Source organism: Candidatus Pelagibacter sp. HIMB1493, assembly GCF_052047995.1.
GTDB lineage: Bacteria > Pseudomonadota > Alphaproteobacteria > Pelagibacterales > Pelagibacteraceae > Pelagibacter.
The window spans coordinates 804,329-861,999 of sequence record NZ_JBNAIP010000001.1 but is presented as its reverse complement, the minus strand read 5'-3'; the positions used below and the strand labels follow the sequence as shown (position 1 = coordinate 861,999).

56 protein-coding genes and 1 tRNA gene (2 of these 57 running past the window's edge) are annotated in these 57,671 nt (G+C 29.0%); 43 read left to right on the top strand and 14 right to left on the bottom strand.

The window, feature by feature from the left end; translation table 11 throughout:
- The 8 genes from murC to ligA all read left to right on the top strand — a co-directional run.
- Nucleotides 1-698, top strand: the 3' portion of a protein-coding gene (gene murC / locus ACTTBK_RS04640; protein ID WP_440618799.1) for a UDP-N-acetylmuramate--L-alanine ligase. It extends 700 nt beyond the left edge of the window; only the last 698 of its 1,398 coding nucleotides appear in the window; the start codon falls outside the window, past its left edge; the stop codon is at nt 696-698.
- Nucleotides 695-1,600: a UDP-N-acetylmuramate dehydrogenase gene (gene murB, locus ACTTBK_RS04635; protein ID WP_440618798.1), complete on the top strand. Its 906-nt coding sequence runs from the start codon at nt 695-697 to the stop codon at nt 1,598-1,600. Before murC ends, murB begins: the two co-directional genes overlap by 4 nt.
- A gap of 1 nt (nt 1,601) precedes the next feature.
- On the top strand, nt 1,602-2,516 hold the full coding sequence (locus ACTTBK_RS04630; protein WP_440618797.1) for a D-alanine--D-alanine ligase: 915 nt from the start codon (nt 1,602-1,604) through the stop codon (nt 2,514-2,516).
- The gene (locus tag ACTTBK_RS04625) at nt 2,497-3,171 is read left to right on the top strand and encodes a cell division protein FtsQ/DivIB (protein ID WP_440618796.1); all 675 of its coding nucleotides are present in this window, start codon (nt 2,497-2,499) and stop codon (nt 3,169-3,171) included. The genes ACTTBK_RS04630 and ACTTBK_RS04625 overlap by 20 nt, the downstream gene beginning before the upstream one ends.
- Nucleotides 3,164-3,868 carry a hypothetical protein gene (locus ACTTBK_RS04620; protein ID WP_440618795.1) on the top strand — a complete coding sequence of 235 codons (705 nt, stop codon included), beginning with the start codon at nt 3,164-3,166 and terminating at the stop codon, nt 3,866-3,868. The genes ACTTBK_RS04625 and ACTTBK_RS04620 overlap by 8 nt, the downstream gene beginning before the upstream one ends.
- 64 nt (nt 3,869-3,932) lie before the next feature.
- Entirely contained in the window at nt 3,933-4,853 is a 921-nt protein-coding gene (gene lpxC, locus ACTTBK_RS04615) for a UDP-3-O-acyl-N-acetylglucosamine deacetylase (RefSeq protein ID WP_440618794.1), read from the top strand.
- Nucleotides 4,854-4,898: 45 nt separating this feature from the next.
- Entirely contained in the window at nt 4,899-5,738 is an 840-nt protein-coding gene (locus ACTTBK_RS04610; RefSeq protein ID WP_440618793.1) for an outer membrane protein assembly factor BamD, read from the top strand.
- 2 nt (nt 5,739-5,740) lie between these two features.
- Complete coding sequence (gene ligA / locus ACTTBK_RS04605) at nt 5,741-7,771, top strand: NAD-dependent DNA ligase LigA (protein WP_440618792.1); 2,031 nt, start codon at nt 5,741-5,743, stop codon at nt 7,769-7,771.
- Here ligA and ACTTBK_RS04600 read toward each other — a convergent pair.
- Nucleotides 7,754-9,448: a M24 family metallopeptidase gene (locus ACTTBK_RS04600; protein ID WP_440618790.1), complete on the bottom strand. Its 1,695-nt coding sequence runs from the start codon at nt 9,446-9,448 to the stop codon at nt 7,754-7,756. The two genes, ligA and ACTTBK_RS04600, sit on opposite strands and share 18 nt — an antisense overlap.
- Nucleotides 9,445-11,481 carry an ATP-dependent helicase gene (locus ACTTBK_RS04595; protein ID WP_440618789.1) on the bottom strand — a complete coding sequence of 679 codons (2,037 nt, stop codon included), beginning with the start codon at nt 11,479-11,481 and terminating at the stop codon, nt 9,445-9,447. Before ACTTBK_RS04595 ends, ACTTBK_RS04600 begins: the two co-directional genes overlap by 4 nt.
- 33 nt (nt 11,482-11,514) lie before the next feature.
- Between ACTTBK_RS04595 and ACTTBK_RS04590 the strand changes: the two genes are divergently transcribed.
- Nucleotides 11,515-13,005 carry an AsmA family protein gene (locus tag ACTTBK_RS04590; RefSeq protein WP_440618787.1) on the top strand — a complete coding sequence of 497 codons (1,491 nt, stop codon included), beginning with the start codon at nt 11,515-11,517 and terminating at the stop codon, nt 13,003-13,005.
- On the opposite strand, the gene fumC is transcribed toward ACTTBK_RS04590, so the two are convergent.
- The gene (gene fumC / locus ACTTBK_RS04585; RefSeq protein ID WP_440618785.1) at nt 12,993-14,381 is read right to left on the bottom strand and encodes a class II fumarate hydratase; all 1,389 of its coding nucleotides are present in this window, start codon (nt 14,379-14,381) and stop codon (nt 12,993-12,995) included. The two genes, ACTTBK_RS04590 and fumC, sit on opposite strands and share 13 nt — an antisense overlap.
- Nucleotides 14,382-14,447: 66 nt before the next feature.
- On the opposite strand from fumC, the gene ACTTBK_RS04580 reads away from it, so the two are divergent.
- Nucleotides 14,448-14,819: a phosphoribosyl-ATP diphosphatase gene (locus ACTTBK_RS04580; protein WP_440618783.1), complete on the top strand. Its 372-nt coding sequence runs from the start codon at nt 14,448-14,450 to the stop codon at nt 14,817-14,819.
- On the opposite strand, the gene nadC is transcribed toward ACTTBK_RS04580, so the two are convergent.
- Nucleotides 14,816-15,649, bottom strand: coding sequence for a carboxylating nicotinate-nucleotide diphosphorylase (gene nadC, locus ACTTBK_RS04575; protein ID WP_440618781.1), 834 nt, complete (start codon nt 15,647-15,649; stop codon nt 14,816-14,818). The two genes, ACTTBK_RS04580 and nadC, sit on opposite strands and share 4 nt — an antisense overlap.
- A gap of 5 nt (nt 15,650-15,654) precedes the next feature.
- Nucleotides 15,655-16,644, bottom strand: a complete 990-nt coding sequence (gene nadA / locus ACTTBK_RS04570; RefSeq protein ID WP_440618779.1) for a quinolinate synthase NadA — start codon at nt 16,642-16,644, stop codon at nt 15,655-15,657.
- 55 nt (nt 16,645-16,699) lie between these two features.
- Here nadA and ACTTBK_RS04565 point away from each other — a divergent pair.
- Nucleotides 16,700-16,785: transfer RNA gene (locus ACTTBK_RS04565), tRNA-Leu, on the top strand.
- Between the two features lie 10 nt (nt 16,786-16,795).
- Here ACTTBK_RS04565 and ygfZ read toward each other — a convergent pair.
- Nucleotides 16,796-17,683 carry a CAF17-like 4Fe-4S cluster assembly/insertion protein YgfZ gene (ygfZ, locus tag ACTTBK_RS04560; protein ID WP_440618777.1) on the bottom strand — a complete coding sequence of 296 codons (888 nt, stop codon included), beginning with the start codon at nt 17,681-17,683 and terminating at the stop codon, nt 16,796-16,798.
- Between the two features lie 43 nt (nt 17,684-17,726).
- Here ygfZ and ACTTBK_RS04555 point away from each other — a divergent pair, with 43 nt between their 5' ends.
- A complete protein-coding gene (locus tag ACTTBK_RS04555; RefSeq protein WP_440618776.1) occupies nt 17,727-19,034 on the top strand; it encodes a dihydroorotase in 1,308 nt (435 codons plus the stop codon).
- On the opposite strand, the gene ACTTBK_RS04550 is transcribed toward ACTTBK_RS04555, so the two are convergent.
- Nucleotides 19,027-19,359 (bottom strand): DMT family transporter, encoded by a 333-nt coding sequence (locus ACTTBK_RS04550; protein WP_440618775.1) that lies wholly within the window; start codon nt 19,357-19,359, stop codon nt 19,027-19,029. The genes ACTTBK_RS04555 and ACTTBK_RS04550 overlap by 8 nt on opposite strands.
- Nucleotides 19,352-21,253 (bottom strand): propionyl-CoA synthetase, encoded by a 1,902-nt coding sequence (locus ACTTBK_RS04545; RefSeq protein ID WP_440618773.1) that lies wholly within the window; start codon nt 21,251-21,253, stop codon nt 19,352-19,354. The genes ACTTBK_RS04550 and ACTTBK_RS04545 overlap by 8 nt, the downstream gene beginning before the upstream one ends.
- Nucleotides 21,254-21,465: 212 nt before the next feature.
- On the opposite strand from ACTTBK_RS04545, the gene ACTTBK_RS04540 reads away from it, so the two are divergent.
- The 5 genes from ACTTBK_RS04540 to ACTTBK_RS04520 all read left to right on the top strand — a co-directional run bounded on the left by ACTTBK_RS04540 (nt 21,466) and on the right by ACTTBK_RS04520 (nt 25,357).
- The gene (locus tag ACTTBK_RS04540; protein WP_262589654.1) at nt 21,466-22,233 is read left to right on the top strand and encodes a bacteriorhodopsin-like; all 768 of its coding nucleotides are present in this window, start codon (nt 21,466-21,468) and stop codon (nt 22,231-22,233) included.
- 102 nt (nt 22,234-22,335) lie between these two features.
- The gene (locus ACTTBK_RS04535; RefSeq protein WP_440618772.1) at nt 22,336-23,337 is read left to right on the top strand and encodes a fatty acid desaturase; all 1,002 of its coding nucleotides are present in this window, start codon (nt 22,336-22,338) and stop codon (nt 23,335-23,337) included.
- A 59-nt stretch (nt 23,338-23,396) separates the two neighbouring features.
- Nucleotides 23,397-23,717, top strand: coding sequence for a 2Fe-2S iron-sulfur cluster-binding protein (locus ACTTBK_RS04530; RefSeq protein ID WP_440618771.1), 321 nt, complete (start codon nt 23,397-23,399; stop codon nt 23,715-23,717).
- Complete coding sequence (locus ACTTBK_RS04525; RefSeq protein WP_440618770.1) at nt 23,718-24,734, top strand: NAD(P)/FAD-dependent oxidoreductase; 1,017 nt, start codon at nt 23,718-23,720, stop codon at nt 24,732-24,734.
- The gene (locus ACTTBK_RS04520; protein WP_440618769.1) at nt 24,731-25,357 is read left to right on the top strand and encodes a glutathione S-transferase family protein; all 627 of its coding nucleotides are present in this window, start codon (nt 24,731-24,733) and stop codon (nt 25,355-25,357) included. The genes ACTTBK_RS04525 and ACTTBK_RS04520 overlap by 4 nt, the downstream gene beginning before the upstream one ends.
- Here ACTTBK_RS04520 and ACTTBK_RS04515 read toward each other — a convergent pair whose 3' ends face one another.
- Entirely contained in the window at nt 25,358-25,873 is a 516-nt protein-coding gene (locus ACTTBK_RS04515) for a TraR/DksA family transcriptional regulator (protein ID WP_440618768.1), read from the bottom strand.
- 79 nt (nt 25,874-25,952) lie between these two features.
- Between ACTTBK_RS04515 and ACTTBK_RS04510 the strand changes: the two genes are divergently transcribed.
- The 8 genes from ACTTBK_RS04510 to ACTTBK_RS04475 all read left to right on the top strand — a co-directional run bounded on the left by ACTTBK_RS04510 (nt 25,953) and on the right by ACTTBK_RS04475 (nt 35,837).
- On the top strand, nt 25,953-27,272 hold the full coding sequence (locus ACTTBK_RS04510; protein ID WP_440618767.1) for a glycosyltransferase family 39 protein: 1,320 nt from the start codon (nt 25,953-25,955) through the stop codon (nt 27,270-27,272).
- Nucleotides 27,273-27,275: 3 nt separating this feature from the next.
- Entirely contained in the window at nt 27,276-28,145 is an 870-nt protein-coding gene (locus ACTTBK_RS04505) for a glycosyltransferase (protein ID WP_440618766.1), read from the top strand.
- 1 nt (nt 28,146) lies between these two features.
- On the top strand, nt 28,147-29,580 hold the full coding sequence (locus ACTTBK_RS04500) for a DUF1800 family protein (protein ID WP_440618764.1): 1,434 nt from the start codon (nt 28,147-28,149) through the stop codon (nt 29,578-29,580).
- Entirely contained in the window at nt 29,577-30,722 is a 1,146-nt protein-coding gene (locus tag ACTTBK_RS04495) for a DUF1501 domain-containing protein (protein ID WP_440618763.1), read from the top strand. Before ACTTBK_RS04500 ends, ACTTBK_RS04495 begins: the two co-directional genes overlap by 4 nt.
- Nucleotides 30,722-31,903 (top strand): alginate lyase family protein, encoded by a 1,182-nt coding sequence (locus ACTTBK_RS04490; RefSeq protein ID WP_440618761.1) that lies wholly within the window; start codon nt 30,722-30,724, stop codon nt 31,901-31,903. The genes ACTTBK_RS04495 and ACTTBK_RS04490 overlap by 1 nt, the downstream gene beginning before the upstream one ends.
- Nucleotides 31,904-31,955: 52 nt before the next feature.
- Nucleotides 31,956-32,846 (top strand): DMT family transporter, encoded by an 891-nt coding sequence (locus ACTTBK_RS04485; protein ID WP_440618760.1) that lies wholly within the window; start codon nt 31,956-31,958, stop codon nt 32,844-32,846.
- 89 nt (nt 32,847-32,935) lie between these two features.
- Nucleotides 32,936-33,970 carry a GMP reductase gene (locus ACTTBK_RS04480; RefSeq protein WP_440613904.1) on the top strand — a complete coding sequence of 345 codons (1,035 nt, stop codon included), beginning with the start codon at nt 32,936-32,938 and terminating at the stop codon, nt 33,968-33,970.
- Nucleotides 33,971-34,004: 34 nt separating this feature from the next.
- The gene (locus tag ACTTBK_RS04475) at nt 34,005-35,837 is read left to right on the top strand and encodes an FG-GAP-like repeat-containing protein (protein ID WP_440618758.1); all 1,833 of its coding nucleotides are present in this window, start codon (nt 34,005-34,007) and stop codon (nt 35,835-35,837) included.
- Here ACTTBK_RS04475 and ACTTBK_RS04470 read toward each other — a convergent pair.
- Complete coding sequence (locus ACTTBK_RS04470) at nt 35,834-37,111, bottom strand: Y-family DNA polymerase (protein WP_440618756.1); 1,278 nt, start codon at nt 37,109-37,111, stop codon at nt 35,834-35,836. The genes ACTTBK_RS04475 and ACTTBK_RS04470 overlap by 4 nt on opposite strands.
- Nucleotides 37,089-37,484: a LexA family protein gene (locus ACTTBK_RS04465; protein ID WP_075506508.1), complete on the bottom strand. Its 396-nt coding sequence runs from the start codon at nt 37,482-37,484 to the stop codon at nt 37,089-37,091. Before ACTTBK_RS04465 ends, ACTTBK_RS04470 begins: the two co-directional genes overlap by 23 nt.
- Nucleotides 37,485-37,672: 188 nt before the next feature.
- Between ACTTBK_RS04465 and ACTTBK_RS04460 the strand changes: the two genes are divergently transcribed.
- The 6 genes from ACTTBK_RS04460 to alaS all read left to right on the top strand — a co-directional run bounded on the left by ACTTBK_RS04460 (nt 37,673) and on the right by alaS (nt 44,687).
- Nucleotides 37,673-38,056: a VOC family protein gene (locus ACTTBK_RS04460; protein ID WP_440618754.1), complete on the top strand. Its 384-nt coding sequence runs from the start codon at nt 37,673-37,675 to the stop codon at nt 38,054-38,056.
- A gap of 13 nt (nt 38,057-38,069) precedes the next feature.
- Nucleotides 38,070-38,435: a GFA family protein gene (locus ACTTBK_RS04455; RefSeq protein ID WP_262589637.1), complete on the top strand. Its 366-nt coding sequence runs from the start codon at nt 38,070-38,072 to the stop codon at nt 38,433-38,435.
- A complete protein-coding gene (locus ACTTBK_RS04450) occupies nt 38,401-39,369 on the top strand; it encodes a uridine kinase (RefSeq protein WP_440618753.1) in 969 nt (322 codons plus the stop codon). Before ACTTBK_RS04455 ends, ACTTBK_RS04450 begins: the two co-directional genes overlap by 35 nt.
- Nucleotides 39,366-40,664: a TolC family protein gene (locus tag ACTTBK_RS04445; RefSeq protein WP_440618751.1), complete on the top strand. Its 1,299-nt coding sequence runs from the start codon at nt 39,366-39,368 to the stop codon at nt 40,662-40,664. The genes ACTTBK_RS04450 and ACTTBK_RS04445 overlap by 4 nt, the downstream gene beginning before the upstream one ends.
- A 107-nt stretch (nt 40,665-40,771) precedes the next feature.
- Nucleotides 40,772-41,926 carry a recombinase RecA gene (gene recA / locus ACTTBK_RS04440; RefSeq protein ID WP_440613910.1) on the top strand — a complete coding sequence of 385 codons (1,155 nt, stop codon included), beginning with the start codon at nt 40,772-40,774 and terminating at the stop codon, nt 41,924-41,926.
- A gap of 94 nt (nt 41,927-42,020) precedes the next feature.
- Nucleotides 42,021-44,687 (top strand): alanine--tRNA ligase, encoded by a 2,667-nt coding sequence (gene alaS / locus ACTTBK_RS04435; RefSeq protein WP_440618749.1) that lies wholly within the window; start codon nt 42,021-42,023, stop codon nt 44,685-44,687.
- On the opposite strand, the gene ACTTBK_RS04430 is transcribed toward alaS, so the two are convergent.
- Nucleotides 44,679-45,893: an NADP-dependent isocitrate dehydrogenase gene (locus ACTTBK_RS04430; RefSeq protein ID WP_440618747.1), complete on the bottom strand. Its 1,215-nt coding sequence runs from the start codon at nt 45,891-45,893 to the stop codon at nt 44,679-44,681. The two genes, alaS and ACTTBK_RS04430, sit on opposite strands and share 9 nt — an antisense overlap.
- Before the next feature lie 76 nt (nt 45,894-45,969).
- On the opposite strand from ACTTBK_RS04430, the gene ACTTBK_RS04425 reads away from it, so the two are divergent.
- The 9 genes from ACTTBK_RS04425 to panB are packed head-to-tail and all read left to right on the top strand — an operon-like array spanning nt 45,970 to nt 53,274.
- Nucleotides 45,970-46,617: a phosphatidylserine decarboxylase gene (locus ACTTBK_RS04425; RefSeq protein ID WP_440618745.1), complete on the top strand. Its 648-nt coding sequence runs from the start codon at nt 45,970-45,972 to the stop codon at nt 46,615-46,617.
- Between the two features lie 2 nt (nt 46,618-46,619).
- Nucleotides 46,620-47,426: a CDP-diacylglycerol--serine O-phosphatidyltransferase gene (gene pssA / locus ACTTBK_RS04420; protein WP_440618743.1), complete on the top strand. Its 807-nt coding sequence runs from the start codon at nt 46,620-46,622 to the stop codon at nt 47,424-47,426.
- Nucleotides 47,426-48,337: a glycosyltransferase gene (locus ACTTBK_RS04415; RefSeq protein WP_440618741.1), complete on the top strand. Its 912-nt coding sequence runs from the start codon at nt 47,426-47,428 to the stop codon at nt 48,335-48,337. The genes pssA and ACTTBK_RS04415 overlap by 1 nt, the downstream gene beginning before the upstream one ends.
- A complete protein-coding gene (locus ACTTBK_RS04410; protein WP_440618740.1) occupies nt 48,338-48,949 on the top strand; it encodes an RlmE family RNA methyltransferase in 612 nt (203 codons plus the stop codon). It begins immediately after the preceding gene.
- A gap of 37 nt (nt 48,950-48,986) precedes the next feature.
- Nucleotides 48,987-50,063 carry an IMP dehydrogenase gene (gene guaB / locus ACTTBK_RS04405; RefSeq protein ID WP_440618738.1) on the top strand — a complete coding sequence of 359 codons (1,077 nt, stop codon included), beginning with the start codon at nt 48,987-48,989 and terminating at the stop codon, nt 50,061-50,063.
- Entirely contained in the window at nt 50,063-50,500 is a 438-nt protein-coding gene (locus tag ACTTBK_RS04400) for a tetratricopeptide repeat protein (protein WP_440618736.1), read from the top strand. The genes guaB and ACTTBK_RS04400 overlap by 1 nt, the downstream gene beginning before the upstream one ends.
- The gene (guaA, locus tag ACTTBK_RS04395) at nt 50,490-52,052 is read left to right on the top strand and encodes a glutamine-hydrolyzing GMP synthase (RefSeq protein ID WP_440618735.1); all 1,563 of its coding nucleotides are present in this window, start codon (nt 50,490-50,492) and stop codon (nt 52,050-52,052) included. Before ACTTBK_RS04400 ends, guaA begins: the two co-directional genes overlap by 11 nt.
- A gap of 21 nt (nt 52,053-52,073) precedes the next feature.
- The gene (locus ACTTBK_RS04390) at nt 52,074-52,493 is read left to right on the top strand and encodes a VOC family protein (RefSeq protein WP_440618734.1); all 420 of its coding nucleotides are present in this window, start codon (nt 52,074-52,076) and stop codon (nt 52,491-52,493) included.
- A gap of 4 nt (nt 52,494-52,497) precedes the next feature.
- Entirely contained in the window at nt 52,498-53,274 is a 777-nt protein-coding gene (panB, locus tag ACTTBK_RS04385) for a 3-methyl-2-oxobutanoate hydroxymethyltransferase (RefSeq protein WP_440618733.1), read from the top strand.
- On the opposite strand, the gene ACTTBK_RS04380 is transcribed toward panB, so the two are convergent.
- Both ACTTBK_RS04380 and ACTTBK_RS04375 read right to left on the bottom strand, forming a co-directional pair.
- Entirely contained in the window at nt 53,271-53,882 is a 612-nt protein-coding gene (locus ACTTBK_RS04380; RefSeq protein WP_262589620.1) for a YjbE family putative metal transport protein, read from the bottom strand. The genes panB and ACTTBK_RS04380 overlap by 4 nt on opposite strands.
- Nucleotides 53,883-53,980: 98 nt before the next feature.
- Nucleotides 53,981-55,237: an ABC transporter substrate-binding protein gene (locus tag ACTTBK_RS04375; RefSeq protein ID WP_440618731.1), complete on the bottom strand. Its 1,257-nt coding sequence runs from the start codon at nt 55,235-55,237 to the stop codon at nt 53,981-53,983.
- Between the two features lie 147 nt (nt 55,238-55,384).
- Between ACTTBK_RS04375 and ACTTBK_RS04370 the strand changes: the two genes are divergently transcribed.
- The 3 genes in view from ACTTBK_RS04370 to ACTTBK_RS04360 are tightly spaced (each overlapping or abutting the next) and all read left to right on the top strand, a layout consistent with a single transcriptional unit that may run on beyond the window.
- The gene (locus tag ACTTBK_RS04370; protein ID WP_440618730.1) at nt 55,385-56,251 is read left to right on the top strand and encodes a branched-chain amino acid ABC transporter permease; all 867 of its coding nucleotides are present in this window, start codon (nt 55,385-55,387) and stop codon (nt 56,249-56,251) included.
- Nucleotides 56,251-57,264: a branched-chain amino acid ABC transporter permease gene (locus tag ACTTBK_RS04365; RefSeq protein WP_440618729.1), complete on the top strand. Its 1,014-nt coding sequence runs from the start codon at nt 56,251-56,253 to the stop codon at nt 57,262-57,264. The genes ACTTBK_RS04370 and ACTTBK_RS04365 overlap by 1 nt, the downstream gene beginning before the upstream one ends.
- On the top strand, nt 57,261-57,671 hold the 5' portion of the coding sequence (locus ACTTBK_RS04360; protein WP_440618727.1) for an ABC transporter ATP-binding protein. It continues 312 nt past the right edge of the window; 411 of the gene's 723 nt are visible here — the first part of the coding sequence; the start codon lies at nt 57,261-57,263; its stop codon lies off the right edge, out of view. The genes ACTTBK_RS04365 and ACTTBK_RS04360 overlap by 4 nt, the downstream gene beginning before the upstream one ends.

The window sequence follows — 57,671 nt, the reverse complement described above, 5'->3', positions numbered from 1 at the left end:
AAAATTTTTATACATACGGTGAAGATTCTAAATCGAACTTTTCTATAAAAAATATAAATCAATTTAAAGAATTTTCAAAATTTGATTTATTAATAAAATTACCAAATAAAAAAAATCGATATTTAAAAAATATAACAATCCCTCTACTTGGAAATCATAATATTAAAAATGCAGTTGCTGCTCTTGCGGTATCGTTGACTGTTGGAATATCAATATTTGATATAAAAAAAGGACTAAAAAATTTTAAAGGTGTTGAAAGAAGATTTAACAAGATTTTTTCATTTAATAATGTTGATTTTTTTGATGACTACGCACATCACCCAACTGAGATAAGAGAGGTGCTTAATGGGGTGATGAAAGTTTATAAAGGTTATGAGAAGATATGTATTTTTCAACCACATAGAATATCAAGAGTAAAAGATTTAAAAAAAGAGTTTAGTTTCGCTTTTAAAGATGCTGATAAAGTAATTTTATTTCCAATTTATAATGCTGGTGAAAAAATGAAACTCGGATTTAGTTATCTTAGTTTTGCAAAACAAATTATCAAAAATTCGAGGGTTGAATTGTTAATGATCGAGGATCAATTTCAATTAGCAAAATATTTAAAAAGTAATATTTATGGAAAAAAAATTGTCATTGGTATGGGTGCTGGTTCAATTTCAAGTTGGATGAGAGAATTACCCAAATATTTAAAATGAATACTAATTTGAAAAAACTGTCAGAAGAGTTTGGTCAAAACCTAAAGCTAGACTGTGATTTAAAAAAAAAAAATTGGTTTAATATTGGTGGTAAAGCTAAAATTTATTTTAAAGCAGATAATTTAAAAGATTTAATCAAATTTTTAAAAATTATAGAAAATAAAGAAAATATTTTTGTCTTAGGTGGAGGATCAAACACATTAATAACTGACGACAAATATGATGGTGTAGTAATCAAGCTTGCAAATAATTTTAATAATTTATCAGTTCTATCAGATGATATCATTATTGCAGGAAGTATTGTTAGTGACAAAGCATTATCAGAATTTGCATTAGAAAATAGTTTAGGTGGTTTTGAATTTTTGTCTTGTATACCAGGTACAGTTGGTGGTGGAATTAAAATGAATGCCGGATGTTTCAATAGAGAATTTAAAGATGTTCTTGTTTCGATACAAGCAGTTACTAAATTTGGTCAGGTAATAACTATACCTGCAAAAGATATAAATTTTAAATACAGAGATAGTGGTTTATCTGATAACCTCATTTTTTTAAGTGCCTCCTTTAAAGGCTTTAAGAAAGAAAAAAAATTTATCCAAAATGAAATGAATTTTTTAAAAGAAAAAAAAGAAAATGCACAACCAACAAGAATTAAAACCAGCGGAAGTACTTTTAAAAACCCTTTAGGTCAATCTAAAAAAAAGGTTTGGGAACTAATAAAAGAGTCTGTTCCATTAGATATTTCTTTTGGTGATGCATATATTTCAGAAAAACACTGTAATTTTTTTGTAAATAAAGGTAATGCTAAATTTAAAGACATGAAGAATTTGATCGAATATGTCTCAAAAAATGTCTTTGAGAAAACAGGTGTAAAGTTAGAAACAGAAATTAAAATTTTAGAATAAATTGAAAAAAAAAATACTAATACTTTCAGGTGGAATATCAAAGGAGAGATTAATAAGTCTTGATACTGGTAAACAGGTTGCCAAAGAGTTGAAAAAAAATGGATATAAAATTCAGATTTCTGAACCAGATAGATTTTTATCTTTAAATATCAATAAATTTAAACCTGATATAATTTTTAATGCATTGCATGGTCAATTTGGAGAGGATGGATATATCCAAAGTATTTTAGAGAAATTTAAAATTCCATATACCCATTCTGGTGTTGTTGCTTCATCTATAGCTATGGATAAAGAAATTTCAAAAAAAGTTTTTATAAAAAATAAAATTAATACACCAAAATTTTTTGTTTATAATTATGGTTATAAATCATCTACCTTAATAAAAAAAATTCAGTCAAAATTAAAATTTCCTGTTGTAATAAAACCTTTAAATGAGGGCTCAAGTGTTAATGTTTTTATATGCAACAAATCTAATCTAACAAAAAAAGTTAAATCATTAAAAGATTACAAAAAAATTTTGATTGAGGAATTTATTGGAGGAAGAGAAATTCAAGTAGCAATTATGGGCAATAAAAAACTTGGAGCAATTGAATTAAAACCTAAAAGAGCTTTCTATGATTATCAAGCAAAGTACAACTCAAATGCAAAAACTAAACATGTAATTCCTGTTGATTTAGCAAATAAAAAATTAAATCAAGCATTGAATATTGCATTTAAGGCACACAAGATTATTGGTTGTTCTGGTGTAACTCGTTCAGATTTTAAATATTTTAAGGGAAAATTTTATCTATTAGAAATTAACACACAACCAGGTATGACAAAATTGTCTCTCGTCCCTGAAATAGCTTCTTATATGGGAATAAGCTTTTTGAAATTAATTGAATGGATTTTAAAAGATGCATCAAAGAAAAAGTAAAAAAATATTAATTTACTTTTTTTTATTAATTTTAGTAGGTTCAATAAATAATAATTCAATAAATGATTTTAAATTAAAAAAAGTAGAAAACATAAATATTTTTGGTTTAGAAGAAAATGATCAAAAAAACTTACTTTATAATATAAATAATTTAGATTTAAAAAATATTTTTTTTATTAATAAAAAAAAATTTCAAAATATAATTGAAACAAATTCATTAGTTAAAGAGTATAATGTTATAAAAAAATACCCTTATTCAATTGATATTAATATTAAGAAGACAAGTTTTATTGCCAGGATTAATGAAAATGGAAAGTTTTTTTTAATTGGAGATAATGGCAAATTATCTAATGACAATAATTCAAAAAATCAACTGCCATACATTTTTGGAAATCCAGAGATAAAAAAGGCACTAGAATTTAAGAAAATTATTGATCATTCAAATCTTGATTATTCACTAATAAAATCTTTATATTATTTTAAATCAAATAGATGGGATTTAAAATTTTATAATAACATAGTAATTAAATTACCTGAAAAAATTGAAAAAGAAACTTTAGACAAAATATCAATTTTTATAAAAAATATTAAATTGGAAAATAAAAAAATTGTGGATGCTAGAATAAAAAATCAAATAATAATTTTAGATGAATAAAGAAATAGATTTTGAAACCAATTTAATTATTTCGTATGGAAAGTTTGAAATATTTTTACTAGATTTGAAAAATTATAAAAATATATATCACGAAGAATTTAAGTTTAGAGAAGACACAGAAAATCTAGACTTTAATCTTTTAAGTGAATTTTTAGAAAACAATATTTTTAAAATTGAAAAATTAGCAGGAAATTTTGTAAACAATATAAATGTAGTAATTGAAAATAAATCAATTCTTATCTCTAACATTGCTATAAAAAAAAAAAATTATTCTGGAGAAGTAACTAACGTAATATTAGAAAGTATGCTTACAGATATTAAAGATTTATTTATAGAAAGTTATAATCAACATAAACTCATACACATGGTGATAAATAAATATAAAATTGATGGTGTAAGTTATCATTCATTACAAAATGAAATTATTAATGATGAAATATGTTTAGAGGTTAAATTAATTTCTATTCCAAATTTAATCTTAATTCAAATTGAAAGAATTTTAAAGAATTTCCAAATTCAAGTTATTAATTATTTAGAAAAAAATTATGTAAAAAATTTTTTCCAAGACGAAGAATTAGATATTTCAATTAAAGTAAACAACTTGCTTAATGGATTAAATAAAAATGAGGTTAAAATAACCACTAAATCAAAAAAAAAGCAGGGATTTTTTGAAAAATTTTTTCAATTATTTAGCTAATTCTGTTTTTTATCGTAATAATAGTTGTTTTTAAATTCTTTAGTAATCAAACTAAAAGCCTAGTGTGTCTTATTTAACTCAAAAAACAGTCAAAAATAATATTTCATTTAGCGGTATTTCTCTTCATAGTGGTTTGAATGTTGGTGTTTGCATTAAACCAGCGTTACCGAACCATGGGATAATTTTCAAAAGAGTAGATATAAAAAAAAATAATTTGGTTTTCCCTAATTTTATGAATGTCACCAATACATCTTTAAATACAACTATTGAAAATGATTTTGGAGTTAAAGTTTCAACTATCGAACATTTAATGTGTGCATTATTTGGTTTAGGAATAGACAATGCTTTGATTGAAATAGACAATGAAGAAGTTCCGATTTTAGATGGATCTGCAAAAATTTTTATTGAAAAGATAGTTTCTGGTGGAATCGTTTCAAGCGAGGCACCTATAAAAATAATTAAGATAAATAAAGAGGTAACTTTTTCTGAAGGTGATCGATTTATAAATATTAAACCATCAACATTAAGTTTAGATATTGATTTTGAAATAAAGTATAAAAACAAGATAATTGGAAATCAAAGTAATCAATTTAAAATTTATGAAGATGATCTTTCTCAAGTATATAATTCTAGAACATTTTGTCTCTATGAGGATATAGAAGAGATAAAAAAAAATGGTTTAGCTAAGGGTGGAAGTTTAGAAAACGCGGTTGTTGTAAAGAATGATGAAATTTTAAATTCAGAAGGATTAAGAAATGAAAAAGAGTTTGTAAATCATAAAATTTTAGATTGCATTGGAGATTTATATACTTCCGGGTATAGAATTATTGGTAGTGTAAAATGCTCTCAAGGTGGGCATTATTTAACAAATCAGTTGTTAAGAAAATTATTAACAAACAAAGAAAATTTTTCTTTATTAGAAATTAAAGAAAAAAATTTGCCACACGCATTAATTAATAAAAATTTTTTAAAATCTATTGCTTAGAAAAGATAACTTTCAAATTCTAGTTAAAAAAGTATAAATCAATTAATGAAGAGTAGTAAATTTCTCCTTTTAATATTGCTTATAATTACAACCTCTTGTTCAAAAGAAGAAGTTAAAGAGTCAATAATTAAAGAGAAAAGTTTAGAGCTACAGGTATATGAGGCATACAAAGAGGGAAGAGAATCTTTAGAAGGTGGAGATGTTCTATTTGCCGCAAAAAAATTTAATGAAGCTGAAAAACTTTTTCCACAATCAGAGTGGGCTCCGAGAGCAGCATTGATGGCTGCGTACTCATATTACGCTCAAGATTATTATGGAGATGCAATTGCTGAACTTGAAAGATTCATTAAAGTATATCCTTTAAGCAAAAATTTAAATTATGTTTATTACTTATTAGGAGTCTGTTACTTTGAGCAAATTGTTGATGAAACAAAAGACACACAATCTATAATTAATGCAAAAAAAACATTTAATATTGTAATTAAAAAATATCCTAACTCTGATTATGCTTTAGATGCATCATTTAAAATTGACTTAATTAACAACATTCTTTCCGCAAAAGAAATGTATGTTGGAAGATATTACTTTGAAAAAAAAAAATGGATACCAGCTATTAATAGATTTAAAAAGGTCATAGACGAATATGAAGATACAATTTATGTGGAGGAAGCATTACATAGACTTGTTGAGGTTCACTATATTTTAGGATTGGAAAAAGAAGCTAAAAGATATGCCGTTTTATTAGGATATAACTATAAATCTTCAAAGTGGTATCAGCAGTCATATAGTCTATTTAATAAAAAATATAAAATAAATGATAAAAAAAGTTTAAAAAAAGAGTCTAAAGGTAAAATTTACAGTAAAATAAAATCTCTTTTTGATTAACTATGAGTAAAGATAAAGTAAAAAAATTGTATGAGCAAAAACTATCTATTTTAAGAAAACATGACAAAAAATATTATGATGAAAGTAAACCTGTAATTTCAGATCTTGATTACGATCTTCTTAAAAAGGAAGTTCTTTCGCTAGAACAAAAACACAAATATTTAAAATCTTCTGATTCTCCATCTAATATTGTTGGATACACCCCATCCAAAAATTTTAAAAAATTTAGTCATAAAGTTCCAATGCTATCTCTTGGAAATGCATTTTCTGAGCAGGATTTAGTTAATTTTGAAAAAAAAATAACTAATTATTTATCAATTAAAAATGATTTTGAAATTCAGTATAGTGCAGAGCCCAAAATCGACGGTATATCGGCATCTTTGATATATAAAAATGGAATATTTTATAAAGGACTTTCCAGAGGTGATGGAAAAGAGGGAGAGGATATAACTAACAATTTAGCAACAATTAAAGATATACCAAAAAGAATTTTATCAAAAGATTTTCCAAAAGAAATTGATATTAGGGGTGAAGTATTTATTAACAATAGTGATTTTAAAAATTTAAACGAAAAATTTGCAAATCCTAGAAATGCAGCATCAGGTTCACTTAGACAAAAAAATTCAGAGGAAACAAAAAAAATACCATTAAAATTTATTGCCTATACATTTGGGTATGAAAAAGGACTAATGGTAAATAATCAATCAGATTTTTTAAAAAAATTAAAAGAATGGGGATTTAAAACAAATCCACTAAATAGGTCGATTTCACTTATAAAAAATTTAATTAAAAATTATCAAGAGATTGAAAAAAAAAGGGCCACCATAGATTTTGATATAGATGGAATAGTTTACAAAGTTAATGATTTTGCAATACAAAAAAGATTAGGAAATATTGCTAACTCTCCTAGATGGGCTATTGCGCATAAATTTTCATCTAACAAAGCAGTTTCTAAAATTTTAGATATAGAAATTCAAATAGGTAGAACTGGTGCATTAACCCCAGTTGCTAAAATTAAACCAATTAATATAGGTGGTGTTGTAGTTTCAAATGCAACCTTACACAATGAAGATGAAATTAATCGAAAAGATATAAGAATAGGTGATGAGGTAGTCATTGAGAGAGCAGGGGATGTTATACCTCATATACTTTCAGTAGATAAAAAAAAAAGATCGAAAAATTCAAAAAAATTCATTTTTCCAAAACATTGTCCATCATGTGGATCAGAAACAATTAAAGAATTTAATAATGTTACAAAAAAAGTTGATGCTGTTAGGAGATGTTCTAGCGAAGGTTATTATTGCGATAAAATATCAATTGAAAAATTAAAACATTTTGTTTCAAAAGAAGCATTTAACATAGATGGTTTTGGTAAAAAAATAGTTGAAAATTTTTGGAAATTAAAATTAATTAAACATCCTCAAGATATTTTTAATTTAGATTTTTTAAAAATTGAAAATTTAGATGGCTGGGGTAAACTTTCTGTTCAAAACCTAAAATATTCAATAGATCAAAAAAAAAATATTTCTTTAGAAAGGTTTATTTATTCTCTAGGTATACGACATATTGGTTTAGAAAATGCAAAATTATTGTCTAAGCATTTTGTATCATTTTCAAAATTCAAAAATTTATCTAAACAAGTTGAGTACGAAGATATGCTAAATATTGATGGAATTGGTGAAACACAAATAAACTCAATTAAGAGTTTTTTTTCAAATGAAGCTAATAAAAAAATTTTGAATGAATTGGAAAAAGTTTTATCAATTAAAGATGCTGTTCAAAATTTAGATAATGGTTTATTAAACAACAAGACTTTTTTGGTCACAGGAAAATTAAATGGAATTAGTAGAGCTGAAGTTAAATCTTTAATTGAAGAACATTCTGGAAAAACAATTAGTAGTGTTTCAAAAAAGCTAGATTTCTTAATCATTGGAGAAAAACCAACTAAAAAAAAAGTAGATTACGCCAAAGAATTAAAAATTAGAGTAATTGAACAAGCTGAATTTTTAAAAATGCTAAATAAAACTAGCTAACCACTTTCTCTCATTTGGATTTAAATATTTTGATATCTTTGAATAAACTTCCAGATGATATTTAAATAGATAGTCTTTTTCATTACTTGTTAATAAATTAAAATTTATTAAATCTTTCTCTATAGGCGCCAGTGTTAAATTATGAAATAACAAATTATTGCTTGTTTTTTTAACATAAACTAAATTTTCAATCCTAATTCCATATTCATTAGCTTTATAATACCCAGGTTCATTACTTAAAATCATACCTTCTCTTATTTTTACTGTATTTATTTTTGTAATAGATTGAGGCCCTTCATGAACATTAAGAAAAAAGCCAACACCATGTCCTGTACCATGCGCATAATCTAAGTTACTTTTATTTAAAAATTTCCTCGCTCTTCTATCTATTTTTTTACCTGTGTCTTGTTTATTTAAATCACTTGTAGCTACAGCAATATGGCCTTTTAAAACTTTGGTAAAAACATCTTTGATGGTTTGTTTTTGTTTTGAAAAACAAATTGTCCTAGTTACATCAGTTGTTCCATATTTATACTGGCCTCCAGAATCACAAAGGAAAATATCTCTATTATTTATAACACGGCAATTTTCTTTCTTTGCTCGATAATGGACAATGGCACCATTTTTGCCAGAGCCTGCTATTGTATCAAAACTAGGATAGAGAAAGTTTTTACTTAATTTTCTGAAATTTTCTAATTTCTCAGCTGCTTCTATTTCTGTAATTTTTTTTTTATTAATTTTTTTTATCCAAAATAAAAATTTAGTTAGTGCTACTCCATCCAAGATATGAGCATTAATCATATTTTTAATCTCAGTTTTATTTTTGATTGCCTTTAAAAAATAAATTGGATCTTCTCTTTTTATGATCTTAAATTTAGACTTAATTAAATTTTCATAAAATATTGAACAAGATTTATCATCAATAATAAAGTTTTTTCCCTTAAGATGTTGTATTTTACTTGGTAGAGTGTTTATATCTAAAAATTCATCTCTATTAATAATTTTATTTTTTAATAATTGCTTACACTTTTTAAGATTACTTATAAGTAGAATTTTTTTTGATTTACTTACAATCAATCTTGAATTAGGAACTGGACTGTTGGGGCCATCTCCACCTCTTATATTTAAAGTCCACGCAACATTTTCAGGTGCACTAATAAATATATAATCAGATTTATTTTTTTTTAAGTATTTAGTTATTTTATTTAATTTTGAATTAATACTTTCACCAACAATATTTTTATCTAAAGAAAAAAATGCTTTAGATACATGTTTTTTTTGATTTTCAATTTCATCAATTAGATTTTTTTCAACACATTTGATTTTGTTGTATTTTAAAAAATAATTTTTAATTTGAGTATTGGTAAATAACTTTGGATCTATACCTAGTGTAAGATTTTTAAATAAATTACAATTTATTAATTTTTCAAATCCATAAATTTTAAAATTTTTCCCACTCTCAATTTTACTTTGAATTGTGTATCTTCCGTCGGTAAATAAATAATTTTTATTTTTAAGAATTATAGCTAGACCAGCAGATCCACTAAAATTGGAAATAACTTCTAATCGATTTAATTTTGAATATTCTGTAAAAAAATCATCATTTTTTGGAATTACATAGCCATCAATTCCATATTTTTTAAACTTGCTTCTTAATAATTTTATATAATTTCTCATTTAATTCTCTTTTGATATCTTATCCACCCAGGGCTTCTTGTTCCTTCTTCAATTTCAAAATCCTGATTAAACTCAAAATCATCATCATTGTTAATTTCTTCTTCAAAGAAAGAATTTTTTTCTAAATGTTTTTCTGGTAGTTCATCAATAAATCGTGAAGCCATACTGTCTATCCAATCTCCTTGGTAAAATCTATTCATTGAGAAAGAGATTATAGCTTTCTTCTTTGCCCTTGTAATTCCTACATACGCTAATCGTCTTTCTTCCTCTAGGCCATTTTGACCTTTTTCTTCAATAGATTTTTGATGTGGAAACAATCCTTCTTCCCATCCAGGTAAAAATACAACATCAAATTCTAAACCTTTCGCTGCATGCATGGTCATCATATTAATTTTTTCACCATCCCATTCTTGATCTACCGAGGTTGCTAAAGATACGTGTTCTAAAAAACTTTCTAGATTATCAAATTCTTTCATAGCACTTAACAATTCTTTAATATTTTCAAGTCTATTTTCATTATCTAAATCTTTTTTATTTTTAAGCATTGCTGAATAGCCAGACTCATCTAAAACAATTTGTAATAACTTTATATGATTTGATTTCTTTATAATTAAATCATTTCTCCATTTGATTAGAGAATTAATAAATAAACTAAGTCCAATTTTAGCTTTTGGCTTAATTAAATTTTGTTCAAGCATTTTGATTGATGCTCTTTCTAAATTTAAATTATTTTCCTTAGCAAACTCGTGAATACTTTTTAAGGTACTATCACCTATTGATCTTTTTGGATTGTTAACAATTCTTTCAAAAGCTAAGTCATCTTTTTCTTGATGAATTAATCTTAAGTATGCAACACAATCTTTAATCTCAGCTCTTTCATAAAATTTTGTACCACCTAATATTCTGTAGGGCATACCAATTTTCAGAAATCGCTCTTCAAATTCACGTGTTTGAAAAATGGCTCTAACTAAAATTGCAATATTATTATAAGAGAATTTTTTTTTTATTTTTTTTTCAATTTCATCTGAAACTCCAACTGCTTCATCTTTACCATTTTTAAAACAGTTTAATTGAACTAAATCACCTTCTTCCATTGTAGTAATCAATGTTTTTCCAACTCTATTTTGATTATTAGAAATAAGGTTTGAAGCAACTGATAAAATATTCTGTGAAGATCTATAATTTTGTTCTAATCTTATTACTTTTGTATTCTTATAAACTTGGTCAAATTCTAAAAAGTTTTTAATCTCAGCACCTCTCCAGCTATATATTGATTGATCGTCATCACCAACACAGCAAATATTTTTATTTTTTTCAGATAAAAGATTAAGCCATTTACTTTGAATAAAATTTGTATCTTGATATTCGTCAACTAAGATGTATTTAAAATTTTTAGAATATATTTCTCTAATATCAGGATTAAATTCTAAAATTTTTACTGTATGTAATATCAAATCTCCAAAATCGCAGGAATTTAAATCAGTCAATTTTTGTTGATATATTTTGTATAACGGAAGAACAGTTTTCTCATAAATATCTTTTTTATTTATAATTACTTCGCCAGGATAAAAACCTTTATTCTTCCATCTATCAATTATTGCCAGTATAAATCTTGGAGATAATTGTTTGATATCAATATTTTCTGCTTTGCATATGTTTTTTATTAATCTAATCTGATCGTCAGTATCTATAATAGTGAAATTCGAGTTTAATTGTGCAGCTGAAGCATGTTTTCTTAATAATTTCGCACAAATTGAATGAAAAGTTCCTAACCAAGAAAGACCAACAGCAGCAGATCCTAAAATTTTACTAACTCTATTTTGCATTTCTTTAGCAGCTTTATTTGTAAATGTGACTGCTAGAATTTGATTAGGAAAAGCTTTTTTTTCCCTAATTATATTTGCTATTCTTGATGTTAGAACTTTAGTTTTTCCTGAACCAGCGCCAGCTACTATTAAAAGAGGACCATCTAGATGCATTACAGCATCCTTTTGAGCTTCATTTAAATCATTTAAATATTCTCTATTTATCATTCAAAATAATGTTTTATAAGATTACTACTTAAAATGAATAATCTTAAATTAATTGCTAATTTTAATAAAAAATTCAGTAATTTTATTAATAATCTATTAGAGAAAAATTTAAACAAGTTAAATGTTGATAACTTTAAAAATTTATTAATTAACAATAAAATATTTTTATCTATTGTCGCACTAATTATTTTATTTTTATCATATCTTTCATTCCCAAACATTCATAGTAAAGAGGATGTAGCTTTAGAAATTAAAAAAAATTTAAAAAACAAATTAAACTTAGAGTTTAATTTTCAAGAAGATTTAGATTATAAATTTTTACCAAGACCTCATTTTACTACAAATAATTCTTCAATTAATTCTGAAGAAGATAAAATTGCAGAAATAAAAAAACTTAAAGTTTATGTCTCTTTAGAAAATCTATTTTCTTTAAAAAATATAAAATTAAATCATGTCATCTTAGAAGAAGCAAATTTTAATTTAAACAAAGAAAATTATAATTTTTTTTATAATTTATTAGATGGTAATTTTAATGATTTTAAATTTGAAATATTAAAAAGTAATGTTTTTTTTAGAAGTTTAGAAAATGAAGTTTTATTTATTAATAATATCAAAAACGCAAAATATTTTTTCGATCCTAAAGAAATTAAAAATATGCTTTTTGCAAATAATGAGATATTTAACTTACCTTATTCAATCAAAGTTTTTGATAATAAAATTAAAAAAACAATACATTCTAAAATAAATATAGAAAGTTTAAGACTAGAAATAGACAATCAAACTTCATATGATGATGCAAATTATTCAGGTCTTTCAGAAATAAATTTATTAAACTCAAAAAACTTGTTTGAGTATCAATATAAAAATGATTTGTTTGAGTTTAAATTTTTTGATAAAAAACAAAATCCTGAGTTTTCTTATACAGGTAAATTTAATTTAAAGCCGTTTTACGCAAACATAACAGGTAATACGAATAAACTAGATCTTTCCTATTTGTTTTCGTCAAATGCGATTATTAAAGAGCTTCTAAAGACCAAAATTTTAAACAATAAAAATATTGATTTTTATTTAATTATTTCTGGAAACAGTATTAAACAATTTAATGATTTTAAAAATATTTTAATAAAATCTAAAATTCAAGAAGGTTTAATTGATATTGATAATTCCAAAATGACATGGAAAAACAATATTGATTTTGAGTTTTCAAATAGCTTAATATTTGTGAAAGAAGGAAAATTAATTCTAGATTCTAATGTTGAAATTAATATAAATAATACTGATGAGCTTTATAAATTTTTGCTTACTCCAAAAAAATTGAGAAAAAAAATTAGTAAAGTTAATGTTAGTTTAACCTACATGTTTGATGAAAAAAAAATCAAAGTTAATAATGTCAGGATAAACGGAAAAACACTTGAAAAATCTAATTATACTTTCGAAGATATTTTACTAAAAGAAAACAATCTACAAAATAAAATTTATTTTAAAAATTTACTGAATGATGCGATAAAAAATTACGCAGGATAAATCATTTTTCTAGGATCAACTATTTTTTCGTAGTCTTTTTCGCTAATTAATCCTGTTTTTAAGGTTTCATGTTTTAGTGTTGTGTTATTTTTTAAAGCTGTTTTTGCTATTTTTGCAGCATTATCATAACCAATATGAGGAGCCAATGCAGTTACTAACATTAAAGAATTATCTAAATGCTCCTTTATTTTCTTTTTATTAGCTTTAATTCCTTTAACACAATAAAGCGCAAAATTTTTTGTACTGTCTGCCAATAAGTCAATAGATTGTAAAATGTTATGGGCAATCAATGGCTTAAATACATTTAATTCAAAATGACCATGCGATCCTGCCATAGTAATTCCATTGTGATTTCCAATTACGTTAGCACATACCATTGTAACTGCTTCGCACTGAGTTGGATTTACTTTTCCAGGCATTATTGATGAGCCAGGTTCATTTTCAGGTAATATTAATTCTCCGTATCCAGCGCGAGGTCCAGATCCTAAAAACCTAATATCATTTGAAATTTTCATTAAAGCAACAGCGCATGTATTCAATGTTCCAGAGAAATTTACTATTGCATCGTGTGCTGCAAGTTCAGCAAATTTATTTGGTGCAGGTTTAAATTTTATTTTAGTAAATTTTGAAATTTCTTTAACAATTTTTTTATCAAAATTTTTTTTTGAGTTTATTCCTGTTCCAACAGCTGTTCCCCCTTGAGCTAAAAATAGAATTTCTTTTAATGCGTATTCGATTCTTTCAATACATTTTTTTAATTGAGCATGATATCCAGAAAACTCTTGACCAAGAGACAAAGGAGTTGCATCTTGAAGATGAGTTCTTCCAATTTTAACTATTTTTTTAAATTCTATAGATTTTTTCTTTAATTCTTTTTCTAAGATTTTTAAACTTGGCAACATTTTAGAAAAAGTTTGTGTCGCTACAGAAATGTGCATTGCAGTTGGAAAAACATCATTAGTAGATTGAGATTTGTTTACATGATCATTTGGATGTACAGGTTTTTTAGTTCCTTTCTTTCCCCCTAAAATTTCTATAGCTCTATTGGCAATTACCTCGTTTACATTCATGTTTGTTTGAGTTCCAGAGCCTGTTTGCCAAACTTTTAAAGGAAAATTTTCATCTAATTTTCCATTAATAACTTGATCTGAAGCATTGATAATTGCTTTTGAAATCTTACCACTAATTAATTTATCTTTAGCATGAACTATTGCTGCTGATCTTTTAATAATAGCAATAGATTTTATTATTGAGATATTTACTAAAATTTTACCAATGTTAAAAAATTTATTTGATCTCTGCGTTGAGGCACCCCAGTATTTATCATTGGGTACATTTATACTTCCAATACTGTCAAATTCTTTTCTTAATTTCATTGATTAATTTTTAAGTACAAATAATTATATTAATACAATAAATTTTTAAAAACTTACAGGAGCAATATGTCGAATTTTAGTAAAGTTGGAACTTTTATGAAAACCTTTGGTCAAGATGTTAAAACTAAGCCATCTTTTAGCACTGATAAGATAAATAAATTAAGATTAGATCTAATAAAAGAGGAGTTAGATGAGCTTACTGAAGCTATGAATAATAAAGATTTATTAGAAGTTGCTGATGCACTTACAGATATTTTGTATGTAACTTATGGGGCAGGACACGCTTTTGGAATAAATTTAGATAAATGTTTTGAAGAAGTTCAAAACTCAAATATGAGCAAATTAGATGAAAATGGAAAACCTATTTATAATGAAGCTGGAAAAGTTATGAAAGGTCCTAATTATTTTAAACCAGATCTAACTAAGTTTGTGAGTTAAATTTCTAGCTTAAAGTCAACTGCAGTAGCGCTATGAGTAATGCTTCCTATAGAAATTCTATTTACTCCTGTTGAGGCAATTGCTTTGACAGTTTTTAAATTAACATTTCCAGAAGCTTCTGTTTCGTAATACTTTTTAGCAATTTTAACTGCAGTTTTTAAATTTTTTAAATTCATATTATCTAGTAGAACAGTATTAAATTTTAACCCTAAAATTGATCTAAGTTGATTAATTGTATCAACTTCTACTGTAATTTTTTTTCCTTTTTTATTTTTTATTGCTTTTATAACTAAATTTTTTAAATCTGAACTTGCGATGTGATTGTCTTTGATTAGATATTCATCACTTAAATTAAATCTATGGTTCGTACCCCCTCCTAATTTCACAGCATACTTTTGAATTACTCTAAGATTTGGAATTGTTTTTCTAGTGCAACAAATTTTAGTTTTTTTTCCAGCTAATCTTACAAATTCATTCGTCTTTGTTGCTATACCAGAAATATGTGACAAAAAATTTAAAGCTACTCTTTCTGCAATTAAAATATTTTTTGCTTTACCTTTTATCAAAGCAACTAAGGAACCTTTTTTAATTCTCGAACCATCTTTTTTTTTAACAATAAATTTTATTTTATTATCAATTAAGGAAAAAGTTTGTTTAACAAATAATAATCCAGCAATAACTGCATTTTGATTTGATATTAATTTAACGGTTACAACCTTATCGTTATTAATTAATGCTGAAGTGATATCTCCTGAAGGATACAAATCTTCGTTTAGAGCCAACTTAACAGTACTTTTAATAAATTCTTTACTTAATTTAATTTTTGACACTTATATTATCTGCCAATAGCTGCCATTCTCTCTACAGATATTCTAGCTTTATCAATAGTTTCTTTGTCCATAATAATTTCGCCAGTTTCATTTTCCAAACAATCTAAAATTTTAGGTAAAGTAATTTTTTTCATATGCGGACACATATTGCATGGTTTAACAAAATCTACATTTGGATTTTCTATTTGAATGTTGTCACTCATTGAACATTCAGTAACCATCATTACTTTCTTTGGTTGATTATCTTTTACATATTTAATCATTCCAGAAGTGGATCCTGCAAAATCACTGGCTTCGATTACATCTGGTGGACACTCTGGGTGAGCAATAATTTTTATCCCAGGATTGTTTTTTCTAATATCTTCAATTTCTTTTTTATTAAATTGGTCGTGTACTATACAAATTCCTTTCCAGGATATAATTTCTACATCAGTTTGAGATGCAACATATTTTGCAAGATAATCATCAGGTAAAAATATAACTTTTTTTACTCCGAGAGATTTAACAATTTTAACTGCATTTGCTGATGTACAACAAACATCTGTTTCAGCTTTTACTTCAGCAGAAGTATTTACATATGAGACTACAGGTACTCCTGGATATTTTTCTTTAAGTAACCTTACATCTTTACCAGTAATTGAGGACGATAAAGAACAACCTGCATCCATATCGGGTAAAATTACTTTTTTATTTGGGCTCATTAACTTTGCAGTTTCAGCCATAAAGTGTACTCCTGCCATTAGAATTATATCTGCTGAAGTTTTTGAGGCTTCTATAGCTAGCGCAAGTGAGTCTGCGGAGAAATCAGCAACACCATGATAAATTTCTGGTGTTTGATAGTTGTGAGCTAAAATAACTGCGTTCTTTTCTTTTTTAAGTTTATTAATTTTATGTATATAAGGTGCGTGCACTGACCATTCTATTTCAGGTATAACCTTTGAAATTTTTTGGTAAATTGGATCTGTTGCTTTACGAACTTCTTGTGTAAATTCCATGAAGTTTTTTACCAATTTGAAACATACTTGTCATTCATTTATTATGAGACATATCGCGGTCGTGCTGAAATTGGTAGACAGGCACGGTTGAGGGCCGTGTGGACTAAGTCCATGAGAGTTCGAGTCTCTCCGACCGCACCAAATTTCAATTTTAACTAATCCATTCAGGTTTTTTTATACTTATTGAAGCTTCTTTAGTTTTAAATTCAAGTTTTTCATCAAAGTTTTCATCTAAAAATTTGATTAAAGCAAAGGGGTAATCATTATCTATTAACACTTTACCTATTTCATTTTCATTATTAAAAATACTTTCTCCTTCGTTTAATTTTCCATGAATTATGTTTATAGGCATTAATCTTTTTGAAAGTTTATTTTTTAATTTAATTCTAGCCGTGTTTTCTTGGCCTACGTAACAACCTTTTTTAAAATCAATTCCATTTAGTTCTTCAAAATTACACTCAATACCAAATAATTTGTCTTGCAATTTGTTTAAATCTTTTGGAACTATTCCTAGTTTATGACTTAAAGAATAGTATTCGTTTACATCTGTATCGTGGAGATCTAATTTTTTTAATGATAAGTAAAGTTTTTCTAAATTAATGATTAATCTTGCTCCTAATTGTTTATTTCTTGGATCTAAAAAAATAGGATCCTCTCTATATTTAATAGTAAATCCCGATTGATCTTTTGCTTCATCAAATTTCAAAAATTTTTCATAAGAAAAAGCTGCTACAACGAATTCATTACTTAGATTAAGAATTTCAACTTTGGATCTTAGTTTATAAAGAGATAACTGTTTAAACAACCCATCTGCTTGACGCTTTTCACAATCTAAAAGATACCCTGATTTATGTTTTACAATTATAAATTCATATAAAAATTTTCCCTGGGGAGTTAACAAAGATGCAAAACAACTATTATCTTCACTTACTTTATTTATGTCATTACTAATAAGATTTTGTAGAAAATCTTTTGAGTCTTCTCCATTTATATAAAGAATTGACCTATCCTCTAAAATGTAAACGTCTTTGATATTCATATTTGATTAAGTTATCATTTTAATATAATAACTTTTTCTTCAAATGTTAGATCTTATAATCAAAAATGGACAATGTTACATTGATGGTGAATTAAAAGATATCGATGTTGCAATAAAAGATGGAAAAATTCAAAAGATTGGTCAAATTTCAGATGATGCAAAAGAGACAATTAATGCTGAAGATCAAACGGTTCTACCTGGTTGTATAGATACACAAACACATTTTAGAGAACCTGGATCAACTGATACTGAAGATCTTCATTCAGGGAGTAGGGCAGCAATAGCAGGTGGGATAACCAGTGTATTTGAAATGCCAAACACTAACCCTCCAACTTCAAACATGAAAGAGTTTCAAAGAAAACTAGATCTTGCTAAAAATAGAATGTATTGCAATTACGCTTTTTACTTTGGTGCTACTGCTGATAATGCTGATGATTTAGCTAGTCTAAAAGATTTAGAAGGTTGTTGTGGAATTAAGCTTTTTGCTGGATCTTCCACAGGCAATTTATTAGTTGCTGAAGAAGATGACATAGATAAGGTTTTTCAAAATGCCTCCAAAGTCGTTGCGGTTCATTCTGAAGATGAAGCGATATTAAAAATTAATAAAAAATTAATTAAAGAGGGAGATGTCCATACACATCCAGTTTGGAGAAGTGCTGAATGTGCAATAGCATCAACTAGAAGAATTGTACGAATTGCAGAAAAACATAAGAAAAAAGCTCATGTTCTTCATATAACAACCAAAGAAGAAATTGACTTTCTTTCTCAACACAAGGGCAACATTACTTTTGAGATAACTCCCCAGCATTTAACTCTTTATGCTCCAAATTGTTATAACAAACTTGGAACATATGCTCAAATGAATCCACCATTAAGAGATAAGTCTCACTATGATAGATTATGGTATGGGGTAAGAAATAACTTTAATGATACCATTGGATCAGATCATGCGCCTCATTTAAAAGAAAATAAAGATAAAGTTTACCCAAATACTCCTTCAGGGATGCCAGGAGTTCAAACTTTAATGCCAGTAATGTTAAATCACATTAATGATGGAAAGCTAAGTTTAAATCAATTGATGAACTTTGTTTGTGAAAATCCAGTTAAAATTTTTGGAATTAAAAATAAAGGTTTTATAAAAGAAGGATATGATGCTGATTTTACAATTGTTGATATGAACAAAACAATTGAGATTAAAAATGAAAATATTGAGAGTAAATGTAAATGGTCACCATTTAATGGATTTAAATTTAAAGGAACACCCACACACACTATCATTGCAGGAAAAATTAAGATGCAAGATGGAAAAATTTTGGGAGATCCAGAAGGAACTCCTTTAAAATTTAGTTAAGCTTAACTGTAAAACTATTTACTAGAATTACACCTAATACAATTAAAAATAATCCTAATACTGCTTGCCAAGCTAAAGTTTGTTTAAAAAATATATATCCCAGTATAGCAATTGTAAAAATTCCCAAACCACTCCATGTTGCATAAACAATTGCAATTGGAAGTTTGTTTACAACAAAAGTTAATAAATAAAATGCACAAAGATAAAAAATTGATAAAGCAACTGTAGGTATAACTTTAGTAAAGTTTTGAGAAACTGGTAGCAACATTGTTCCAGCAACTTCACAAAAAATTGCAGCAATTAAAAATATATAAGTTTTAACCATTGTTTAAAATTTTATGATTTACTAAATCTTCTTTTATTTCATTCAATATTGCCGGATCATCTATTGTTGGTGGAATTTTATATTCAACACCATCTGCAATTTTTCTTATTGTTCCTCTTAAAATTTTTCCTGATCTTGTTTTTGGTAATCTTTTAATAACAATAACAGACTTAAATGCAGCAACAGGGCCAATTTTATCTCTAACCATTTGTACACATTCTTTAGAAACAGTTTCATTATCTTTCTCAACACCAGTTTTTAAAACTACTAAACCAATTGGTAATTGACCTTTTAATTTATCTGCTATTCCAAGTACTGCGCATTCAGCAACTGATTGATGTTCAGACAAAACTTCTTCAATTGCCCCAGTTGATAGTCTGTGACCAGCGACATTAATAATATCATCTGTTCTAGACATGATCCAAATATAGCCATCATCATCAATGTGACCTGCATCATATGTTTGATAATAACCTTCGTAATTAGTCATATAGTTTTCTTTGTATCTTTGATCAGCATTCCAAAGAGTTGGGAATGTTCCAGGAGGTAAAGGTAGTTTTACAACAATATCTCCCATTTCATTTGGTTTTGCTAAGAATTGGTCTGGTTTAATGATTTTGACATCATATCCAGGAACCGCTTTACAAGCTGAGCCATATTTTGTTTCCATCATTTCAATCCCTGTGCAATTCGAGCTGATTGCCCAACTTGTCTCAGTTTGCCACCAGTGGTCTATCACTGGAACCTTTAATAAATTTTCAGCCCACTTGATTGTATCTGGATCTGCTCTTTCTCCAGCAAGGAACAAGCTCTCAAAACTTGATAAATCATATTTAGAGAAAAATTTACCGTCAGGATCCTCCTTCTTGATAGCTCTAAATGCAGTTGGTGCAGTAAATAATGATTTTACTTTATAGTCTGAGATAATTTTCCAAAATGCTCCTGCATCAGGAGTTCCAACAGGCTTTCCTTCAAATAAAACTGTAGTACATCCTTTGAATAATGGAGCATAAACAATATAAGAGTGCCCAACAATCCATCCAATATCACTTGCTGACCACCAAATATCATCAGTATCAATATTGTAGATATTCTTCATTGTCCATTTAAGAGCAACAATATGGCCACCAGTATCTCTTACAATTCCTTTTGGCGTTCCAGTTGTCCCAGATGTATATAAGATGTAAGCAAACTCATTTGAATTCATCTGAACACAATCAGCATTTTTTGAATTTGAGACTGCTTCTTCCCAACTAATCTCTGTTGGAGCATTTAATTTGACTTCGTTTCCTGGTCTTTGGAATAAAATCATCTTTTCAATTTTATGATTTGCTATTTTTATTGCCTCATCTACTAGAGGCTTGTATTCAACTGTCCTTCCAGGCTCAAAACCACATGAAGCAGTTACTAATAACTTTGCTTTGCTGTCATCAATTCTGCTTGCAAGCTCATTTGAGGCAAATCCACCAAAGACAACTGAGTGTATTGCTCCAATTCTAGCACAAGCAAGCATAGCAATTACCGCTTCAGGGATCATTGGCATGTAAATGATTACTCTGTCTCCTTTATTTACACCTTGTTGTTTTAAGGCTCCTGCAAATTTTGATACTTTTGCCCTAAGTTCCTCATAAGTGAACTTAGATTTAATGCCTGTAATTGGACTATCGTAGATTAAAGCAGTTTTTTGACCCCTTCCTTGGTCAATGTGAATGTCTAGAGCATTATAACAAGTGTTAGTGACGCCATCTTCGAACCATTTATAGAAAGGAGGATTAGATTTATTTAAAATTTTTGTTGGTTTTTTAAACCAAAAGATATCTTCACTCGCTTCTTGCCAAAATTTTTCAGGGTTTTGAATGGAATTTTTGTAAATACTTTGAAATTTTTTTGACATTCTAATTTGATTCGATTTTCGTTATTTTTTTGGTTTTTAACTTATAAATTGTATTTAATTTTAAAAATTCAGTAAAATCAATGCAAATTAATGACAATTAAGTCTTCATAAAACTAATTTAATTTGCTATTTAACCCCAACTTTGGCTTAGGGTTACTTAAGTCTAGTTTATATAAACTAATAAATAAAAACTAACGAAGAGGGAGTTTTTTATGAAAAAACTTAAATTGTTTGCTCTTACAGTTGTTGCTCTTATGGGTGTAACTGGTGTTGCAAACGCTGAAACAGCTATGCTGGCTCAAGACGATTTCGTAGGTATTTCGTTTTGGTTAGTATCTATGGCTTGTTTAGCTGCTACTGTATTCTTTTTCTTAGAAAGAAGTTCAGTTCCAGCTGGATGGAGAGTTTCAATGACAGTTGCTGGTCTAGTAACTGGTATTGCATTCGTACACTACATGTACATGAGAGATGTATGGATCGCTACTGGTGACTCACCAACTGTATACAGATACATTGACTGGTTAATTACAGTGCCATTATTGATGTTAGAATTCTATTTTGTTCTAGCAGCAGTAAACAAATCAGACTCTGGAATTTTCTGGAGACTAATGATTGGTACATTAGTAATGCTAGTAGGTGGATACTTAGGAGAAGCTGGATACATCAACGCTACACTTGGTTTCATAATCGGTATGGCTGGTTGGGTATACATCTTATATGAAGTATTCTCTGGTGAAGCAGGTAAGAGAGCAGCGAAAAGTGGTAACAAATCACTTGTAACTGCTTTTGGTGCAATGAGAATGATCGTTACTGTAGGTTGGGCGATCTACCCATTAGGTTACATTTTTGGTTACCTAACAGGTGGTGTAGATGCTAACTCACTAAACGTGATTTACAACGCAGCTGACTTCTTGAACAAGATCGCTTTCGGTCTGATCATTTGGGCAGCAGCTATGCAACAACCTGGTAGAGCTAAGTAGTAGTTTTACTTAAAATTTAAAAAAGGGCAGGTACAATTTTGTACTTGCCCTTTTTTTTGCCTTAGGTAAAATTATGTATAGTTATTATACATATTATTTATTATGGAAGTAAAATTAGAAAAATGGCACAAATGCCAAGTTGATATGGAGGTTCTTAAAGAACTTTCAAAAAAATCTGACATCAAAGGACTTCAACATGTTTCAGTTTTTTTTGGATTGTTATTAATTACAGGAATTATGGCCTACATAACTTGGGGTACTTGGTGGTCTGCTTTTTGGTTTTTGGTTTATGGAAATATTTATGGTTTTTCAAATCCATTGTGGCATGAGACAGGTCATAAAACTGCGTTTAAATCAAAATCTTTAAATGAATTTTTTTATTACATTTCTTCTTATCTTTCTAATTTTGAACCATTAAGATGGAGATACACACACTTTGTTCATCATGGAAATACATATTCAACAGAAAATCCATTTGATCATGAAATTGAATATGGAAATAATTTAAAAGAAACACCAAAAAATTTAATAATGAATTTAATTCCTTTTATGGAACTTATTTATTTTAAAAAAAGTATTGCTTATGAAATTATTCAACATGCATTCGGAGTAAAAACAAAAGTAATGCAAGACTGTATTCCTGAAAACGCTCAATCAAAAGTTATTTTTAATTCTAGAGTTTTTGTTTCAATTTGGATTGCAATTATATTGTGGTCTTTACTTGCATCATCTTGGTTACCAGTTTTGTTTTTTTTATTGCCAAAATTTTATGGAAGAACTTTACACAAACTAGTTTCTTTTACTCAACATGCAGGTTTAGCAAGAAATATTAAAGATCATAGATATACAACTAGAGAAATGTATTTAAATCCTATTTTAAGCTTCTTATATTGGAAAATGGAGTATCATGTAACTCACCACATGTTTCCAACAGTTCCGTCTTATAATTTAGATAAACTTCATCATCACATTAAAGATCAATTACCAAGAACAAATGATGGTTTAACTGATGCTTATAGAGAAATTTTACCAGCTATAATGAAACAAACTGAAGACACTAGCTATTTTTTTAAAAAAGAAGTGCCAGAACCTCAGAACGCATAAATTTTACCAAGTATGTTTTACTTACTTGCTCATTTTAGATAAAAACCTATATATAACGCATGGCGAAAATTACTTACCACACACACGACAGTAAAACTCACACCATTGATATTCAAAATGGATTAACAGTGATGGAAGGTGCCGTTCAAAACGATATTCCAGGAATTGATGCAGATTGTGGGGGTGGAATGGCATGCGCTACTTGCCATGTGTATGTAAAAGAAGACTGGTTAGATAAACTTCCAACTAAAGAAGATGGTGAAGAGGATATGTTAGATATGGCATATGAACCGAAACAAAATAGTAGATTAAGTTGCCAATTGATTGTTTCAGATGAATTAGATGGTTTGGAAGTTACTATTCCAGAAAAGCAAGCCTAGATGAATAAAACAGATGTGTTAATTATTGGAGCAGGACCAACTGGTTTATTCTGTGCTCATCAACTTGGAATTATAGGACTTCAATGTCAAATCGTAGACAATCTTGATAAAGCAGGGGGGCAGTGTATCGAACTTTATCCTGATAAACCTATTTATGATATTCCAGCTGTACCAGAATGCACTGGAGAGGAATTAACAAATAATCTTCTTCAACAAATAAAACCTTTTAATGTTAAATTTCATTTAAATGAAAGAGTTGAGGAACTAAAAAAAGTTGAAAATCGTTGGCATGTTAAAACAAGTGGAAACCAAGAATTTGATGTAGCTGCAATTATTATTGCTGGGGGAGTTGGATCTTTTGAACCAAGAAAATTTCCAGTAAAAGAATGTGAAAAATTTGAAGGATCCTCATTATTTTATTCCATTAAAGATAAAACAATTTTTAAAGACAAAACTATCTCAATATTTGGAGGAGGAGACTCCGCACTAGATTGGGCTATAGAATTATCAAATACTTCTAAAGTTAATTTAATTCATAGACGTGATGGATTTAGTGGAGCTGAATCTAGTGTTCAAAAAGTGAAAGAATTAAATGATCAGGGAAAATTAAATTTGTACACCAAATATCAAATGGACTCTGTTAGTGGAGATAATCAAATTAGTACTGTGAAAATAAAACATGATGAAGGAGAAACAAAAGAATTACAATCTGATTATGTTCTTGGATTTTTTGGTTTGATTATGCAGCTAGGTCCTATTTTAAATTGGGGATTAAATATCAATAAAAAAACAGTTGAAGTAAATACTGAAAACTTTGAGACTAATGTTGATGGTATATTTGCAATTGGTGATATTTGTTCTTATCCAGGTAAATTAAAATTAATACTTTCAGGATTTCATGAAGGAGCTCTTGCTGCAAGAGGCTGTTTTAAGTACGTAAGACCAGATGAAAAATTAAGATTTGAATTCACTACCACATCAAAGGCTGCTCAAGAGAGACTTGGTGTAAAAAAATGATAGAGTTATTTTCTGCTAATACTCCAAATGGTTGGAAGATAGGTATTATGCTAGAAGAAATTGGTTATGAATACAAAGTAACTAAGATTGACATAGGAAACGACGAACAATTTAATACAGATTTTTTAAAGATAAGTCCATTTGGTAAAATTCCTGTAATTACTGATCATCAAAACAATAAAAGTATTTTCGAATCTGGTGCAATATTGATTTACCTAGGTGAAAAAAGTGGAAAATTTTATAATGAAAAAGATCGATTAGTGATTAATCAATGGTTAATGGCTCAAATGGGAACTATAGGTCCTATGATTGGTCAGCACCACCAGTTTCATCATTACAATCCTGGAAAAAGTGAATTCGGTGAACAAAGATATTTCAAAATTGCTAAAAGAATTTATGGAGAATTAGATACAAGATTAAAAGTTTCTAAGTTTCTAGCTGGAGATAATTATACTATTGCTGATATTGCAACATGGCCATGGTTAGCAAGACATGAATGGCATGATATTGGATTAAAAAATTATCAAAATTTATCTAGATGGTACCAAGAAATTTCTGAACGTGAAGCTGTTATAAGGGGTTATGCTTTTATGGACAAAGAAGCAATAATTCCAAAAATTTAATTAATCATCCACATGAACTTTTTCTTCTTTTTCATGCTTTTCTTGTGCAGCGATTGTGTATTTAGCAACCGGTCTTGCCATTAATCTTTTTAAACCAATTGGTTCAGCTGTATCTAAACAATACCCATAAGTATCATCCATAATTCTTCTTAAAGCTTTGTCGATTTCAGAAATTAATTTAATTTGTCTATTAATTGCTTTCATCTCAACATTTTTATCGATGTATGAACTTGCCTGATCTACTAGATCTGCTGAAATATTGTTATCATCCATACTTCCATTGTATAGAGCCTCATTGTTTGATTTAATTAATTCTTTCTTCCATTCATTTAATCTCATTCTAAAAAAAACTTTATGTTTTTCGCACATATATTTTTCAGTTTCTTTTGGAACATAAGTTTTTGAAACTTTTATAGGAACTTTTTTAGCTGGAGAAGCTGCAGTTTTCTTTGGCTTACTTGCAACTTTAGCTTTTGGTTTTGAAACTTTTTTCTTTGCTTTAGCAGTCTTTGGCATCGCTTAATTTTGAATGGTCGGAGTATATTCAGCAAAATAGGGGTGTCAAGCAAGCTGAATTGTTATAAATATTTACTTAATGACCATTAATAACAAAAATATAGATAATCTTTTTTATATTTTTGTTACATCCCATCTCATTTTTTGGATTTTGATTCCAACTTTCACAAATCACAATTTACCATTAGATACAATTGAGGCTTTAGCTTGGGGAAGTAATTTAGATTGGGGTTTTAACAAACACCCTCCTATGAGTGCTTTTTTTCCAGAAGTTTTTTTTCAAATTTTTGGTTCACAGGATTGGGCTTATTATTTATTAAGCCAAATTTTTGTAATCATATCATTTTATTATGTGTTTAAACTTTCTAACGAAATACTTAAAAACAAATTTTTTAGTTTAATTTCAGTTTTATTGATTGAAACGATTTATTTTTATAATTTTACTACACCAGAGTTTAATGTAAATGTATGCCAATTACCTTTTTGGTCATTAACAGCTTATTATTCTTGGAAAATTTATAGTGGTAAAAATATTAAATTTTGGGATTGTTTTTTAATAGGTTTGTTTGGTGCACTTGGATTTTTATCAAAATATTTGTTCATTTATTTATTAGTATCTATAGCACTTTTATTTATTTATTTAATTTTTAAGAAAGAGAGGAAGTTTGATTTTAAATACTTTATCATATTAGAAGTATTTATAGTTGCTTTAGTTCCTCACTTCATTTGGCTTAATAATAATGAATTCATTACAGTTACCTATGGACTTGCAAGAACTGGTTTGGAGCAATCAAGTTTTATTGATCACATAAAATTTCCTTTGTTATTTTTAGGAAAGCAAGTTGGTATATTAATTCCTTTTATAATTTTAACTTTGTTATTGATTAAAAAACTTAAATTCAAATTAAATTTCAATGATAAAAATTTATTATTTTTGTTAGTAATAAATATATTTCCAATTGCTCTGATGTTTTTAACTTCATTGATAACAGGTTCAAAAATTAGAACAATGTGGATGACACCATTTTACTTATTCTTTGGAACATTAATTGTTTATTTATTTCAATCTGAAATAAATTTGAAAAAATTAAAACCATTTATGGTTGGATTTTTGTTTTTTTTCTTTTTATCACCTGTTCTTTACGCTTATGTTTCTTTATCAAAAGATGATAAGAGAACAGATTATCCAGGTAAAGAAATTGCTATGAAAACTCAATACGCATGGGATCAACAGTTTGAAACTACTATCAATGTTGTGCTTGGAGATGAGTGGAATGCAGGCAATTTATCTTATCATTTAAAATCTAGACCAGTTTGGGAAGGTGTAGTTGAAAGAGAGAAACTTGATCAATTGAAAGATTATATGTGTCTTGATAGTATCTGTGTTGGATCAAGATAATCTATGAAATATGTCATTTTAGTACCTGTTTATAATGACCGTGAGTCTTTGAAGTTATTAATTGAAAATATTAATCATGAGATAAAAGATTTAAATTCTGAAATATCATTAGTGGTAATTAATGATGCTTCTTCACAGCAAATCATCGATGATTACCCAAATATTGAAAATATTCACTCAATTGAAATCATCAACATGAAAGAAAACAGAGGTCATGCAAGATGTATTGCTTCTGGTTTGAAATATATCTATGAAAAAAAGGAATTTGATTATGTCATTCCTATGGATGGTGATGGAGAAGATAGACCTGAAGAAATTAAAAACTTTATTGAATTATCAAAAGATGCTGGAGATAGATCCATAATTGGTGAAAGGGTTAAAAGATCAGAAAATATGATCTTTAAATTATGTTACCAATTTCATAAGTTTTTAACTTTAGCTTTCACTGGGCAATCTATTAAATTTGGAAATTATACCTGTCTTTCAAAAGCAACTGTAAAAAAAATGTTAGAAGATAAATCGACTTGGAATAGTTTTTCAGGGTCTTTAAAAAAAATAGAAAAAGATTTAATTTCTTCTCCATCAATTAGGGGCAAAAGATATTTTGGCCCATCTCAAATGAGTTTTTTTAAATTATTAAAACATTCTCTTTCAATAATAAGTGTTTTTAGAAAAACAGTTTTAATTCGTTCAGCTTTGTTTATTGTTTTTTATATTTTGTTAATCAAAAGTAATGCGTCAATTGTTACATCCTTACCTTTAGTATTGTTATTAATAATGATTTATTCAATTTCTAGTTTAGCTTTAAGAGAAAATATTGAAGAATTTAATAATTCTTTAACAAATATCCACGATATTGATAAAGTAAAATGATATGAAAAACTTTTTTAGAAAAGTTGCATTTGGAATTGGTCCAAATGAAGAAGTTCCTTCAGACCCACTTAATTGGGCTTTAAATCAACTAGATGATGTTCCAGACCTAGCGTGGAAAGGCAGAATTCATTCTGAAAAAGAAATGAGAGAAATATATTCACGTGAATGGCGTGTTGAGGAGATGAAACTTAGAAAAAAATTTAAGGATAACAAAAATCTTTATAAAGCTAATAAAAATTTATTAAGATATAAAACAGGACAAAGATTTTGGGAGTCACTTGAAATAAGTATTAGACATACAGAGGCATTACAAAGTCAATCTCCTGTGCTTGCAAAATTATGGTTTTTTTGGGCAAATCATTTTGCAATTGTTGATAAAGATTTTTTACCAAACTATCATACAGGACCTTACCACAGAGAAAGTATCAGGTTGAACTTAAATCAATCTTTTGAAAAGTTAGTTTACGATGTAACTATATCATGGGCAATGATAAGAAATTTAGACAATAGTGATAATGAAGGTCCTAAAAGTAAAGATGCAAAATCAGATTGGAGAAGAAAAAAAAAGAGACCAGCAACAATTAATGAAAATCATGCAAGAGAATTATTAGAACTTCACACTGTTTCACCAGCAGCTGGTTATACTCAAGAAGATATAACTCAATTAGCTTACATTATGACAGGATGGAGACTTGGTTGGAGTAAAACAACTGATGATACCAAAAAAGTTGAATTTGAAAGAGAAGTTCACCAACCTGGAAAAAAAACTGTATTTGGAAAAACCTATAAAAGTGGAAAAAAAGGTTTAGCAGCTGTAATCAAAGATTTGGTTCATCATCCAAACTGTAGAGATTTTATTGCTACAAAATTATGTAGACATTTAATTACTGATGAACCTACAGAGGAAATGAAAAAACCAATCATTAAAGCTTTTAAAGACTCCGATGGTTTTTTACCTGAAGTTCATAAAGCAGCAATAAAAGTTGCTTTTGAATATAATGATCAATACAAAAAATTCCAAAATCCAGAAAATTGGTTTATTCAAATGTCCAAATTGTCAGATTTTAAATGGCCACCATCACCAAAACTTATGGATACATATGAATTAGGCAATAAACCTCTAGGCATATATAGAAAGCCAGAGTGGAAACTTAATGATTTAGGACACAATCCTTACAGAGCAGCACAACCAAATGGATTTTCTGATTTAGCGATTGATTGGATATCTCCAGAACTTTTAATTAGGAGATTAGTATATGCAAAAGATACTTACGAATTAACAAGATCAGAAAATAATAATTTAGAGTTTTATGAAAAAATAGTTAACAAAAATTTTGATAACCCTGAAAAAATATTAAAATACCTTGAAAAAACTAATAAACTTTATGAAAAACAAATATTGTTATTTAACCATCCGGAGTTTTTAAGAGCATGAAAATAAATAGGAGAGATTTTTTAAAAACCACAGCAATGACGTCTTTGTATTTTGCTGGGTTCGGACTACCAACTTTTGCTAGTCAAAATAAGAAAAATTTGGTTGTAATCATGCTACAAGGTGGAATGGATGGGCTTTGTGCTGTTCCTGTAAAAGATGATAAAAATTTTCAAAAATTAAGAAGTAAAATAAATTTAGATAAGACTTTAGATTTAACTTCTGATTTTGATTTACATCCAGCATTAGAAAATTTTAAATCTTTATGGGATCAAAATAATGCATCAGTGTTTCATGCAACCAGTATCCCTTATAAGGAAAGATCTCACTTTGAAGGCCAAAACTTAATGATGACAGGTGGAAGAGTACCATACAAGCACAAAACAGGCTGGCTGGGAAGAGGGATGAAGCTTGCAGGCCTAACAGGAAATGGTTTAGCACTCTCACTTCCAATGCCATTACTTATAAGAGGTGTACCACTGAATGATAATTATTATCCAATTATGTCCTCTTTACCTAATAAAGGACTTTTAAATATTATTGAGGGAGAGTTTGAACAGTATTCAGAGAATGATTTGAGTGCAACATTATCTATGGTTAAAAAAAGAAAATTTAATTCTTACGCTGGTCAAAATAATAGTTCTTTAGCAAGAGAGGCAGGTAAACAACTTTCCGATCCTAATGGACCTAGAGTTGCAGTTTTTCAAGTTGAAGAGTTTGATACTCATGCTGCTCAAGGAGGAGTTCATGGAACTCATGCAGATTGTTTAAGAGAGTATGATCAAATATTAAGAGGATTAAAAGCTTCTATGGGATCTGCGTTTAAAGATACTTTAATATTAACTCTCACTGAATTTGGCAGAACTATTAAGCAAAATGGTGGAAATGGAACTGAGCATGGATATGGAACTGCAGTTTTAATGGCTGGTGGTTTAATTAAAAAATCAGAAGTTCACGCAGATTGGCCAGGTCTTAAAAGAAAAGAATTATTTCAGGGTAGAGATTTAAATGTAACAGTAGATGCAAGATCTATATATGCTTCTGCCATGTCAACAGTGTTTGACGTTGAATTTGAAAGAATTCAAAAAGAAGTTTTCTGGGGTGAAGATTTACAAAATTTATCTGATAAGCTTTTTAAAGCTTAATGAAAAAGTTACTAATTATATTTGTATTACTTTTTTTCCCAAATTTAAGTTTATCTGATGATTTTAAATCAATAAAAAAGAAAGCTAAAGTCACTAATCCAAAAATAATTTTTCCAATTCAAACAAACAAGGGTGAGTGTTCAGAACCTGCATATCATGCATTTGTTCAAAAAATTGATCCAATTGAAACTTTAGATGCACCAAAAGGATATGGTTTAGATGATAGATTTGATCAAGTTAGAAGCAAGTTTGAGCAATACAGTATTCCTTGCAGTGGCGGTAATGTTCAATCATGTGAAATAGTAAAAAAAATTATTTTAAAATGGGCTAAAGCAGATGCTCCAAAAAGATTAAAATCAGGTGATTTATGGAACGATACGTTAACTATTAATTTACATATAAATAATCCAATGATGTCAGCTTATTCTTTTGCAAGACAATTGATTGAATTTACATCTGAAGAAGAAAAATTAATTGAAGAATGGTTTACAAGAACAGTCAAAAGAGGAGAGCACTTAATGTATGGTGAGAAATATGGAGATGGTACTGGCGCAAGAGGAGTTCCAATGAGCGCCCATAACCATGCACTTTCATCTGCAATTTCTCATATGCAGTTAGGAATTATTTTGAATGATAATAAGCTTTTTAGAAAAGCATTTAAGAATTATGAGCACGCAATAAGGTATCAAAGAAAAAATGGAAGTTTACCTATAGAAGTTAGAAGAGGTGGAAGGGCAATGTTTTATCAAGGAAGAGCGATGAATGTGTTGACAGTAATCGCAATTATTGCCGAGCATCAAGGATATAATGTTTGGGAATATGATCACAAAGGAAAGGGAAAAAATTTTCATAATTTAGTAAAATTTTTTATAGATTTTACAGAAAATAATGAAATTGTTTTTAAGTATGCAAAAGAAATGAAAGCACCTGGTCCTGCAAAAGATTATAAAAATCAAGATTTAAAAATTAGGAGAAGTTCCAATTGGGGTTGGTTTTATGCTTATGCCACAAGATTTCCAAATCATGAAAATATAAAAAGAATTGAGCAGTGGGTCAATAATCCAGAAGGACTGAACAAATATCAACTAGGCTTTGTTAGACATTATAACAATATTGGCAAAAGAATGTTCGGAGATGCTTCTTGGACAGTTGTTGAGGCTAACTGTCATTTTCTTAAATAACCACTAAAGATTATTTAGACTTAATCTCATTAAATTGTATATAGGCACGCTCATGCCTGAAAAAAAATTAAATAATGAATTACTTGGTATCGTTTATATGGTTATTGCACAGTTTTCATTTGCTACTAACGATGCATTAGTTAAACATATTTACCAAAGCTTTGATGAATTAGCGGTTTTAAATCAGATTATTTTTTTAAGAGGAATTTGTTGTCTAATATTTATAGGAATATTTTTAAGTATTAAAAATCAATTTAATTTAAGAATAATATTTTCTTCTAACAAACTAACTTTAAGAGGAATTTTAGAAGCATTAGCTGCAGTTGGTTTTTTTATAGGGGTTGCAAAATTACCTTTTGCAATGGTTTATATTTTATTGAGTTTAGCACCAATAATAATGACAACTTTTGGAGCATTATTTTTAAACGAAAAAGTTAGATGGAAAAGATGGAGTGCGGTTATAATTGGCTTTACAGGTGTTGTAATAGTCATCAACCCTTCTGAATTAAAATTTGGTTACTACTTTATATTTCCACTTCTTTCTGCAATCTTTTTATCAATAAGAGACTTGGTAACAAAAAATATAAAAACGGGTCACAATAGTCTTCAAATAGCGTTTATTACTTGTTTGGTAGTTACAATATTTTTTGGAGTTCTTTCTATTTATAAATTTTATTCATTCAATTTAGAACAAAGCATTATTTTAATTATTTCAGCTTTCTTTTTATCTTTTGGTTATATTTTCTCAGTACTGACAATTAAAGCCGCATTGGTTTCTGTTACATCAACTTTTAGATACACAGCAATACTTTGGGGAATTTTATATGGGTATTTCTTTTTCAACGAGACACCAGAATACAACACATATCTAGGTGCTGTGATGATTGTTATAAGTGGTCTTATAATTATAATGAGACAGAAGCAATTGGGTAAAATTAAATAAACAAACTATATAAATTCAATACTTAAAACTTATCCACAGGCTCTATTTTGAATTGAAATACTATTTAATAAATAATAGCCTTTTGATTAATGAGAATAGAAGAAGAGCTTAAGCTAGATTACTCTGATGTCTTATTTAGACCTAAGAGAAGCACATTAAAAAGTAGAAAAGACGTAAATCTTCTGAGAACTTATAGATTTAAATATAGTAAAAATGAATGGTCAGGAATTCCTATTATGGCAGCTAACATGGACGGTGTTGGTGAATTAAGTATTGCTGAAAAATTAAATGATCATCAAATGATTACATGCTTAACAAAGCAACATGATGTAAAAAAAATAAAACAAAACAAAAATATTAAAAAAATCTATCCAAACATTGCACTTAGTGTTGGAATTAAAAAAGAGGACTTTCAAAACTTAGATAAGGTTTTAAAGGAATTTAGTTTTTTCAAATTTATTTGTATAGATGTTGCAAATGGTTACTCAGAGCATTTCACAAATTTTATCAAATCAGTAAGAGAAAAATACCCAACTAAAACTATTATTGCAGGAAATGTTGTAACAGCAGATATGACACAAGAACTAGTCTTAAGTGGTGCAGATATTGTAAAAGTTGGAATAGGACCTGGAAGTGTTTGTACAACTAGAATTCAAACTGGAGTAGGGTATCCACAATTAAGTGCTGTTATTGAATGTGCAGATGCAGCTCATGGATTAGGCGCACATGTCATTGCAGATGGTGGATGCACATGTCCAGGTGATGTTGCAAAAGGTTTTGGAGGTGGTGCAGACTTTGTAATGTTAGGTGGAATGTTGGCAGGTCATGATGAAGGAAAAGGAAAAATAGTAAAAGTAAATGGCTCTAAATATATTGAGTTTTATGGATCCAGTTCTGAAGTTGCAAACAAAAAACACTACGGTGGATTAGCAGATTATAGAAGTAGTGAAGGAAGAAAAGTTAGAGTTAAATACAGAGGAAAAATAAACGATACAGTTTTAAATATTCTTGGTGGTGTTAGAAGTAGTTGTACTTATGTGGGAGCACCATCACTTAAACAATTAAGTAAATGTACAACTTTTGTAAGAGTATCTAATCAATTTAATGATACTTTTGTAAAATAATTTTAATATTAATAAAGTAACGTAAAATTCTAAAATGAAAAAAATATTATTTTTTTTTATTGTTTTAGCATTCACAAATAATGTTTTTGCTAAAGATAAACCTCAAGCAGGAATTTTTATTGAAAATTATGATGGTATGACTGTTTTTGGACAGTCTAGACCTGGGATAACAAAGCAAAGATATTATTTCGGTCATAGATGGAGCTACCACGATTTTAATAATGATGGACTAAAAGATTTTTTATACTCAGGGACAATGCGTCCGACCAATATTAAGACAAGTGGCAAAACTACAGCAGGCGCATGTGGTGGTAAGAAATGTGAAGGTGATATGCCAGGACCGACACTTTATCTGGGTCAAAAGGATGGGTCTTTCATTGATAATTCAAAACTTATAATTGATAACAGAAATCCTTCTGGTCAAAGTTTATCTCGTCAGCAATTGATAGCTGATTTTAACAATGATGGAATTTTAGATTTTTATTTAGCAGATCATGGAATTGGTGGAGGAAATTATGATGGTTTTAGAGATAGTTATTTCTTAAGTCAAAAAAATGGAACTTGGTTAGAAAGTTCATCAACTCATTTATCAAAAAAGAAGTTTAAAATTTTTGATCATGGTGGAACTGTAGGTGATATCGATAATGATGGAGATATAGATATTGTTTTAACAGATTTAAAAAGGGTATTGCAGTGTTTGTACAATGATGGCACTGGTAAAATGAAGATAAAAAAATGTGGATCTATCAATGCATTTGGAATTGAACTTGGTGATTTTGATAATGATGGAGATTTAGATATTGTTCATGGAGCTCATGAGTATGAAGGGACATTAACAGGTATAGCATTGAATAACGGTAAAGGTAAATTTAAAAAGAAAATTAAACTACCTGTCCCTGAAGGAAACTGGGGCACAGTACCAGAAGTTTCTTTTTGGGATTTAGATAAGGATGGCGACTTAGATATTGTCGTATCTAGAGCGGGGGAATTGTATGTTGGTACTGGAGTTCAGGTTATAGAAAATTTAGGCGAAAATAAATTTAATTCTAAATTTTACATTTTAGTAAATCCACCAAAAGACTATGTGCCAAAACATGAGGGAAATGAATGGAATAGTTTTGTTGATCAAATAAGATTTTCAGATCTTGATAATGATAATTTAACTGACATTGTTTTAGTACGTCCAGGTAGTCTTAAACTTAAAGCGGGTTCAATACTAAAAAATGAAGGTGGGATGAATTTTAAACACATCAAATACAAAGAAGTAGGTAATCCGATCAAAATCGTTGATGATAAAATGTATAAAGATGACCCAAGTACTTTTTTTGAGAATTTTGAGATTGCTCGTGGTAAATCTAAACCAACGGATTCTTCAAAAAAATTTAAAAAGTTTATCAAAGATAAAAAACTAAAAAATTTTGATTTAAATGGATTTGAAAATATTGATAGACCAATATTCTTGAAAAGATCAGGAGCATCTTTAGTAGCTTATAAATATATAAAACATGGAGATGATTGGATTGATTACGATATTTTAGTTGAATGGGATGGGGTTAAATTCCCAATAAGCATGTGTTTAGAATATTATTCTCGATTTAATTTTCCTGCAAATAGAGCAAGTTTAGTTGATAGATTTAAATTTGGAGGTCTTGACGAAACTTCAATTCCTAGCTTTCAAGAATGCAGGGGAGAAAATGGATATATTGCTGGTTGGGATATTACTGAGCCCAAAATTATAGAAATAGGAATAGATACCTTGCTTAAGGATTTAAATTTTGAAGCAAGACCTATTTTAGCAAACATTCCTCAGTTAAGTGATAATCAAAAGAGAGAGCTTTTAACTAATCTTGATAAAAATATAAATTAGGCTCTAATCGTTGGTAAACAATAAAAATCAGCTGTATCAATTTTAGAAGAATACTGTCTTCGCATATTCCATTTTTTATGAACGCCAGCACTTGCAACACTTAAAGTAGACCTTCCATATCGATGATTAGTATTATCAATTGATCTCATTAAACTATTTATCTTTTCATCCTTTTCAGATGTAAATAAATTTGTTTTATCGCTAGCATTAGATAATCCCGTTAGCATTACACCTGCTTTTTGATAACGATAACCATTTTTAAAAATACTCTCTAATATTGAAACTGCTGTTTTAACCGTTTCAATACTATTGTTTGTTGCAATAGGAAAATCAACTGTCTTTGCATTTGAGTAATAACCAAAGTTTCTGTGAAAAGGGCTTGTTCTTACAAATACTGTAATTGCTTTTGCAACTAAAGACTCTGATCTAATTTTTTCAGATGCATTTAAGCAATAGTTTGCAACTGCTTCTTTTAATTCTTGAAAAGTTTCAATTCTTTTTCCAAATGATCTTGAAACAACACAACTCTTTCTTTTGGTAGTAGTTGTTTCTAAATCAATACAAGGAATTCCTCTAAGCTCCATTGCCGTTCTTGAACTTAAAACATTAGAACTTTTCTTTATCCAAGTGTTAGATTTATTTTTTAATTGCTTCGCATTATAAATTCCATGCTTTTGATAAAATTTAGTAAGTTGTCTGCCAACACCCCAGACATCATTAATTTCAACTTTTTCTAAAATAGGATCTAAATTATCTATTCCAATTAAACTCGTCACTCCTGATTGTTTTTTCTTTGCAATATGATTTGCAACTTTACTTAATGTTTTTGTTTTTGCGATCCCAATACTTGTTGGAATACCAGTCCATTGTAAAACTGTTTCTCTAATTTCTTTTCCAACTTTTTCTACATCTTGATCTTTAAAGTTTGATAAATCTAAAAAAGCTTCGTCAATTGAATAAACCTCTATTTCAGAATTAAATCTTTTAAGAGTTCGCATCACTCTTCTCGATAAATCTCCATATAAAGAATAGTTTGATGAAAAAACATTTACATTATTTTTAACAATAATATCTTTTGCTTTAAAATAAGGTTCACCCATTTTAATTCCTAAAGCTTTTGCTTCATTCGATCTTGAAATGATACAGCCATCATTATTAGATAAAACGACAACAGGTTTTTTTCTTATTTTAGGATTGAATAATCTCTCACAAGAAACGTAAAAGGAATTACAATCAACGAGTGCTATTTTCTTAGTATACTGAGTGGATGACATAAGTAACTACTCCCCAAATAAAAACATCTTGTTCTTCATTAATTAAAATTCTGTCAGAAAATTCTTTAGAACCAGAGGTTAAAAATTTTTTATCTCGTTCTTGAACTAAAGTTTTAACCACAAGTTCATCATGAACATTTGCAATCACAGTTGAAAAATTTTTTGGTTTTAAACTTTTATCAACGACCAATAAATCTCCATCATTAATGCCAACATCAACCATGGATTTTCCTTGAACTCTGATAATGAAAGTTGCTGGAACATTTCTTATTAAATGCATGTTCAGATCGATATCTTCTTCGATATAATCTGTTGCAGGTGAAGGAAAACCAGCACCTGCTTTATGTAAATAATAAGGGATTGTTAGTTTCATGTTCTTGTTTTGTTCTATTTTATAGACTATTTATGGAATACACTCAATAGGTTGTATTTTGAGTCTGTAACTGAATCAAAAGTGAATCAAAACGTGAACATCTAATCCACATATTGTGGACTTGTGGATAACTTCAACCATAGATAGTTTAAGTCGGTTAATTAAATATATAAATTCTGATTTTGAATATGAATGTTTTAGATTTTGTCATGGTTGGTTCTAATGATCATCAAAAATCAGGTGACTTTTATGATGCTGTTTTTGAACCTTTAAAATTAAAAAGAATTTTAAAAACAGAAAAGTATTTGGGTTATGCTCATTTAAGTGATCCAGACAAAGTTCAATTTTATGTAACACATCCTGTAAATGGTGAGCCTGCAACTTTTGGAAATGGTTCACAAACTACTTTATTAGCTGACACTAAAGAAGCAGTGGATAAATTTTATGAAGTTGCAATTTCAAAAGGAGCAACAGATGAAGGTGGACCAGGGGTTAGAAAAGATGGAAATTACTATGCATACGTTCGTGATTTAGATGGAAATAAGATTGCAGCAAAAAGTATTTTAACTTAAATTAAGGAGATATATGAAATTAAGTTGTCATTGTGGATCTGTAGAAGCTGAAATTAATTCAACAGTTAATGAATTAGCAAAAATAGTTAGATGTAATTGTTCAATTTGCAAAAGAAAAAATGCGACAATGGGTATGGTCAAAAATGAAGATTTTAAACTTACCAAAGGTGAAGATAAAATAAAACTTTATCAATATCACACAAAAGTTGCTAAACATTACTTTTGCACTGAGTGTGGAATTTACACTCATCACAATCCAAGAAGTGCACCAGCTATGACTGGATTTAATTTAGGTTGTGTCGATGAAGTTAAAGTTGAAGATATAAAAGAGATAGCTCAATTTGATGGTCTCAACCATCCAATGGATCAAGAAAAATAAAAGTTTAATGCAATCAACTGCTGAGTGTTTTAAAAAAGTTAAAAGTGATTGTCTAAAATTTATTAAATCACAGGAAACTTCAAAGGAAAAATTTAGCAACAAAGACAAGATGCTAAAATCTTTTCTAATTCCAGTATGTTTTTGGATTGTAAAAAAAGCTAACAATAAAAAACCTTACTTTGTTGGTTTGGCAGGAGGACAGGGCACTGGCAAGACAACAATAAGTTCAATTATAAAAATAATATTAGAAAAATATTTTAAATTAAAAGTATTCAAAATTTCTATTGATGATTTTTATAAAACTAGAAAAGAAAGATCTATTTTATCGAATAAAGTTCATTCTATGTTAATGACACGAGGAGTGCCTGGAACGCATGATGTAAAAATTATGTTAGATTTCTTTAAAAATTCAAAAAGTAAAAACTTTAAATCAATAAAGTTACCTAGTTTTAATAAGGCAGTTGATGACCGATCACCTAAAAAAAATTGGTACAATATTAAAGAGCAGCCAGATGTAATTATATTTGAAGGTTGGTGTGTTGGTGCAAGAGCTGAAGTTAATAAAACACTTAAAAAACCAATTAATTCACTTGAAAGAACTAAAGACCAAAAACTTATTTGGAGAAAATATGTTAATGAGCAACTAAAGACAAAATACAAAAAACTATATTCTCAATTGAATTGTCTGATTTATTTAAAAGCTAAAAACTTTAGTCTTCTTCAGAAATGGAGACTTAAACAAGAGCATAAGTTGTGGTTAAATACTAAAAATAAATCTAGTCATAAAATAATGAGCAAAGGAGACGTAATTAATTTTATGCAAACTTACCAAAGAATTACACAGAACATGTTTAAATTTGCTCCAAAGTATTCTACAATAATTTTAAATTTAAATAGCAATCATCAAATTAAGACAATAAAATATAATAAATGAAAAAGTTTTTAATAATTATCTTTTGTGCATTAGTTTTTCCTTTGAGTGCATTTTCAGCAACTTTAAAGGAAGCACTAAAACAAACATTTGATAATAATCTTGAGCTTCAAGCTGAGAGAAAAAATTTAGAGATTCAACAAGAAGTAATCAACATGTCTAGAAGTGATTTGTTACCTAGCTTAACTCTTTCTAGTACAAAAAATTTTGAAGATACCAATAAACTTACTAATCAAAGTGGAGGAGATGCTGCAATCACTGATACTGATACGATGACTTCCTCAATTAAACTTGAACAAACATTACTTGATGGTAGTGGAAGAAAAACAGAATATGAAAAAAGTAAGTTAGGACTAAATTTAACAGAAGCAAAATTAGTTAAAAAAGAACAAGAAATTTTCTTAAGAGCTATTGAAGCTTACACAGGATTAATTTTAGCTTATGAAAAATTAAATATTAATGAAGAAAACGTAAACTTACTTCAAAGACAATTCGAATTAGATAATGCAAGATTAAGTAGGGGACAAATTACAGCATCTGACTTAGCGCAATCACAATCTTCTCTTGCAGGTGCACAAGCAAGATATATTGAGGCTCAAAATAATATAGTAACTAGCAGATTAAATTATGAAAATGTAATTGGAACAATTGCAGAAGAAGCAAAATTGAAAAAAATATACAATGCACAAGAGACAATCCCTAAAAATTTAAGTGAAGCTAAAAAAATATCCTTAGAGAAAAGTCCTGAATTAATTATTGCTGAAATAGAATACGGACAATCAGAACTAGATGTAAAAATTGCAAGATCTGATCTTTCACCAACAGCAAAAATTTCATTAGAGAGAACTTATACTGATGATTTAAGTGCAACTTATGATGAAAGAGAAAAAGATGTCTTACAAGCAACTGTTTCATGGCCTTTCCAATTTGGTGGAAAGAATAAATCTAATGTAAGCAAAAATCTTCAAGCTAAGGGAATGAAAAGATTGTTATTAGAGAATGCTCAGAAAAATAATACGCAGTCTGTAACTTCATCTTGGTCAACTCTCCAGTCTTCAAGAAGTTTTTTACAAGCTGTGCAATCACAAGTTAAAGCTTCAGAAGTTGCAACTGAAGGAATTAGCTTTGAATATGAAAGTGGATCTGGGAGATCTACTTTTGATGTTCTTCAATCTAGATCAAACTTAATAAACGCAAAAATTAATCTTGCTGAAGCTGAAAGAAGTTATTTATTAGCTCAATACAGAGTTTTAAAATCAGTAGGACTTTTAAATAGCGACTATTTAAATCTTAAGTAATTCAGTCTTTTTTACTCATTAAAAACAAAGATCTTGCCAATGAGAACAAAATGTGTACATTTAATTCATGATTCGACTGTTAAAAAACGTAAAAAAAGAGGCAAAAAATGACGAAAAGTAACCTAAAAGTAGTTAAATCTACTAAAGATCAAGAAATGGATATTAAAGAAAAGAACAAAGCATTAGATGCTGCAATAGCTCAAATTACAGATAATTTTGGAAAAGGCTCTGTAATGAAGCTTGGCCAAAAGAGAGCTATGGATATTGAGTCTGTTTCAACAGGTTCTTTAAGTCTTGATTTAGCTTTAGGTATAGGCGGATTACCAAAAGGAAGAATTATTGAAGTTTATGGACCAGAATCATCTGGAAAAACAACATTAGCATTACAAGTTGTTGCTGAAGCCCAAAAAGCTGGTGGAATTTGTGCATTCGTTGATGCAGAGCATGCTTTAGATCCAGTTTATGCAAAAAAATTAGGTGTAAATACTGAAGAACTTTTAATCTCACAACCAGATGCTGGTGAACAAGCATTAGAAATTGCTGATACACTAGTAAAATCAGGCTCTATTTCAGTTATTGTAATCGACTCTGTTGCAGCCTTAACACCAAAAGCTGAGATCGAGGGAGAGATGGGAGATCATCATGTTGGTCTTCAATCAAGATTAATGAGTCAGGCTTTAAGAAAATTAACAAGTTCAATTTCAAATACAAACACAATGATGATTTTCATTAACCAAATTAGAATGAAAATTGGAGTTATGTTTGGAAGTCCTGAAACTACATCAGGTGGCAACGCACTTAAGTTTTATTCATCAGTTAGAATGGATATTAGAAGAATAGGTGCCATCAAAGACAAAGATGAAATTATTGGTAACTCTACAAGAGTGAAGGTAGTTAAAAATAAAGTAGCTCCACCATTTAAAGTAGTTGAATTTGATTTGATGTATGGAAGAGGAATTAGCAAGATGGGTGAGTTAGTCGATCTTGGTTCCAAAGCAGATATTATTGAAAAATCAGGAGCATGGTATGCTTATAAAGGAGAGAAGATTGGTCAAGGTAGAGAGAATGCTAAGACTTATTTAGCTCAAAATCCTAAAGTTGCTGCAGAAATAGAAATGGCAATTAGGGAAAAAGCTGGTGTTATTTCTAAAAAAATAGAAGGAAACCCGATAGATCCTGAAAAATTGGAAAAAGAAAAGAAAGTAGCTGAAAAAGAAGAAGAAGCAAAAGCTGAAGCTACTCCTCCATCTAAAAAGAATTAATAGGTCATCTTTATTAATAAAAGGCGCTTAATTTAAGCGCCTTTTTTCCCGTACTGCATCTAGACATAAAACAAAAAAGCTGTATTTTAAAAATATGGCAGACAAAACTCTCAATGAAATTAGAAATACTTTCCTAAAGTATTTTGAAAAGAATGATCATCAGATTGTGGAATCTAGTAATTTGGTTCCAAATAATGATCCAACATTGATGTTTGCTAATTCTGGAATGGTTCAGTTTAAGAACGTTTTTACAGGTTTAGAAAAAAGAGATTATGTAAGAGCTACTACTTCACAAAAATGTGTAAGAGCAGGTGGAAAACATAATGATTTAGAAAATGTAGGTTACACACCTCGACACCATACTTTCTTTGAGATGTTAGGAAACTTTTCATTTGGAGATTATTTTAAAGAACAAGCAATTGATTATGCTTGGAATTTAATTACTAAAGATTTTGGAATAGATAAAAATAGACTTTATGTAACTGTATTTCATGAAGATGATGAAGCCTTCAATTTTTGGAAGAAAATAGCAGGTTTTAGCGACGATAGAATAATTAGAATAGCAACTTCAGATAACTTTTGGTCAATGGGAGAGACAGGACCATGTGGACCTTGTTCAGAAATCTTTTTTGATCATGGTGATCATTTACATGGAGGATTACCTGGTACCAAAGATGAGGATGGAGATAGATTTATTGAAATATGGAACTTAGTCTTCATGCAATTTGAACAAGTCACAAAAGATAAAAGAATAAATCTTCCAAAACCATCTGTTGATACAGGAATGGGTTTAGAGAGGATTGCTGCATTATTACAAGGCACTCATGATAATTATGAAACAGATCATTTTAAAAAAATAATTAATTCTGCATCAGATATAATTAAAATTAAATCAGATAAATCAAATCTATCAAGTTTTAGAGTTATTGCTGATCACTTAAGAGCAAGTTCATTTTTAATTGCTGAAGGAGTATTGCCATCTAATGAAGGAAGAGGGTATGTGCTTCGAAGAATTATGAGAAGAGGTATGAGACATTCTCATTTATTAGGAGCTAAGGATCTAGTATTTTCAAAATTGTTTGATACCCTATTAAATGAAATGTCAGGAAATTATCCTGAACTTAAAAGAGCAGAGTCTTTAATTAAAGAAACTTTAAAGATGGAAGAAGAAAAATTTTTAGTTCTTTTAGATAGAGGAATTAAAATTTTAAATGATGAAATTTCTAAAATAGACAAAGTATTACCTGGTGACATTGCATTTAAACTTTATGAAACTTATGGTTTCCCGATTGATCTTACAGAAGATATTTTAAAATCAAAATCTTTAGAATTTGATAAAGAAAGATTCGGTGAGCTGATGAGAGAAAGTATTGAGCTTGCTAGAAAAAATTGGAAAGGATCTGGAGATAGTGCAGTTGAGCAAGTTTGGTATGGAGTAAAAGAAGAACATGGAGCTACAGAATTTTTAGGATATGAAAATGATCAAGCACAAGGAGTAATAAAATCACTTCTTAAAAATCATAAAGAAGTTGATACTTTAAATGAAGGTGACGAAGGTATTATTGTTGTTAACCAAACACCATTTTATGCTGAATCTGGAGGTCAAGTAGGGGATACAGGATTGATCTCTAAAGATGAATTTGAATTTGAAGTAACTGATGTTCAAAAAAAATTGGGAGATTTATTTGTTCATTACGGAATAGTGAAAAAAGGCTCAATTAAACTAGAGCAAGATGTTGAAATGAAAATCAATATTGAGAAAAGAAATGATACAAGAGCCTATCATTCAGCAACTCATTTATTACATGAGTCTTTGAGAAGAGTTTTGGGCCCACATGTTACTCAAAAAGGCTCTCTAGTTGAGCCAGAAAGATTAAGATTTGATTTTAGTCATATGAAGCCAATTTCAGACGATGAGATGGTAAAAATAGAGAGTCATGTAAATGATATGATTTCTAAACAATCAGATGTAACCACAAGAATAATGACACCTAAAGAGGCAGTCGATAATGGGGCTTTAGCATTATTTGGTGAAAAATATGGAGATGAAGTAAGAGTATTATCAATGGGAGATGAAGGAGAAAAATACTTTTCAACAGAGTTATGTGGTGGAACCCATGTAAAAAACACTGGTGATATTGGTAAATTTAAAATTATTAGCCAATCCTCAATTGCTGCAGGGGTTAGAAGAGTAGAAGCTTTAAGAGATAAGCAGTTAGAGGATTACCTTAAAAATAAAGAGAAAATGTTAAATTTATCATCTGAAAAAGATGATGAACAAATAAATGAATTAAGTAAGCAAATTTCTGAGCTAGGTGGAAAAACTAACTTAGATGAAACTGATAAAAAAGTTTTAATCAAAAATTTAAATAAACAATTGGAAACTTTAACAGTTAATTCAATACTACAAGATCAATCCAAAAATAAAGTTAATGATCTAGATGTTAATGGGGTGAAAGTAAGATTTCAAAATGTTGAAGATCTTCCTCCTAAAGAATTAAGAAAACTTGTAGACAAAGGTAAAAAAGAATTAGGTGAAGGTATTGTAATTGTTTTTGCAAGCAAAGATGACAAAGTTGGTATAGCTGTAGGTGTCACAGAAAAACTAACTGAAAAATTTGATGCAGTACAATTTGTAAAAGCAGGTTCAGAAGTAATCGGAGGCAAAGGAGGAGGTGGGAGAAAAGACTTTGCCCAAGCTGGTGGTCAAGACCAATCCAAAATCAATGATGCTTTTGAAAAAATAAAATCTTTAATTTAATTTCTTTTTAAGATTACCATCAATTTCATCTAAAAACTGATTGGTAGTTAAAAACTTACTATTCGGTCCAACAAGAATTGCTAAATCTTTTGTCATAGATCCATTTTCAACACACTCAATACATACAGCCTCTAATGTTTGAGCAAATTTAATTAATTCTTGATTATTGTCTAATTTTCCTCTGTGAGCCAATCCTCTTGTCCATGCAAATATAGATGCAATAGGATTTGTAGAAGTCTCTTTTCCTTGTTGATGCATTCTATAGTGTCTAGTAACAGTTCCATGAGCAGCCTCAGCTTCCATCACTTTTCCATCAGGAGTTAACAGAGTACTTGTCATTAATCCTAATGATCCATAACCCTGAGCCATAGTATCGGACTGGACATCACCATCATAGTTTTTGCAAGCCCAGATATATTTTCCACTCCATTTCATTGCACATGCAACCATGTCGTCGATTAATCTATGTTCATAAGTAAGATTATGTTTTTCAAATTCTTCTTTATATTCGTTATCGAATACTTCTTGGAAAATATCTTTAAATCTTCCATCGTATTGTTTTAAAATTGTATTTTTTGTAGACATGTATACAGGCCATTTTTTAATTAAGCCGTAGCTAAAACATGATCTTGCAAAGTCTTGAATAGATTTATCTAAATTATACATTGATAGTGCTACTCCTGGACCTGTAAAATTAAATACTTCGTATTTAATTTCTTCTTTTCCATCTTCAGAAGTCCATTTAACTTCCATTTTACCTTTACCAGGTACTTTAAAATCAGTTGCTCTATATTGATCACCAAAAGCATGTCTTCCAATGATCACAGGATCTGTCCACGAAGGAACCAATTTTGGAATATTTTTACAAATAATTGGTTCTCTGAACACTGTTCCTCCAATAATGTTTCTGATTGTTCCATTAGGAGATCTCCACATTTTTTTTAAATCAAATTCTTCTACTCTTGCTTCGTCTGGTGTGATTGTTGCACATTTAATTCCAACACCAATTTTTTTGATAGCATTCGCTGAGTCTATTGTGATCTGGTCATCAGTATTATCTCTGCTTTTCATTCCAAGATCGTAATACTCAATTCCAAGATCGATATACGGAAGGATTAATTTGTTTTTAATAAACTCCCAAATAATTCGAGTCATTTCATCGCCATCTAACTCGACAACTGGGTTATTTACCTTGATTTTGCTCATTAAATTAAATTTATCTTATTAATTGAATTTGATTGGTTTATATACATATTAATCGAAAATTAGCAAATAGAAGAATATGTTTACCAAGATATTTCCAAAGATACACACAGAGGGTTACAAGTTTATTGTAATTGCAGGTTTCGTCACAATCATCTTATTAATAGTAAATGGATTTTTAGGATTAATTGGGTTGCTATTAACTATATGGGTTTATTATTTTTTTAGAGATCCAGAAAGAGTAATCATTGGTGATGATAATTATCTAGTAAGTCCAGCAGATGGAGAAATAATTAAAGTAGAAGAGGTAGATGGACCGAAAGAATTAAATTTAGAAAACAAGAAATTTAAAAAAATTAGTATCTTCATGAACGTATTTGATTGTCATGTAAATAGAACTCCTTGTTCAGGACAAGTTGAAGATATTTTATACAAACCAGGAAAGTTTTTAAATGCTTCACTCGATAAAGCGAGTGAAGACAATGAGAGAAATTATTATAAATTAAAAGATAATCATGGAAATGATATTGTCATAGTTCAAATAGCAGGTTTGGTTGCAAGAAGAATTGTTTGTGAAACTAATAAAGATCAAACACTTAACCAAGGAGATCGAATTGGTATGATAAGATTTGGAAGTAGAGCGGATGTATATTATGAAAATTATGAACCATTGGTTAAAATTGGTCAAACAGCTATATCAGGAGAAACTCTATTAGCTAAAAGATAGATATGCAACAACCTAAAAAAAATTTTAAAATTGTTCCTGAAAAAAGGAGTGCTAGAGTAATTTTACCTAACATGCTGACACTTATAGGTGTTTGTATTGGTCTTACTTCTATAAGATTTGCTTTAGATGGAAGATATGAGTTTGCAATTATTGCAATAATTATAGCAGCAGTCATAGATGGACTAGATGGAAGAATAGCAAGATTGATCAAAGGCACATCAAAAGTTGGAAAAGAATTAGATTCTTTGACTGATATGATAAGCTTTGGAGTTGCTCCTGCTTTTATAATGTATTTTTGGAAATTAAATGAACTTGGAAGGTTTGGATGGCTAGTTTGTTTAATATATGTAATTTGCGTTGCATTAAGATTGGCACGTTTCAATGTAAATACAGGAGGTGAACCATCTTGGAGAGATAATTTTTTTGAGGGTGTTCCATCCCCAGCTGGTGGAATTTTAGTATTAACACCACTGATATTTAGCATCTCTAGTATTGGAGTGTTTAAAATAGATTATGCAATTATTGTGCCAATATTTTTTATTGTTACTTCTTTTTTATTGATTAGTAAGTTTCCAAGCTATTCATTTAAAAAAATTGTAATTCAAAGAAAAGCAACAATTTTCTTATTATTTGGAATTGTTCTATTTTTTGGACTATTATTAATATACCCTTTTAATGTGATTTCTGTGAGTGCTTTAATTTATTTAACTATGCTTCCAATAAGCTTTTTTCATTATCAAAAACTTAAAAAACAAAACGAAGGTCAGAATTATGACGATGAAGATGACGATCTTGAAGATGTATTGTAATGAAAAAAAATACCATTGTTTCTTTAGCAGACTCTAATTATTTCCATTTATTAGATGAATTAATAGACTCTATCAAACAGTTCGAAGCGAGCAAAGATACTGCAATATGTGTTTTGGATGCTGGATTATCAGAAGAACAAAAAAATAAATTATTATCTAAAGTAGATGAAATTAAATCTGCAGAGTGGGACATCAAAGTTCCTGAAAGCAAAATTAAAGGAAGAGAGTGGTTAAAAAGTCAAGTTTCAAGGGCATTTCTCCCAAAATATTTTTCTAATTATGAAAAATATCTATGGATTGATTGTGACGCTTGGGTCAATGATTGGCAAACAATAGAATTATATTTCAAAGCCTGCGATAATAATAAATTGGGAATAACCCAAACTATTGGACCAGGTTATAAAATTACCTCAAAAGTAAATTGGGTTTTTGGAAAACTCGCAATAATTAAATCTCAAAATTTTAAACATGCAGTAAAATCTAAAATTAATTTGGACAAAGCTAGGAAATTAGCTTTTGCACCTCATATAAATATAGGTGTTTTTTCTTTAGAAAAAAATTCTAAATCTTGGGAAATTTGGCAAAATAATCTTAGAGAAACTTTAAAAGGTGGAGACATTTTTGGCTCTGAACAACTTGCAATGAATATTTCTGTTTATCACGACAATATTGAAACTGAATTTTTACCTTTAAATTGTAATTGGTTAACAAGTAATCTTTTACCAAAATTTGATGAGGCAAATAATACATTTGTTGAACCTTATTTACCTAATTACAAAATTGGAATAATGCATCTTGCTGCTGGCATATGGAAAAACAATCAAGATATGAGAGTAAATAAAGATATTAAAATAGAAATCCAAACTCTTGATGGCAAGATATTAAATAAAAGCTTAAGATTTGAAAATTAATTGAAAAAAAATAAAATTTCAAAAAATTGGGTCAACAAACAGCGAAGAGATACATACGTTAGACGATCAAAAGTTGATGGTTATAGAGCAAGATCTGCTTACAAACTTATAGAAATTGACGAAAAATTTAAAATTTTTAAAGGTGGATTATCTATTATTGATATTGGAGCTGCTCCTGGAAGCTGGTCCCAATATGCAAATAAAGTATCTAAGAATGGTAAATTAATTTCAATTGATTTGAAAAAGATGGAGCCAATTGGATCAAGTCTTCAAATACAAGGTGATTTCACTGAAGAAGGAGTTCAGCAAGAGATAAAAAAAAACATAACCTTCAAAGTAGATGTTGTGATGTCAGACATGGCTGTAAATACCACAGGAATCAAAAATATTGATTCAATTCAAACAGGAGAACTTTGTAAAGAAGCAATGGTATTTGCGAAAGACTTGTTAAATGAAAATGGTCACTTTATTTCTAAAATCTTTATGGGAGGAACTTTCAATGAAATAGTCGCGGAAGGTAAAAAATATTTTAAAGAAGTTAAGGTTTTTAAACCTAAATCGAGTAGAAAAGATTCAAAAGAAAGTTTTATAATTTGTAAAAAACTTAGATAGAGACTTTAAAATTAAAAGGAATCGTATATAAAAGATTATGGTTCCTATAAAAGAAGCACTTACCTTTGATGATGTTACATTAGCCCCGAAGTACTCGGAGATATTGCCATCTGAGGTAAATACATCGGTCAATTTAACGAAAAACTTAAAACTTAAAATCCCACTTTTGTCTTCAGCAATGGATACTGTTACAGAAAGTAATATGGCAATAGCAATTGGTAAAGCTGGAGGAATTGGAGTTATTCACAGAAATTTAGATATCCAAAAACAAATATTAGAAATTAAAAAAGTAAAAAAACAAAAATTATTAGTTGGTGCAGCCGTTGGAGCATCAATTGCTGAATTTGATAGAGCAAAAGCAATTCTTAAAGAAGGTGTTGATTTAATCGTAGTAGATACTGCCCACGGTCATACTAAAAAAGTAGGAGAAATAGTTAAATTTATAAAAAAAATAAAAGATCAGAACATCGCTTTGTGTGCTGGAAATATTGCGACACCAGAAGCAGCAAAATTTTTAATTAAATTAGGAGTAGATATTATTAAAGTTGGGATTGGACCAGGATCAATTTGCACGACAAGATTAGTGGCGGGGATAGGTGTTCCACAGTTAAGTGCAATTTTATCTGTAAGAAATGGACTTAAAAATAAAAATGTAAAAATAATTTCTGATGGTGGAATAAAATATTCTGGAGATTTAGCAAAAGCTTTTGCAGCAGGCGCAGATGCTGTAATGATAGGCTCTTTATTTGCAGGAACAGATGAAACACCTGGTAAATTAATAAAGAAAAATGGAAAATTATTTAAAAGCTTTAGAGGGATGGGATCAGTAGGTGCAATGAACAAAGGTTCAGCTGACAGGTATTTTCAAACTAAACAAAAAGATACATCTAAGTATGTACCAGAAGGAGTAGAGGGTTTTGTGAAATACAAGGGAGATGTTGGTAGCATTATTTTTAAATTAATTGGTGGCCTTAAATCATCTATGGGTTATCTTGGTTCAAAAGAAATTGTGAAATTGAGAAATAAACCACAATTTGTTAAAATTACTAAAGCTGGATTTTATGAAAGTATGGTTCATAATGTAGATGTAATCGAAAATGATAGTAAATATTAATGAATAAAATTTTGAAATTTATTTTACCGGTTGTTTTAACTGTTTCGTTTCAGTCTAATTCTTTTTCAAAGGAAAAATTTTTTAATGAAGCAATTAAATTTTATGAAAAAGAAAAATATGAGGATGCGAGATTTTTATTTGAGAGAAATATTGTATTTAATCCAAAGGATGCAAATTCATATTTGTATTTAGCAAAAATTTATAATCACGAGGAAGATCAAAGAAAAGAAGAATACAACTTAGAAACCACTTTATTAATTGATCCTCAAAATGAAGAAGCTATTTTAATGCTAATGAAAATTGCACTTGAAAAATCTAATTACGATAAAGTTAAAGAATTATCTGAAACATTTGTTCAAGTATGTAAGTCATTATGTGATGAAAATAATGAAATTTTAGAGTCTTTAAAAAATCTAGAACCAAGTAATGAGTCTTGATAATAGTCTTAACAAAATCTTAATTGTAGATTTTGGTTCACAATTTACCCAATTAATTGCAAGAAGAATTAGAGAACTTGGAGTTTTCTCCGATATTGTAAGTCATAAAAAAATTAAACTTAATCAAATTAATCAAAGTGTAAAAGGTATAATTTTATCAGGAGGTCCTCTCAATGTTTATCAAATAAATAAGTACTCATTTGATAAAAAAATTTTAGAACTAAATATTCCTGTTCTTGGTATTTGTTTTGGACATCAAATATTGTCAAAACTTAATGGAGGAAAAGTAAAACAATCAAAGCACCGTGAATTTGGTTTAGCAAATATAATTAAAAAAAATAAAAGTCTCTTAACTAATAATTTTTTTGGTACAAAAAAATCTAAAGTGGTCTGGATGAGCCATGCTGATCAAGTATCTAAATTACCTAAAAATTTTAAAGTAATTGCTTCAAGCTTAAATTCAAAATTTGCAATTGTAGAAAATAAATTCAAAAATTATTATGGTGTCCAGTTTCATCCAGAAGTAACCCATACAGAAAACGGAAAAAAACTGATTAGTAATTTTATTTTTCTTATTTGTAAAATTAAGAAAAATTGGTCATCAAAAGATCAAAAGGTACAATTAATTAAAGATGTAAGGTCTCAAGTTGGAGATAATAAAGTAATTTGTGCATTATCAGGTGGTGTTGATAGTAGTGTGGTTGCTCAATTATTGAATAAAGCAATAGGTAAAAAACTATATTGTATTTTTGTAAACACTGGATTGCTCAGAAAAAACGAAGAAGTTCAAGTTGTTCAAACATTTAAAAAAAGATTAAAAATGAATTTAATCTACGTGAATGCTGAAAAGGAATTTTTAAGTAAATTAAAAAATGTATCTGATCCAGAGAGAAAAAGAAAAATTATAGGAAATCTTTTTATTAAAATTTTTGAAAGATATGCAAAGAAAATAAAAAATGTAAAATTTTTGGCACAAGGAACTTTGTATCCAGATTTAATTGAAAGTAAGTCTGTTACTGGAAGTCAAACCTCTAAAATAAAATCGCATCACAATGTGGGCGGATTACCTAAAAAGATGAATTTAAGATTAGTTGAGCCTTTAAAATTTTTATTTAAAGATGAGGTAAGAAAATTAGGATTAGAGCTAAATTTAAGTCATGAAATAATTTCAAGACATCCATTTCCTGGTCCTGGTTTAGCAATCAGGATGCCAGGTATTATTACTAATGAAAAGATAAAAATTCTAAAAGAAGCTGATCATTATTTTATTCAGGCTTTAAGAGATCATGGGCTATACCACAAAATTTGGCAAGCATATGCAGCACTACTTCCGGTAAAAACAGTTGGAGTTATGGGTGATAATCGAACATATGAATATTTATGTTTACTAAGAGCAATTACCTCAGAAGATGGAATGACTGCAGACTTTTATGAATTTAAAAAATCATTTATGCAAACTATTTCTAACAAAATTATTAATAGTATAAGAGGCATTAATAGAGTGGTATATGATGTCACATCTAAACCACCAAGCACTATTGAATTAGAGTAAATATCAATTATAAAGGTAATTATGAAATATTTACATACTATGATTAGAATAAGTGATGTTGAAGCATCATTAAGATTTTTTTGTGAAGGACTTGGTTTAAAAGAAACAAGAAGAAAAGATAGTGAAAAAGGAAGATACACTTTAATTTTTCTTGCACCACCAAACGATGAAAAAACTGAAATAGAACTAACCTACAATTGGGATGGTGATAATTTAGGTGAAGGTTCAAGAAATTTTGGTCATTTGGCATACAGAGTTGATAATATTTATGATACTTGTAAAAAACTAATGGATATGGGCTATACCATTAATAGACCTCCAAGAGATGGTCATATGGCTTTTGTTAGATCACCAGATAAAATATCAATAGAATTACTTCAGGATGGATACCTAGATCCACAAGAACCTTGGGCTTCGATGGAAAATACCGGCTCTTGGTAAGTCGATGAATAAAAAGATTTCAGATTTTATAAAGAAAAAAAATAAAACTAAATTAGTAACTTTAACCGCTTATTCTAAAAATATTGCTTCAGTTTTAGATAGTTATTGTGATCTAATTTTAGTAGGGGATTCACTTGGGTCAGTTTTATATAATTATAAGTCTACTAGAGAAGTAACTTTGAATACAATGATCGAACATTCCAAGAGTGTTCGTATGGGTATAAAAAAAAGTTTAATGATTGTTGATATGCCTCATAATACTTATCGTAATCCTAAAGAAGCATTAAAAAATGCAAAATTAATAATGAAAAAAACTAAATGTGATGGTGTCAAATTAGAAGGTGGAAAGAAAATTATAAATACTATTAAAACTTTAGTTAAAAATAATATTCCTGTAATGGGCCACATAGGGGTTTTGCCTCAATCAGATAAAACATTTAAATTTAAAGGTAAGAAACAAAGTGAAAAAGAAAATATTATGAAAGATGCAAAGTTAGTTGAAGAAGCTGGCTCGTTTTGCATGGTTTTAGAGTGTGTTCAAACATCATTAGCAAAACAAGTAACTAAAAGTGTTAGTGTTCCAACAATTGGGATAGGCGCATCTAATAATTGTGATGGTCAGATTTTGGTATTTGATGATTTAATAGGCTTAAATCCAATTAAATTTAGATTTGTTAAGAAATATGCAAATATCAAGACAGAAATATCAAAAGCAGTTTCTAAATACGCAAGTGAGGTTAAAACAAGAAAATTCCCCTCAAAAAAATACTCTTTTAATTAAAAGTATTTTTTAAATTCCTCGTTAATATTGAGTATCTCAAGATCTACCAAACCACCTATAATTAATTGTAGACCAACAACTAAAATAAATATTAAACCAATGTAAGCTATCCAAATATGTTTTTGAATATAGTTAGCCATATAAGTAGCTAAAGCACCTGTAAGAACGACCGATAGGACAAGACCAAAAATCATATAGCCAAAATATCCTTGAGCTGCAGCAACAACTCCTATGACATTGTCAAAACTAATCATTAGATCAGCAAATAGCACTTTACCTATACTATTTATGTATGATGGTTGTTTTGTTTTTTTAACTGAAGGTTTTATATTTTTGATATCAACAAGGTCTTTTCTTAAATCATTTACTATCCACACTAACAACAGCCCACCTAAAATTTTTATAAAATAAAATTCAAATAAAAAAGTAGCAAAGATTGCAAAAAAGATTTTAAAAACAAACGCTCCAATTACCCCCCATAAGATAATCTGCTTTCTATTTTTGGGTACAAAATTTGATGCAATAGAACCAACTATCACAGCATTATCTGCTGTTAAGATAATTGTGATAAAAATAATTTGGGTTAGAATTATGAGCTCTTCAATCAAGATATCTAATTATTATTTTAATTTAGAGAGATTGCAATCAAAGAATAAAAAAAGGCGGTCAAAAATTTGACCGCCTTAATAATTGTGTTTTTATTAAATTATCTTTCAGACCAAGTAGGCATAGGATATTTTAACTCACAAGCTGCTAATTCAAATGGATATACTGTGCAGTATTTTCCATTTTGCACTTGCATTAAAATACCTCTAGTCTTTTCATTTTGACCATCTGCTCCAAATTTAATTCCTCTGTAAGGAACAATTAAAGACTCAGATGACATATCTAGATTTACTAGAGCTTGTCTGATTTTCTCAGGATCGGTTGATCCAGCATTATTAATTGCATTAGCTAAAGCCATAAAACCTGTAAATGCTCTTGCAGGTACATCTGATAAATCTCTTCCACCAGAGTGTGTTTTAAACAAGTCGTTTACAGTTCCAATCATAGGAATAGTTTTTGCTAAGTCAGTATTAAAAGGTGATCTTGTAATCACACCTTCTGCTTTGCTTCCCATTGTGTCTATGAATTTAGGATCTGTATAACCAGCGTTTTGAGCAACTAAAAGTTTAGGATTATAATCAAGTTCTTTTGCAGTATTTAAAAACAAATATGCATCAGCTGTATAAGATGAAGGCAATAAAACATCTGGGTTTTTCGCTTTCAATCTTTGCACTTCAGAACTTAAAGTTGTTGTTTTAGCTTTATAGCTAATTTTCTCTACAACATCATAACCTTGTTCTTTAGCCATTTTATCTTGAGTTCCACCACTATCAGCACCCCACAATGTATCTTCATGAATAATACCTAGTGTCTTTAACTTATTACTATTCTTTTTGTTAAAGTCGTTCATGAATTCAAACATAAGCTGAGTAAACTCACCATCGTGTGGAGTAACTCTGAAGAAGTATTTAAATCCTCTTGTTGTTAATTTTGGAGAAGTAGACTCACCGTTTACCCAAGGTATTCCTGCTCTCTCAGATACTTGACTAGCAGCACCAGTTACTGATGAGTAGTAAGCTCCAAACATTGCATGAACTTTGTCAGAATTTAACATTTTCTCAGTCTCACCAACACCAATATCTGGTTTTCCGCCATGGTCTCCAACAACGATAGATATTTTACCTCCGCCTAATCCTTTTAATCCTGCATCTTTGGCAAGTGGCATACCTGGAATGTTGTGGCTGTTATTGATGATATCTAAAGCTGTTTTAACTGCTGCAACAGCATCTTTACCAACCTGAGCAACAGGTCCAGTAAGTGGATAAAGTACTCCAATTTTTACATCTTCTGCGTAACTAATTGCTGGCGCAGATACTAACGAAAAAAAAGTAAATACTGTAAGAATTATTTTTCTCATTTTTTTCCCTCTTGTTTAATTTTTAAATGTCTAACTTAATACTATTCAATTGATCAATTCAATGATTTAGTTTTTTTATTTTACTAATGCTTAAGAAGTATTTGTTTAATATATACATTCTTTATATATACTTTAATAATAAACCAAATGACTTCTGAAATTATAATTCAAGCTATAGTCACAGGATTAATGATGGGATTAATCTATGCATTAATCGCAGCAGGCTTAAGTTTAATTTTTGGATTAATGGAAATTGTAAACTTTGCTCATGGAGAGCATTTGATGTTGTCTATGTTTTCATCATTTTGGCTTTGGTCTTTATTTGGTTTAGATCCACTGTTTTCAATTCCAATTACTATACTTTTGTTGGCATTTTGTGGAATTGTTACTCATTATTTTTTAATTCGATACATTTTAAAAGCAAAAATGCTTATCCAAATTTGTGCAACATTTGGATTGTCTATTTTTATTAGATCGATCGCTCAATTATTATGGACACCAGACTTTAGAAACGTTGATAAGCCTTTACTAGAGGGACGTATTGAAATTGGATCTGTGTTTATTGGTCAACCTCAATTATATGCAAGTCTTGTTTGTTTGTTTGCATTTTTTGGTTTGTATTGGTTTGTAACAAAAACAGAAACTGGATTAGCTCTTCAAGCAACAGCACAAGATAGACACGCTGCTGAAATTTTAGGAATCCCATCAAATAAAATGTTTGCAATTGGTTGGGCGATTGGACTTGGTTGTGTAGGAGTAGCGGGTGGAATGATGGCAAACTATTTTTTTATTTTTACTGATGTTGGTATTAATTTTGCATTATTTGCTTTCGTTGCAGTAGCATTAGGAGGTTTTGGAAGCATCATTGGATGTTTGTATGCTGGTATAATCATAGGATTGGTAGAATCTCTTGGCGGATTATTGATCGACCCATCATTTAAACTTTTATATGTGTTTGCAATTTATCTTTTAGTTGTGATTTATAAACCTCAAGGTCTGTTTGGTAGGTATTGATGGATAATAAGTTAGCAATTGCAAAATCAGAACCGATTTGGAATACAAACAATAGAGTAATATCAATTATTGCTGGCTTAATTATACTTTTGTTTGCTCTCCCACTTTTTGGGATGAATTCATTTTATCTCCATTTATTTATTATGATTTTTATGCATGCAGTTATGGCTCAGTCTTGGAATGTAATTGCAGGTTTTTCTGGTCAAATCAGTTTAGGTCATGGAGCATTTTTTGGAATAGGTGCTTATGCAACTTCATTTTTTTATATGGAGTACGGAATAACACCATGGATCAGTATATTTTTTGGCATGTTCGTTTCAGCAATTTTTGCTGTCTTAATTGGTATACCTATGCTTAGATTAAGTGGTCACTACTTTGCAATTGCCACTCTGTTAATTGGGATAAGTTTCCAAGTAGTTTTTCAAAGATGGGATTTAGTAGGAGCCGCATCAGGATTGTGGGTAACAATGACACCAGAAGATTCTTGGTCTGCATTGCAGTTTCATAGCAGCAAAGCTCCTTATTATTACGTTTTTTTAATATTCTTTTTAATCACATTCTTTTTAGTCTGGTTGTTGAGTAGATCAAAACTTGGTTACAGATTAAGAGCTGTTAGAGATGATCCACAAGCAGCGTTAAGTTTATGTATAAATGTTTCAAACTATAAAATTATAGCTTATGTGATTTCAGCAATGATCATGGCTCCAATGGGTAGTTTGTTTGCTCAATATATTTTAATTATTGATCCAGATAGAGTTTTTAATATTGAGATATCAATTATAGTTTTATTAATCACAGTGCTAGGTGGAATTGGAAATGTTTGGGGTCCAATTATAGGTGCTGCAATACTTGTGCCAATTTCAGAATATTCAAGAATTTATTTAGGAGGCACCGGTGGTGCTGTTGATTTAATTTTTTATGGTTTAATTTTAATGATTATTTGTATTTTTAGACCAAATGGTCTGATCTCATTTATTCCTAAAGATATTTTAGAAAGAAAAAAACAACGATGAAAATATTAACAGTTGAAAATCTAAGTAAATCTTTTGGTGGAATCCGTGCAAATAGAGATATTTCTTTTGATGTCGAAGAAGGATCTATTTTAGGAGTGATAGGACCTAATGGTGCTGGTAAATCTACTTTATTTGATTTGATTACTGGTTTTACAAAACCAGATACAGGAAAAGTCAAATTTTTTGATAAAAATATTTTTGGAATTAGTCCTGATAAAATTAGTAACCTTGGTGTAGGTAGAACCTTTCAAAAACTAAAACCATTTGCAGATCAAACATTGCTTGAAAATGTTATGATAGGAGCATTTGTAAAAGAAAAAGATATAAAAAGAGCAAGAGATAGAGCCTTAGAGATTATTGACTTTGTAGATCTGATTGAAAAAAGACATCACTTTGCAAAAGAGTTA

Excerpts from the sequence above, each read along its gene's own strand:
- ACTTBK_RS04475 (WP_440618758.1), top strand. The coding sequence starts at position 34,005 with ATGAAAAAAATATTATTTTTTTTTATTGTTTTAGCATTCACAAATAAT.
- ACTTBK_RS04455 (WP_262589637.1), top strand. The coding sequence starts at position 38,070 with ATGAAATTAAGTTGTCATTGTGGATCTGTAGAAGCTGAAATTAATTCA.
- ACTTBK_RS04450 (WP_440618753.1), top strand. The coding sequence starts at position 38,401 with ATGGTCTCAACCATCCAATGGATCAAGAAAAATAAAAGTTTAATGCAA.
- ACTTBK_RS04485 (WP_440618760.1), top strand. The coding sequence starts at position 31,956 with ATGCCTGAAAAAAAATTAAATAATGAATTACTTGGTATCGTTTATATG.
- ACTTBK_RS04470 (WP_440618756.1), bottom strand. The coding sequence starts at position 37,111 with ATGTCATCCACTCAGTATACTAAGAAAATAGCACTCGTTGATTGTAAT.
- ACTTBK_RS04600 (WP_440618790.1), bottom strand. The coding sequence starts at position 9,448 with ATGAGAAATTATATAAAATTATTAAGAAGCAAGTTTAAAAAATATGGA.
- ACTTBK_RS04535 (WP_440618772.1), top strand. The coding sequence starts at position 22,336 with ATGGAAGTAAAATTAGAAAAATGGCACAAATGCCAAGTTGATATGGAG.
- guaB (WP_440618738.1), top strand. The coding sequence starts at position 48,987 with ATGGTTCCTATAAAAGAAGCACTTACCTTTGATGATGTTACATTAGCC.
- ACTTBK_RS04425 (WP_440618745.1), top strand. The coding sequence starts at position 45,970 with ATGTTTACCAAGATATTTCCAAAGATACACACAGAGGGTTACAAGTTT.
- murB (WP_440618798.1), top strand. The coding sequence starts at position 695 with ATGAATACTAATTTGAAAAAACTGTCAGAAGAGTTTGGTCAAAACCTA.
- ACTTBK_RS04430 (WP_440618747.1), bottom strand. The coding sequence starts at position 45,893 with ATGAGCAAAATCAAGGTAAATAACCCAGTTGTCGAGTTAGATGGCGAT.
- ygfZ (WP_440618777.1), bottom strand. The coding sequence starts at position 17,683 with ATGAATATCAAAGACGTTTACATTTTAGAGGATAGGTCAATTCTTTAT.
- ACTTBK_RS04390 (WP_440618734.1), top strand. The coding sequence starts at position 52,074 with ATGAAATATTTACATACTATGATTAGAATAAGTGATGTTGAAGCATCA.
- ACTTBK_RS04540 (WP_262589654.1), top strand. The coding sequence starts at position 21,466 with ATGAAAAAACTTAAATTGTTTGCTCTTACAGTTGTTGCTCTTATGGGT.
- ligA (WP_440618792.1), top strand. The coding sequence starts at position 5,741 with ATGAGTAAAGATAAAGTAAAAAAATTGTATGAGCAAAAACTATCTATT.
- ACTTBK_RS04620 (WP_440618795.1), top strand. The coding sequence starts at position 3,164 with ATGAATAAAGAAATAGATTTTGAAACCAATTTAATTATTTCGTATGGA.
- ACTTBK_RS04520 (WP_440618769.1), top strand. The coding sequence starts at position 24,731 with ATGATAGAGTTATTTTCTGCTAATACTCCAAATGGTTGGAAGATAGGT.
- ACTTBK_RS04465 (WP_075506508.1), bottom strand. The coding sequence starts at position 37,484 with ATGAAACTAACAATCCCTTATTATTTACATAAAGCAGGTGCTGGTTTT.
- ACTTBK_RS04505 (WP_440618766.1), top strand. The coding sequence starts at position 27,276 with ATGAAATATGTCATTTTAGTACCTGTTTATAATGACCGTGAGTCTTTG.
- ACTTBK_RS04610 (WP_440618793.1), top strand. The coding sequence starts at position 4,899 with ATGAAGAGTAGTAAATTTCTCCTTTTAATATTGCTTATAATTACAACC.
- ACTTBK_RS04515 (WP_440618768.1), bottom strand. The coding sequence starts at position 25,873 with ATGCCAAAGACTGCTAAAGCAAAGAAAAAAGTTTCAAAACCAAAAGCT.
- ACTTBK_RS04555 (WP_440618776.1), top strand. The coding sequence starts at position 17,727 with ATGTTAGATCTTATAATCAAAAATGGACAATGTTACATTGATGGTGAA.
- ACTTBK_RS04500 (WP_440618764.1), top strand. The coding sequence starts at position 28,147 with ATGAAAAACTTTTTTAGAAAAGTTGCATTTGGAATTGGTCCAAATGAA.
- panB (WP_440618733.1), top strand. The coding sequence starts at position 52,498 with ATGAATAAAAAGATTTCAGATTTTATAAAGAAAAAAAATAAAACTAAA.
- ACTTBK_RS04595 (WP_440618789.1), bottom strand. The coding sequence starts at position 11,481 with ATGATAAATAGAGAATATTTAAATGATTTAAATGAAGCTCAAAAGGAT.
- ACTTBK_RS04415 (WP_440618741.1), top strand. The coding sequence starts at position 47,426 with ATGAAAAAAAATACCATTGTTTCTTTAGCAGACTCTAATTATTTCCAT.
- ACTTBK_RS04495 (WP_440618763.1), top strand. The coding sequence starts at position 29,577 with ATGAAAATAAATAGGAGAGATTTTTTAAAAACCACAGCAATGACGTCT.
- nadA (WP_440618779.1), bottom strand. The coding sequence starts at position 16,644 with ATGGAATTTACACAAGAAGTTCGTAAAGCAACAGATCCAATTTACCAA.
- ACTTBK_RS04625 (WP_440618796.1), top strand. The coding sequence starts at position 2,497 with ATGCATCAAAGAAAAAGTAAAAAAATATTAATTTACTTTTTTTTATTA.
- ACTTBK_RS04550 (WP_440618775.1), bottom strand. The coding sequence starts at position 19,359 with ATGGTTAAAACTTATATATTTTTAATTGCTGCAATTTTTTGTGAAGTT.
- ACTTBK_RS04530 (WP_440618771.1), top strand. The coding sequence starts at position 23,397 with ATGGCGAAAATTACTTACCACACACACGACAGTAAAACTCACACCATT.
- ACTTBK_RS04480 (WP_440613904.1), top strand. The coding sequence starts at position 32,936 with ATGAGAATAGAAGAAGAGCTTAAGCTAGATTACTCTGATGTCTTATTT.
- ACTTBK_RS04370 (WP_440618730.1), top strand. The coding sequence starts at position 55,385 with ATGACTTCTGAAATTATAATTCAAGCTATAGTCACAGGATTAATGATG.
- guaA (WP_440618735.1), top strand. The coding sequence starts at position 50,490 with ATGAGTCTTGATAATAGTCTTAACAAAATCTTAATTGTAGATTTTGGT.
- alaS (WP_440618749.1), top strand. The coding sequence starts at position 42,021 with ATGGCAGACAAAACTCTCAATGAAATTAGAAATACTTTCCTAAAGTAT.
- ACTTBK_RS04460 (WP_440618754.1), top strand. The coding sequence starts at position 37,673 with ATGAATGTTTTAGATTTTGTCATGGTTGGTTCTAATGATCATCAAAAA.
- recA (WP_440613910.1), top strand. The coding sequence starts at position 40,772 with ATGACGAAAAGTAACCTAAAAGTAGTTAAATCTACTAAAGATCAAGAA.
- ACTTBK_RS04400 (WP_440618736.1), top strand. The coding sequence starts at position 50,063 with ATGAATAAAATTTTGAAATTTATTTTACCGGTTGTTTTAACTGTTTCG.
- ACTTBK_RS04490 (WP_440618761.1), top strand. The coding sequence starts at position 30,722 with ATGAAAAAGTTACTAATTATATTTGTATTACTTTTTTTCCCAAATTTA.
- ACTTBK_RS04365 (WP_440618729.1), top strand. The coding sequence starts at position 56,251 with ATGGATAATAAGTTAGCAATTGCAAAATCAGAACCGATTTGGAATACA.
- ACTTBK_RS04580 (WP_440618783.1), top strand. The coding sequence starts at position 14,448 with ATGTCGAATTTTAGTAAAGTTGGAACTTTTATGAAAACCTTTGGTCAA.
- ACTTBK_RS04545 (WP_440618773.1), bottom strand. The coding sequence starts at position 21,253 with ATGTCAAAAAAATTTCAAAGTATTTACAAAAATTCCATTCAAAACCCT.
- ACTTBK_RS04375 (WP_440618731.1), bottom strand. The coding sequence starts at position 55,237 with ATGAGAAAAATAATTCTTACAGTATTTACTTTTTTTTCGTTAGTATCT.
- ACTTBK_RS04525 (WP_440618770.1), top strand. The coding sequence starts at position 23,718 with ATGAATAAAACAGATGTGTTAATTATTGGAGCAGGACCAACTGGTTTA.
- ACTTBK_RS04445 (WP_440618751.1), top strand. The coding sequence starts at position 39,366 with ATGAAAAAGTTTTTAATAATTATCTTTTGTGCATTAGTTTTTCCTTTG.
- fumC (WP_440618785.1), bottom strand. The coding sequence starts at position 14,381 with ATGAAATTAAGAAAAGAATTTGACAGTATTGGAAGTATAAATGTACCC.
- pssA (WP_440618743.1), top strand. The coding sequence starts at position 46,620 with ATGCAACAACCTAAAAAAAATTTTAAAATTGTTCCTGAAAAAAGGAGT.
- ACTTBK_RS04510 (WP_440618767.1), top strand. The coding sequence starts at position 25,953 with ATGACCATTAATAACAAAAATATAGATAATCTTTTTTATATTTTTGTT.
- ACTTBK_RS04590 (WP_440618787.1), top strand. The coding sequence starts at position 11,515 with ATGAATAATCTTAAATTAATTGCTAATTTTAATAAAAAATTCAGTAAT.